The organism is Streptacidiphilus sp. MAP12-33, from assembly GCF_041261265.1.
Classification (GTDB): domain Bacteria; phylum Actinomycetota; class Actinomycetes; order Streptomycetales; family Streptomycetaceae; genus Streptacidiphilus.
The window spans coordinates 1-55,957 of record NZ_JBGCCA010000007.1 but is presented as its reverse complement, the minus strand read 5'-3'; the positions used below and the strand labels follow the sequence as shown (position 1 = coordinate 55,957).

General features: G+C 73.9%; 51 protein-coding genes (1 of these 51 cut by a window edge). 23 read left to right on the top strand and 28 right to left on the bottom strand.

Translation table 11 applies throughout. The features are described 5' to 3' along the window. Positions 1-787 carry the 5' portion of an aminoglycoside phosphotransferase family protein gene (locus ABH931_RS09440; RefSeq protein ID WP_370111775.1) on the bottom strand. It extends 320 nt beyond the left edge of the window, so the window shows 787 of its 1,107 coding nt (coding positions 1-787); its start codon is at positions 785-787; the stop codon falls past the left edge of the window. A 388-nt stretch (positions 788-1,175) separates the two neighbouring features. Between ABH931_RS09440 and ABH931_RS09435 the strand changes: the two genes are divergently transcribed. After that, a complete protein-coding gene (locus ABH931_RS09435) occupies positions 1,176-2,648 on the top strand; it encodes a hypothetical protein (RefSeq protein ID WP_370111773.1) in 1,473 nt (490 codons plus the stop codon). Between the two features lie 65 nt (positions 2,649-2,713). Here the strand turns inward: ABH931_RS09435 and ABH931_RS09430 are convergent, their stop codons facing one another. Next, on the bottom strand, positions 2,714-3,223 hold the full coding sequence (locus tag ABH931_RS09430; RefSeq protein WP_370111772.1) for a PAS domain-containing protein: 510 nt from the start codon (positions 3,221-3,223) through the stop codon (positions 2,714-2,716). 393 nt (positions 3,224-3,616) lie between these two features. Here ABH931_RS09430 and ABH931_RS09425 point away from each other — a divergent pair, with 393 nt between their 5' ends. Both ABH931_RS09425 and ABH931_RS09420 read left to right on the top strand, forming a co-directional pair. After that, complete coding sequence (locus ABH931_RS09425; protein WP_370111771.1) at positions 3,617-5,071, top strand: HEAT repeat domain-containing protein; 1,455 nt, start codon at positions 3,617-3,619, stop codon at positions 5,069-5,071. A gap of 196 nt (positions 5,072-5,267) precedes the next feature. Beyond that, positions 5,268-6,383 carry an ABC transporter substrate-binding protein gene (locus ABH931_RS09420; RefSeq protein WP_370111769.1) on the top strand — a complete coding sequence of 372 codons (1,116 nt, stop codon included), beginning with the start codon at positions 5,268-5,270 and terminating at the stop codon, positions 6,381-6,383. Here the strand turns inward: ABH931_RS09420 and ABH931_RS09415 are convergent. Next, positions 6,371-7,012 (bottom strand): TetR/AcrR family transcriptional regulator, encoded by a 642-nt coding sequence (locus ABH931_RS09415; protein WP_370111768.1) that lies wholly within the window; start codon positions 7,010-7,012, stop codon positions 6,371-6,373. The genes ABH931_RS09420 and ABH931_RS09415 overlap by 13 nt on opposite strands. Positions 7,013-7,087: 75 nt before the next feature. Here ABH931_RS09415 and ABH931_RS09410 point away from each other — a divergent pair, with 75 nt between their 5' ends. From ABH931_RS09410 to ABH931_RS09395, 4 genes are all read left to right on the top strand, one after another. Beyond that, positions 7,088-7,480, top strand: a complete 393-nt coding sequence (locus ABH931_RS09410) for an ester cyclase (RefSeq protein ID WP_370111766.1) — start codon at positions 7,088-7,090, stop codon at positions 7,478-7,480. Between the two features lie 139 nt (positions 7,481-7,619). Continuing rightward, positions 7,620-8,813 carry a glycosyltransferase family 4 protein gene (locus tag ABH931_RS09405; protein WP_370111765.1) on the top strand — a complete coding sequence of 398 codons (1,194 nt, stop codon included), beginning with the start codon at positions 7,620-7,622 and terminating at the stop codon, positions 8,811-8,813. An 11-nt stretch (positions 8,814-8,824) separates the two neighbouring features. Next, positions 8,825-10,198, top strand: coding sequence for a glycosyltransferase (locus ABH931_RS09400; protein ID WP_370111763.1), 1,374 nt, complete (start codon positions 8,825-8,827; stop codon positions 10,196-10,198). Continuing rightward, positions 10,195-11,052 (top strand): SGNH/GDSL hydrolase family protein, encoded by an 858-nt coding sequence (locus ABH931_RS09395; protein WP_370111761.1) that lies wholly within the window; start codon positions 10,195-10,197, stop codon positions 11,050-11,052. Before ABH931_RS09400 ends, ABH931_RS09395 begins: the two co-directional genes overlap by 4 nt. Here the strand turns inward: ABH931_RS09395 and ABH931_RS09390 are convergent. From ABH931_RS09390 to ABH931_RS09375, 4 genes are all read right to left on the bottom strand, one after another. Then, positions 11,039-12,133: a WD40/YVTN/BNR-like repeat-containing protein gene (locus ABH931_RS09390; protein ID WP_370111759.1), complete on the bottom strand. Its 1,095-nt coding sequence runs from the start codon at positions 12,131-12,133 to the stop codon at positions 11,039-11,041. The two genes, ABH931_RS09395 and ABH931_RS09390, sit on opposite strands and share 14 nt — an antisense overlap. Positions 12,134-12,558: 425 nt before the next feature. Further along, a complete protein-coding gene (locus tag ABH931_RS09385) occupies positions 12,559-13,470 on the bottom strand; it encodes a biotin-dependent carboxyltransferase family protein (RefSeq protein ID WP_370111757.1) in 912 nt (303 codons plus the stop codon). A gap of 64 nt (positions 13,471-13,534) precedes the next feature. Further along, positions 13,535-14,242, bottom strand: a complete 708-nt coding sequence (pxpB, locus tag ABH931_RS09380) for a 5-oxoprolinase subunit PxpB (RefSeq protein WP_370111755.1) — start codon at positions 14,240-14,242, stop codon at positions 13,535-13,537. 41 nt (positions 14,243-14,283) lie between these two features. Then, complete coding sequence (locus ABH931_RS09375; protein WP_370111754.1) at positions 14,284-15,045, bottom strand: LamB/YcsF family protein; 762 nt, start codon at positions 15,043-15,045, stop codon at positions 14,284-14,286. A 337-nt stretch (positions 15,046-15,382) separates the two neighbouring features. On the opposite strand from ABH931_RS09375, the gene ABH931_RS09370 reads away from it, so the two are divergent. The 5 genes from ABH931_RS09370 to ABH931_RS09350 all read left to right on the top strand — a co-directional run bounded on the left by ABH931_RS09370 (position 15,383) and on the right by ABH931_RS09350 (position 24,219). Beyond that, positions 15,383-15,565, top strand: a complete 183-nt coding sequence (locus tag ABH931_RS09370; protein WP_370111752.1) for a hypothetical protein — start codon at positions 15,383-15,385, stop codon at positions 15,563-15,565. A gap of 227 nt (positions 15,566-15,792) precedes the next feature. Beyond that, a complete protein-coding gene (locus tag ABH931_RS09365; protein ID WP_370111751.1) occupies positions 15,793-16,572 on the top strand; it encodes an aquaporin in 780 nt (259 codons plus the stop codon). Between the two features lie 390 nt (positions 16,573-16,962). Beyond that, positions 16,963-18,459 carry a hypothetical protein gene (locus ABH931_RS09360; protein ID WP_370111750.1) on the top strand — a complete coding sequence of 499 codons (1,497 nt, stop codon included), beginning with the start codon at positions 16,963-16,965 and terminating at the stop codon, positions 18,457-18,459. Positions 18,460-18,610: 151 nt separating this feature from the next. Next, positions 18,611-19,486: a hypothetical protein gene (locus tag ABH931_RS09355; protein WP_370111749.1), complete on the top strand. Its 876-nt coding sequence runs from the start codon at positions 18,611-18,613 to the stop codon at positions 19,484-19,486. A gap of 47 nt (positions 19,487-19,533) precedes the next feature. After that, positions 19,534-24,219: a hypothetical protein gene (locus ABH931_RS09350; RefSeq protein ID WP_370111747.1), complete on the top strand. Its 4,686-nt coding sequence runs from the start codon at positions 19,534-19,536 to the stop codon at positions 24,217-24,219. 15 nt (positions 24,220-24,234) lie between these two features. Here ABH931_RS09350 and ABH931_RS09345 read toward each other — a convergent pair whose 3' ends face one another. The 4 genes from ABH931_RS09345 to ABH931_RS09330 all read right to left on the bottom strand — a co-directional run bounded on the left by ABH931_RS09345 (position 24,235) and on the right by ABH931_RS09330 (position 25,586). Continuing rightward, complete coding sequence (locus tag ABH931_RS09345) at positions 24,235-24,501, bottom strand: hypothetical protein (RefSeq protein ID WP_370111746.1); 267 nt, start codon at positions 24,499-24,501, stop codon at positions 24,235-24,237. A 15-nt stretch (positions 24,502-24,516) separates the two neighbouring features. Next, positions 24,517-24,777 carry a hypothetical protein gene (locus ABH931_RS09340; protein WP_370111745.1) on the bottom strand — a complete coding sequence of 87 codons (261 nt, stop codon included), beginning with the start codon at positions 24,775-24,777 and terminating at the stop codon, positions 24,517-24,519. Beyond that, a complete protein-coding gene (locus ABH931_RS09335; protein WP_370111743.1) occupies positions 24,767-24,970 on the bottom strand; it encodes a hypothetical protein in 204 nt (67 codons plus the stop codon). Before ABH931_RS09335 ends, ABH931_RS09340 begins: the two co-directional genes overlap by 11 nt. Positions 24,971-25,088: 118 nt before the next feature. Next, complete coding sequence (locus ABH931_RS09330) at positions 25,089-25,586, bottom strand: ArsR/SmtB family transcription factor (protein WP_370111741.1); 498 nt, start codon at positions 25,584-25,586, stop codon at positions 25,089-25,091. A gap of 84 nt (positions 25,587-25,670) precedes the next feature. Between ABH931_RS09330 and ABH931_RS09325 the strand changes: the two genes are divergently transcribed. Further along, entirely contained in the window at positions 25,671-27,014 is a 1,344-nt protein-coding gene (locus ABH931_RS09325; protein ID WP_370111739.1) for an MFS transporter, read from the top strand. On the opposite strand, the gene aspS is transcribed toward ABH931_RS09325, so the two are convergent. Both aspS and ABH931_RS09315 read right to left on the bottom strand, forming a co-directional pair. Beyond that, positions 27,004-28,326: an aspartate--tRNA(Asn) ligase gene (gene aspS / locus ABH931_RS09320; protein WP_370111737.1), complete on the bottom strand. Its 1,323-nt coding sequence runs from the start codon at positions 28,324-28,326 to the stop codon at positions 27,004-27,006. The two genes, ABH931_RS09325 and aspS, sit on opposite strands and share 11 nt — an antisense overlap. A gap of 377 nt (positions 28,327-28,703) precedes the next feature. Then, the gene (locus tag ABH931_RS09315; RefSeq protein ID WP_370111735.1) at positions 28,704-29,399 is read right to left on the bottom strand and encodes a FadR/GntR family transcriptional regulator; all 696 of its coding nucleotides are present in this window, start codon (positions 29,397-29,399) and stop codon (positions 28,704-28,706) included. A 120-nt stretch (positions 29,400-29,519) separates the two neighbouring features. On the opposite strand from ABH931_RS09315, the gene ABH931_RS09310 reads away from it, so the two are divergent. Both ABH931_RS09310 and ABH931_RS09305 read left to right on the top strand, forming a co-directional pair. Further along, positions 29,520-30,077, top strand: coding sequence for a gluconokinase (locus tag ABH931_RS09310; protein WP_370111734.1), 558 nt, complete (start codon positions 29,520-29,522; stop codon positions 30,075-30,077). After that, positions 30,074-31,483 carry a GntP family permease gene (locus ABH931_RS09305; RefSeq protein WP_370111733.1) on the top strand — a complete coding sequence of 470 codons (1,410 nt, stop codon included), beginning with the start codon at positions 30,074-30,076 and terminating at the stop codon, positions 31,481-31,483. The genes ABH931_RS09310 and ABH931_RS09305 overlap by 4 nt, the downstream gene beginning before the upstream one ends. Before the next feature lie 192 nt (positions 31,484-31,675). Here ABH931_RS09305 and ABH931_RS09300 read toward each other — a convergent pair whose 3' ends face one another. The 3 genes from ABH931_RS09300 to ABH931_RS09290 all read right to left on the bottom strand — a co-directional run bounded on the left by ABH931_RS09300 (position 31,676) and on the right by ABH931_RS09290 (position 32,607). Further along, positions 31,676-31,858 (bottom strand): DUF6011 domain-containing protein, encoded by a 183-nt coding sequence (locus ABH931_RS09300; protein ID WP_370111732.1) that lies wholly within the window; start codon positions 31,856-31,858, stop codon positions 31,676-31,678. Between the two features lie 196 nt (positions 31,859-32,054). Beyond that, complete coding sequence (locus ABH931_RS09295) at positions 32,055-32,303, bottom strand: hypothetical protein (protein ID WP_370111730.1); 249 nt, start codon at positions 32,301-32,303, stop codon at positions 32,055-32,057. 76 nt (positions 32,304-32,379) lie between these two features. Further along, positions 32,380-32,607 (bottom strand): hypothetical protein, encoded by a 228-nt coding sequence (locus ABH931_RS09290; RefSeq protein ID WP_370111728.1) that lies wholly within the window; start codon positions 32,605-32,607, stop codon positions 32,380-32,382. 202 nt (positions 32,608-32,809) lie between these two features. Here ABH931_RS09290 and ABH931_RS09285 point away from each other — a divergent pair, with 202 nt between their 5' ends. Then, positions 32,810-33,211: a ribonuclease domain-containing protein gene (locus tag ABH931_RS09285; RefSeq protein ID WP_370111726.1), complete on the top strand. Its 402-nt coding sequence runs from the start codon at positions 32,810-32,812 to the stop codon at positions 33,209-33,211. A gap of 77 nt (positions 33,212-33,288) precedes the next feature. Here ABH931_RS09285 and ABH931_RS09280 read toward each other — a convergent pair whose 3' ends face one another. The 8 genes from ABH931_RS09280 to ABH931_RS09245 form a co-directional block, all read right to left on the bottom strand. Beyond that, a complete protein-coding gene (locus tag ABH931_RS09280) occupies positions 33,289-33,936 on the bottom strand; it encodes a LysE family translocator (protein WP_370111724.1) in 648 nt (215 codons plus the stop codon). Positions 33,937-34,175: 239 nt separating this feature from the next. Then, positions 34,176-35,135, bottom strand: coding sequence for an epimerase (locus tag ABH931_RS09275; protein ID WP_370111723.1), 960 nt, complete (start codon positions 35,133-35,135; stop codon positions 34,176-34,178). Between the two features lie 118 nt (positions 35,136-35,253). After that, positions 35,254-36,840: a glycerol-3-phosphate dehydrogenase/oxidase gene (locus tag ABH931_RS09270; RefSeq protein WP_370111721.1), complete on the bottom strand. Its 1,587-nt coding sequence runs from the start codon at positions 36,838-36,840 to the stop codon at positions 35,254-35,256. 126 nt (positions 36,841-36,966) lie between these two features. Then, positions 36,967-38,511: a glycerol kinase GlpK gene (glpK, locus tag ABH931_RS09265; RefSeq protein ID WP_370111719.1), complete on the bottom strand. Its 1,545-nt coding sequence runs from the start codon at positions 38,509-38,511 to the stop codon at positions 36,967-36,969. Between the two features lie 70 nt (positions 38,512-38,581). Beyond that, complete coding sequence (locus tag ABH931_RS09260; RefSeq protein WP_370111717.1) at positions 38,582-39,295, bottom strand: MIP/aquaporin family protein; 714 nt, start codon at positions 39,293-39,295, stop codon at positions 38,582-38,584. A 204-nt stretch (positions 39,296-39,499) separates the two neighbouring features. Further along, a complete protein-coding gene (locus ABH931_RS09255) occupies positions 39,500-40,282 on the bottom strand; it encodes an IclR family transcriptional regulator (protein WP_370111715.1) in 783 nt (260 codons plus the stop codon). Between the two features lie 317 nt (positions 40,283-40,599). Beyond that, entirely contained in the window at positions 40,600-41,499 is a 900-nt protein-coding gene (gene mmuM, locus ABH931_RS09250; protein WP_370111713.1) for a homocysteine S-methyltransferase, read from the bottom strand. A 416-nt stretch (positions 41,500-41,915) separates the two neighbouring features. Next, positions 41,916-42,662 (bottom strand): SDR family oxidoreductase, encoded by a 747-nt coding sequence (locus ABH931_RS09245; protein WP_370111711.1) that lies wholly within the window; start codon positions 42,660-42,662, stop codon positions 41,916-41,918. 98 nt (positions 42,663-42,760) lie between these two features. Between ABH931_RS09245 and ABH931_RS09240 the strand changes: the two genes are divergently transcribed. The 5 genes from ABH931_RS09240 (at position 42,761) to ABH931_RS09220 (ending at position 47,820) form a co-directional block, all read left to right on the top strand. Further along, positions 42,761-43,327, top strand: a complete 567-nt coding sequence (locus ABH931_RS09240) for a TetR/AcrR family transcriptional regulator (RefSeq protein WP_370111710.1) — start codon at positions 42,761-42,763, stop codon at positions 43,325-43,327. A gap of 116 nt (positions 43,328-43,443) precedes the next feature. Further along, on the top strand, positions 43,444-44,253 hold the full coding sequence (locus ABH931_RS09235) for an NUDIX domain-containing protein (protein ID WP_370111708.1): 810 nt from the start codon (positions 43,444-43,446) through the stop codon (positions 44,251-44,253). Continuing rightward, on the top strand, positions 44,250-45,359 hold the full coding sequence (locus tag ABH931_RS09230) for a molecular chaperone DnaJ (protein ID WP_370111707.1): 1,110 nt from the start codon (positions 44,250-44,252) through the stop codon (positions 45,357-45,359). Before ABH931_RS09235 ends, ABH931_RS09230 begins: the two co-directional genes overlap by 4 nt. Positions 45,360-45,475: 116 nt before the next feature. Continuing rightward, complete coding sequence (locus ABH931_RS09225; RefSeq protein ID WP_370111706.1) at positions 45,476-46,504, top strand: hypothetical protein; 1,029 nt, start codon at positions 45,476-45,478, stop codon at positions 46,502-46,504. Beyond that, positions 46,501-47,820 (top strand): adenylosuccinate synthetase, encoded by a 1,320-nt coding sequence (locus ABH931_RS09220; RefSeq protein ID WP_370111704.1) that lies wholly within the window; start codon positions 46,501-46,503, stop codon positions 47,818-47,820. Before ABH931_RS09225 ends, ABH931_RS09220 begins: the two co-directional genes overlap by 4 nt. A gap of 269 nt (positions 47,821-48,089) precedes the next feature. On the opposite strand, the gene ABH931_RS09215 is transcribed toward ABH931_RS09220, so the two are convergent. Then, entirely contained in the window at positions 48,090-49,028 is a 939-nt protein-coding gene (locus tag ABH931_RS09215) for a S16 family serine protease (RefSeq protein WP_370111703.1), read from the bottom strand. 168 nt (positions 49,029-49,196) lie between these two features. Between ABH931_RS09215 and ABH931_RS09210 the strand changes: the two genes are divergently transcribed. Next, a complete protein-coding gene (locus ABH931_RS09210; RefSeq protein ID WP_370111701.1) occupies positions 49,197-51,188 on the top strand; it encodes an acetoacetate--CoA ligase in 1,992 nt (663 codons plus the stop codon). A 210-nt stretch (positions 51,189-51,398) separates the two neighbouring features. Here the strand turns inward: ABH931_RS09210 and ABH931_RS09205 are convergent, their stop codons facing one another. Beyond that, positions 51,399-52,208, bottom strand: coding sequence for a methyltransferase domain-containing protein (locus ABH931_RS09205; protein WP_370111699.1), 810 nt, complete (start codon positions 52,206-52,208; stop codon positions 51,399-51,401). A gap of 146 nt (positions 52,209-52,354) precedes the next feature. Here ABH931_RS09205 and ABH931_RS09200 point away from each other — a divergent pair, with 146 nt between their 5' ends. Continuing rightward, positions 52,355-53,371 (top strand): EamA family transporter, encoded by a 1,017-nt coding sequence (locus ABH931_RS09200; protein ID WP_370111697.1) that lies wholly within the window; start codon positions 52,355-52,357, stop codon positions 53,369-53,371. A gap of 18 nt (positions 53,372-53,389) precedes the next feature. On the opposite strand, the gene ptsP is transcribed toward ABH931_RS09200, so the two are convergent. Then, on the bottom strand, positions 53,390-55,060 hold the full coding sequence (ptsP, locus tag ABH931_RS09195) for a phosphoenolpyruvate--protein phosphotransferase (protein WP_370111696.1): 1,671 nt from the start codon (positions 55,058-55,060) through the stop codon (positions 53,390-53,392). A 68-nt stretch (positions 55,061-55,128) separates the two neighbouring features. Then, positions 55,129-55,578, bottom strand: a complete 450-nt coding sequence (locus ABH931_RS09190) for a PTS glucose transporter subunit IIA (RefSeq protein ID WP_370111694.1) — start codon at positions 55,576-55,578, stop codon at positions 55,129-55,131. Between the last annotated feature and the right edge of the window lie 379 nt (positions 55,579-55,957).

Below are 55,957 nucleotides of genomic sequence, written 5' to 3'. Positions count from 1 at the left end.
CGTTGGTGAGCAGCGCGTCCCCGTGGCAGAACTGCCACGGCTGGTGCGCCAGACCGTGCAGCAGTTGCTGCAGGTCAGTGGTGTCACGGTCCGTCAGCAGGCCCAGTGCGTGGTAGCGGGCGATCTCGCGGGTGTAGTCGAGCGGGCGGTCGAAGACGCCCGTCGGCGGACGCCACAGGTTCAGTGCGCGGATCGCGCCGACGATGGCGCGCACCTCGCCCGGCGTGGGCGCGTCCGAGGGGTGGCGCTCCCGCGCGGCCGGACGGCCGGGGACGCGCTCCATCAGCAGCACGCAGCGCTCGGTGTCGGCGGCCACCAGCTTCGGCAGCCGGACCGGCGGGCGGTGGCGCACGAAGGCGCGGTGGGCGGCGATCTCGCGCTGGAAGCGCTCCATCCCGTCGAGATCCTCGCCGGGGCGCGCCAGAGCCTTCGCCACCACCGGGGTGCGGCCGGAGGTACCTGCGATCAGCACATGCCGGCGGTCCTGCAGCAGCTGGCGCGGCACGAACGCGGGAGCTATCCGCGCGATGTGGGCCAGCACCGCCCGCACCTGCGGGGAGTGCTGCGCAGGGTTGTCGGGACGCTGCGCGGTGCCGGGACGGGCGACCGCCGGAGCGGGCGCCGGGCGGCGCAGCTGCTGCGCGCCGTGCGCCACCCGGGCGGAGGGCTGGCCGCCCGGCTCGCGCAGCCGGGGGTCGAGCCCGAGGCCGGGGCGCCGGCGCAGCGGGGCGGCGGGGGCTGCCTGCGGGCGGGACGTCTGGGCGGGGGAGATGGCCGGTGAGTACATGGGTGAGTCCTGATCCCTTCGTCTGACCGGTGCTTCCGTCCGGTGCGTCCGGTGGGCCCCTCCGCCGACCGGGGTCGGGCCGGCGGACGGGCCGTCTGGTCGGGGTGGCGCACCGCCGCCGTGCGGGCCGGAGCCCGGTCGGCGCACCCTGGGGAGTTGCGTCTCCCGGGCGAGCCCTGGCGCGTGGCGACGGTTCGCCACCCCTCGCGCCACACCCGTCTCCTGGACCCTCGGCCGGGCGATTGCCCAGGTCGGGGTGGCGCATTCATACAACACACCCAGCCGCCCGAAGCGAGACAGTTGGCGTGCCCTGGCGAACCCTGGCGAATGCTCGCCTGGCACATGACGGGTGGTTAGTGTCGAAGTGCCGAGAACCTGGGGGCACGACGTGAACAGAGGACCGAACAACCAGCTCGCTGACCTATTCGCCCTGACCGGTTGGTCCAAGGGGGAGTTGGCGCGGCTGGTCAACCGGCGCGGTGCGCAGGCCGGGCAGCAGCAGCTGTCCACCGACACCTCGCGGGTGCGCCGTTGGATGGAGCGCGGGGAGATCCCCCGCGACCCCGTCCCGCGCATCCTGGCGTCACTGTTCAGCGAGCAGCTCGGCCGAGTAGTCACGCCTGAGGACCTCGGCTTCCACCGGGTACGGCCATCCGGGAACGGCTCGCACCGTCGCGAGCCCGACGGATCCAGACCGGCACCAGAGCAGACAGCCGCGGTCCTCACCGAGTTCACGGGAATGGACCTGATGCTGAATCGACGCGGACTGATGGGAGCGAGTACCGCCCTCGCTGCGGGTGCCGTCATCGCCAACCCCCTCTACGACTGGATGCGGTCCCCCGCCGCGCTGCCCCCGACGGAGAGTTCGGCCCGGATCGTGCGCAGCCCGCAGGCGCTGCCGGCCCTCGACTACTACGAGGCCGGGCCGGTGGGGGAGGACGAGGTCGTCGCGCTGGAGGAGTCGGTCGACGTCTTCCGCCGCTGGGACGCCTCGCGCGGCGGCGGCCTGCAACGCAAGGCCGTGGTGGGCCAGTTGAACGAGGTGGGCAGCATGCTCACCTTCGACCACCCGGACCACCTGCGGCGGCGCCTGTGGAGCGTGGCGGCGAACCTGGCGGTCCTGGCCGGCTGGATGTCCCACGACGTCGGCCTGGAGCCGACCGCGCAGCGGTACTTCGTCATGGCTGTGCACTCGGCACGCGAAGCCGACGACCGCCCGCGCGCCAGCGAGGCCCTGGCGCGGGCCGCGCGCCAGATGGTGCACCTGGGCCGGGCCGGGGACGCGCTGGACCTGATGAAGGTCGCCGACGCGGGCGCGGGCGAGGAGGCCCTGCCGCGCACCCGCGCCATGCTGCGCACGGTGGAGGCCTGGGCGCACGCGTCGCTGGGTCACAGCCAGGCCACCCGCCGCACGCTCGGCGAGGCCGAGGACCTGTTCGCCCAGGACTCGGGCGAGCCCGGTCCGAACTGGCTGCAGTTCTTCGACCTCGCGGACCTGCACGGCATGCAGGCGCTCACCTACCGCACCCTGGCCGACCACGACCCGAACGCCTCGGCCCTGGCGCAGCGCCACGCGCTGCTGGCGCTGCAACTGCGTGAGGGCGGGCACGATCGGTCCAAGCTCTTCGACCACATCTCCATGGCCTCGGCCTGCTACCTGGCCAACAAGCCCGACGAGGCGCAGCGCTACGCCCAGCTCGCGCTCAGCTCGACGGGGGAGATGTCCTCCCACCGCACCTGGCACCGGCTGCGGCAGATGTACCGGCTGACGGCCCCGTACACCCGGCTCCCGGAGGTGGCGGCGCTCCGCGCCCAGATCAGCAAGGCGATGCCGCGGCAGAGCCGGCCGCAGATCATCTGAGTCCGGGCCCCGGTGGCGGGATGGGCGCTCCCTCGGGGGGCCGGTGTCGCGCCGAGGGGGAGGTGTCAGCGGGCGCGGAGGGCGAGCCAGACGGCGTGCACGCCGCCGTCGTCGGCGAACTGGGGCGCGCCGACGCAGTGGACGGGGCGAACCGTGCCGTCCGCGAGCTGCAGGCGGAACTCGGCGTCGATGGGACGGCCGTCCACGAGGGCCGCGGTCAGCAGTCGTGCGACCGTGTGGCGGTCCTCGGGGTGCAGGGCGCCCGGGAGCTGGTCGAGGGTGAGCGGGCCGTCCTGGGGTGTCCGGGCGAAGATCCTGAACATCTCGGCGGACCAGGCGACCTCGTCGTGCACGAGGTCCCACTCCGCGTCACCCAGGAGGGTGGCGCCGGCGGGGTGTCTTGCGGGTTCGCCCAGCGCGTCGGTGAGGCGCTCCAGCTCGGAGAGGTGCGAGTGGGCGTGGGCCAGGAGTGCGCGTGCCGCGCGGTCCTGGCCCGAGCCGTACTCCGACTCCAGCCGTTCGCGCAGCTCACAGAGCTGCTGTGCGAGGGAGGGAGGGGGAATGTGGGGGTGCATGGCGTCCCGCTCAGGCCGGCGGCGTTCTTGAACGTTACGACTGTCGCACAGAGCGTGGCGGCCGTGGGTGCCTTTCACCGAAGATTGGCATGATTTTGCTGCTGGCATATGCCAGCAATCACTGGTCGCGACGCCGCGTTTCGGACGGCGCCGCAGGTGGCAGGGGTGGCGCAGGGAGTGTGGCGCGAAGGGCGCGGGTGCGCGGGCAGGGGTGCGGACGGTAGCATTCCGTGCTTCCGGCTGGCGGGCATCCGTCGGCCGGTGCCACAATCCCCCCGCGGCCACCGTCGCGGACCCGAACCGACCCCTGTGCCGGGGCGGACCTACCAGGTCAACCGCCTCGCGCACCGAAATTCCATTGCCACCAGGACCGCCGCAACGGATGCTGACCTCATGTTCGAGCCCGCGATAGCGCCCAGCGCCTCCCTCCTCGGCCTGCTTCAGCGGGGCCGAGGGGACGGCACCCTGCACGCTCTGGCGGCCGAGCGTCTCGATGCGCTCGCCGCCCTGGAGGAGTGCGTCACGACAGACCCCCGCCGCGACTGGCAGGTGGAGAACCGCTCCCTCTACTACGCACGCCTCTTCATGGAGCTCGAGGCGCCGTTGCAGGGGTTGGAGGCCCACCTCTTCGACGCGTGGGACGAGCTGGACCCGAGGGAGAGCCGCACCGGGCTGACCCTGGCCGTGCTGGGCCGTCTGGCCGGCTACGGGCGCCGGGACGCTCTGCAGTTGTTGCGCCGCTACGCCGCCGAGGGCGGTAACTGGGCCTGGGCCCTGGACGAGCTCGCCGTCCGCGACAGCGACGAAGGACTGCGCGGCCTCGCCGACGCCGTCCTCGCCCGCTTCCCCGAGGGGTCCGAGGGTGACGCCGAGCTGCGTGCCGCGGTCCGTGACGCCTACGAGCCGCGCCCGTGGCACCTGTGGGCTGCCACGCACCCACGCGTCGCCGCGGCGACCGAACGTGCGCCCTTCGAGCTCTGGCAGCGCCAGATGTCCCGCCCGCACACTCCTGAGTGGAGCACGGAGGCCGTCCTGACCTGGGCCGACGCGGACGCCGAGCCGCTGCCCGGCGCGGGCGCCGACGGCGCCGCGCTCGCGGACCGCCCGGACGGTCGCGCCGTGCTGCGGCGTGGCGCGGCCGCGGCCCGCCTGCTGGGAGCCGTCGCGTCGCCCGCCGACCTTCCGGTGCTGCGCCTCGCGGCCCGCTCCGGTCCGCCGGGCGCCCGCTGTGCCGCGCTGCGGTACCTGGCCGAGGTGGACGACCCGGAGGTGCCGGGTCTGATGGAGCTCGCCGCGGACGACCTGCACGAGGCCGTCGCCGACTTCGCGCTCGACACCCTGGGCCGGATGCGGGGCGAGGGCATCCTGGTGCACGCCCGTGTCTGGGCCTCCCGGATCGAGGGCGGCCGGCTGGCCGAGGCCGCCGCACGGCTGCTCGCCTGCGCGGGCGGCCCCGAGGACGCGCCGCTCGTCGTCGCCGCGCTGCACCGTGAGGTGTCGAACTCCGGGCCTGACGGCGAGTCACTCTTCGCGCTGGTCGAGGGCGTCGGCCGCCTCCAGGCCGGGCAGGCCGTCGCTGTCCTGCGCCACATCTACGCCGAGACGGTCTGCTCCCAGCTGCGCCTGGGTGCGGCACGCGGCCTGGCGGTCGTCGACCCGTACTTCGCCACGGGTGCGGCGGTCGAATGCCTGTGGGACTGCGAGGAGGCCACCCGCGAACTCGCCGCCCGCCATGTCCGCACCAGCGGCAACGTCCGCGTCCTGGACCGCCTGCGCCGCCTGGCCGCCGACCCCGGCGAGGAGGCTGAGGTCCACGCGGCCGTCCGCGGCCGCCTGAGCGCGGGCTGAAGGCGCGGCCCGCCCCGGGCCGAGGGCACGGCCTGGCCGGCACCGAGGTCCCCGTCCTCGCGGATGACACCCCCGGACACCCTGGCCGCGCGGGTGCTGGAGGCAGAGCACCGCCTTCTGCCCGCCACGGTCCGGCAGCTGGCACGCGCGCGGGTCGCTGGACAGCGGTTGCCCGGGGCGTGACACCCGGGGTGGAATGCTCGGCATGATCAATCATGAGCCTGCGAAGCCGGTTGACGGATCGTCCGTTCGGATCGGCGCTCTGGTGCCGCTCAGTCGTCCCGGCTGGGCCGAGGCGGGCCGGCATCTGCTCGCCGGGCTCGAGCTGGCGGCCGGTGAGGTCAACGAGGCCGGCGGGATCGACGGCAGGCCGCTCGAGTTGATGGTCCGTGACACCGCCGCCGACCCGGCGCGGGCCACCGCGGCGGTCGAGGAGCTGGCCGGCCTGGGCGTGGCCGCCCTGGTGGGTGAGTTCCACAGCGTCGTCGCCCGCGCCGTCGCCGGGCGCGCCGACGCCCTGGCCCTGCCGTTCCTGTGCTCGTCGGGCGTGCTCGACGCGCTCACGGACCAGCCGACCGACCGGGTGGCGCGGCTGGCGCCGGCGCAGTCGGTCGGCTGGCGCGTGTACGCCGACTTCCTGCTCGCCGCGGGCCACCGGCGCATCGCCGTCGCGGCGGACGCGAGCCTCTACTGGGCGACCGGGACGCGCATCCTGCGCGACCACCTGACGTCGCACGGCGGCAGCGTCACCGAGCTGGACCTGCGCACGTTCGACCCCGCTGACGCACTGTGCGACGCGCTGGCCGCGAGCGGCGCGAGCGCCCTTCTGCTGCTGGCCGGGTATCCGGAGCCCGCCGTCTCGATCGTCCGGGCCGTCCGCAGGGATCCGCGTCTGGCCGGGATCCAGCTCGGCGCCCCGGCCGGACAGCCCGAACTCTCCGCGTGGTCCGACCTGCTGGGCGCCGACGGCGCCGCGGTCCCGTTCCTGCGCTACCTGCCCGAGCGGTTCGGCCCGCTCGGAGCACGGGTGGAGACAGCCCTGCGCGAGCGGCTCGGCGAGGCGCCCTGCTTCGTCGGCTTCGAGGGCTACGACGCGGTCACCGTGCTCGCCGCGGCGCTCCGCGAGCACGGCACGGACCGCGCGCGCCTCGCCGCGTCCTGGCCGCACCTGGAGGTCGAGGGCACCCGGGGGCCGATCCGGTTCTCCCGCGTTCCGGGCATCGACGTGTGGCAGTGGGCCTGGGCCCCGATCCAGGTGGCGGACCGGGACCCGGCGGAGCCGGGATGCTTTCGGGTCCTTCACTCCGCCTGACGGCGCGGAACTCCGACGAGGCCGGCCAGGAACCGGTCGACCTGGTCCTCCAACGGAGGCCACGGGTGGGCGGGTTGGTTGACGCGCAGGGACACCGCGCCGTGCACCGCCGCGCGCAGGTCCAGGGAGACGGTCGCGGCGTCGGCGGCGGGGGCGAGGCCGGCGTCCATGCAGCGCTGGACCGCCGCCGTGGTGGCAAGGGCGATGTCGTTCCTGAACGACGTGTCGGCGCGCTGGTTGAGGGTGCTCTCGTGCAGCACCTTGTACAGGCCCGGATGGTCGTGGGCCCAGGTGCCGAGCACCAGCGCGCGGGCGCGCAGGCTCGCGACCGGATCCGGCGCGGCCGCCTCCTCCGCCACCCGGGCGGCGAGCGTCAGGTCGGCGTGGCACCGCCGCAGCGCGGCGAGCAGCAGCGCGTCCCGGTCGGGGAAGTGCAGGTAGACCGAGGTGGCCGCGACGCCGATCTCGCGGGCGACCGCGCGCAGCGACAGGGTCCGGTCGTCGCCGAGCTCTTCGAGCAGGACGAGTGCGGCGGTGACGATCTCCTCCCGCAGGCGCTCACCTTGTCCGCGAGGGTTCCGCCCGCGGCCCGGGCGGGCGGGTTCGGTCGTCGGCGATGAGGCATTCACGAAAGACGAGGGTAGCGGCCCAGCCTTAGCCTTACAGTTGTAGCGCTACAGCTGTTCAGTTATCGAGGGGGAGCCGTGACCGGAACCTTGACCCAGGCCGAGCGCAACAAGCAGACCGTGCTGGCCTTCTACCAGGCCGCCATCAACGACAAGCAGTTCGCGGGCGCGCGCACGCTCGTGGGCGACCACTACCGCCAGCACAACCCGCGGATCGCTGACGGCGTCGAGGGCCTGCGCGAGTTCGTCGACACGCTGCGGCAGGACTTCCCGCGGCTGCGTGCCGAGGTGAAGCGGATCTTCGCGGAGGGAGACCATGTCGTCGCCCATGTCGAGGGCGTGCGGGTGCCCGGTGGGCCGGCCACGGCGATCGTCGACATCTTCCGTTTCGAGGGGGACCGGATCGTCGAGCACTGGGACGTGATGCAGGCGGTACCGGGCGAGTCGAGGAACGCGAACGGAATGTTCTGAGAACGGCGCGGGTCGAGAAACGCGTGGTCCGGGGGCTGGAGGGGCGATCGGGGCCGACTCGACGAGGATTCGTGCGCCGTTCGCCGTTCGGTCAGATCGACGTGCCTCGCCGCACGCCGGGGCTCGGAATAACGCTGGCATGCGTGTCGTCCTCGTCACCGAGTCGTTCCCGCCAGACGTCAACGGGGTGGCCCACTCCGTCCTGCGCACCGCCGAGCACCTGGTGCGCCGTGGGCACGAGCCCCTCGTCATCGCTCCCGCACCCGCTGCGCCGGTCGGAGCCCTTGATCCCTGCCCGGTCGTCCGGGTGCCCGCCATGCCACTGCCCGGCTATCCGCAGGTGCGGATCGCGTTGCCCAGCCGGAAGCTGGAGCAGCTCATCGCCGGACACCGGCCCGATGTGGTCCACCTCGCCAGCCCCTTCCTGCTCGGATCGCGCGGGATGGCCGCCGCCGAACGGCTCGGCCTGCCCACGGTCGCGGTCTACCAGACCGACATCGCCGGCTACGCCCGCGCCTACCGGGCGGGCAGCGCGCTCGGCGAGGCCGCCGCCTGGCGGCGGCTGCGGACCGTGCACTGCGCCGCCGACCTCACTCTGGCGCCGTCCACGCCCGCCCTGCAGGACCTGACAGCCCACGGCATCCCGCGGGTGCACCTGTGGCGGCGCGGCGTCGACTCCGCGCGGTTCCACCCCCGGCACCGCGACGAGGCCCTGAGACGCGCGCTCGCCCCTGGCGGGGAGGTGCTGGTCGGCTACGTCGGTCGCCTCGCTCCCGAGAAGCGGGTGGACCTGCTCGCGGAGACCGCGGCCCTGCCCGGCGTCAGAGTGGTCGTGATCGGCGACGGCCCCTCCGACCACTCGCTGCGCCAGGCCCTCCCCGGCGCGGTCTTCCTGGGACGCCGTACCGGCGACGAACTGGCCGCCCTCTACGCCTCGTTGGACGTGTTCGCGCACACCGGGCCGATGGAGACCTTCTGCCAGACCATCCAGGAGGCGATGGCCAGCGGCGTCCCCGTCGTCGGCCCCGCCGTGGGTGGGCCGCTGGACCTGATCGGCCACCGCCGCACCGGCCTGCTCGTGCCGGCCCGGGACGGCGCCGCCCTTGCTCGCGCGGTCGGTGAGCTCGCGGCCGACCCGCAGGTCCGGGCCCGGTTCGGCGTGGCCGGGCGCACCGACGTCGAGGCGCGCACCTGGGAGTCCGTCGGCGACGAGCTGATCGACCACTACCACCGGGTGATGGCCCGGCGCGGACGTGGAGTCGGTGTCGTCACGGCGGTCCCGGCCGCGGTCTCCGGCCCGGCCGCTGCCCCCGACACCGTCGCCGCGGCGTAGGGCGGGCGGACATGGCACTGCGGATCGTGCGTGTCGCGAACTTCGTCACCCCGAGCTCGGGCGGACTGCGCACCGCGCTGCGCCGGCTCGGTGCGGGCTACCTCGCCGCTGGGCACCGGCCCGTGCTGGTCGTGCCCGGGCCCGAGGCAGGGGACGAGGAGACGGAGCAGGGCCGGGTGATCACCCTGCCCGGCCCCGTGGTCCCCGGCACGGGCGGGTACCGGGTCCTGCTCGACCGGCAGCGGGTGGCCACGACCCTGGCGGCGCTGCTACCGGACCGGCTGGAGGTGTCCGACCGCACCACGCTGCGCTGGACCGGCCGTTGGGCCCGGGACCACGGCGTGCCCGCCGCGATGGTCTCCCACGAGAGCCTGGACGGGGTGCTGCGCGTCTGGGGGCTGCCCGGCGCGGCGGCACGGCACCTGGCCGACGTCCTGAACACCCGCACCGCGCGCGACTTCACCCGGATCATCTGCACCACCGAGTGGGCCGCCCGAGAGTTCCGGCGCCTCGACGCGGCGGACGTCCGGCTCGCCCCGCTCGGCGTGGATCTGACCCTGCGCCACCCCTCCCGGCACGACCCCGCCCTGCGGGCCGAACTCGGCGTCGCACCCGAGCAGCCGCTGCTGGTGCTCTGCTCCCGGCTCTCCCCGGAGAAGCGGCCCGAACGCGCCCTCGACGCGCTGACCGAGCTCCGACGCCGGGGCCTGTCCGCCGTGCTCGCCGTAGCCGGGGACGGACCGCTGCGCAACCGCCTCGCCGCCCGGGCCGAGCGGGAGACTCTCCCGGTGCGCTTCTTCGGCCACATCGGCGAGCCGGAGCGTCTCTCCGCTGTGCTCGCCTCCGCGGACGTGGCGCTCGCCCCGGGCCCGGTCGAGACCTTCGGGCTGGCTGCGCTGGAGGCACTCGCCTGCGGCACGCCCGTCGTGGCCTCGTCCTCCTCCGCCCTCCCGCCGATCCTCGGCGAGGCGGGCCTGGCGGCCGCCGACGTGGGGCCGGCCTTCGCGGACGCGGTCCAGCGCCTCCTGGCCCGCCCCGAGGCCGCGCGGCGCACCACCGCGCGCGCCCGAGCGGAGCTCTTCGGCTGGGACGCGTCCGTCGCCGCCTTTCTCGCCGCCCACGAGACCGAGCCGGCCGCCGTCGCCTCGGCGCGGCACCGGTCGCGCCCCCGGCTGGCCGGGCCGAGGCCGGCTCCGGCCACAGCCCGCCTCGGCCCAGTGCTGGGAGGGCCTGCGGGCGGCTCCGTCCTCACGCCACCGCCGGTCGAGCCGAGGCCGCGTCCGGCGGGCGGTGCGGCCGGGGCGGCGGCCGTCCCGGCCCCCGAACCCGGGGCCGCTGCGGTGGACCCCGTCGGCAACCCGCCGTTGAACGGAGCAGTTCGATGACCTCGTTGCGTGTCTCCGCGCTCGGTGACTCCCTGACCGAGGGGCTCGGCGATCCCGCCGCCGGTGGGTGGCGCGGGTGGGCGGCCCTGTTGGCCGCGAGCCTTCCAGCCGATCCAGGCGGGGTGGCCTTCGCCAACCACGCCACCAGCGGCGCCCGGACGGCCGATGTGCTGTTGAGTCAACTGCCGCAAGCCCGGCAGCGGCGGCCGCACGTGGCCGCGGTGATCGTCGGCGGCAACGACACCCTGCGGGCCAGCTACGACATCCATGCCGTGGCCCGCCACCTCGACACCACGCTCGGCAGCCTGGCCGAGGACGGGACGGTGCTGCTGACCGCCTGTCTGCCCGACCCCGGGCGGATGCTGGGGCTGCCCGACGCGCTGGCACGTCCGCTCGGGCGTCGGATGTGCAGCGTCAACACGGTCGTCCACGCGCTCTCCGAGCGCTACGACGCCGTGCACGTCCACGCCGCCGAGGAGCCCTGGCTGTTCGAGCCGGCGATGTGGAGCGTGGACCGGCTCCACCCGAGCGAGCGCGGCCATCGCGCGCTAGCCCGCGCCTTCCACAGCGAGCTCGCCGCGCGCGGCATAGCCGTCGGGGAGGCTCCGGATGAGCGGACCGACGGGGTCGCGCCGAGCCGCTCGGCCCAGGTGTGGTGGATGGCGACCAAGGGCACGCGGTGGGTGTTCGACCGATGCACGGACCTGCTGCCGGACCTGATCCGGCTCGCCGCCGCGGAGCGCCGGGAGAACCGGGCCGAGCAGCTGGACCGCGAGGCGGCCGAGCAGACGGCCGCCGCGTTGGGGGCCCTCCCCGGCCGGCGCGACCTCACCGTCGAGGTCAGTCCAGCGTGACCGCCCGGACGCAGAGCACCGTGGGGAGGTGTTCGTTGAGCAGCGACCAGGACTCGCCCTCGTCCGCGCTGGCGTAGAGCTCGCCGTTCTTGTTGCCGAAGTAGATGCCGGCCGGCTCGCCGTCGTCCGTGGCCAGTGCGTCGCGGAGGACCACGCCGTAGTGGTCGCGCGCGGGCAGGCCCTTCTCCAGCGGCTGCCAGGTCTCACCCGCGTCCTCGGTGCGGTAGACGCGGCAGCGGTGTTCGGGAGCGAGCCGCTCGTAGTCCGCGACCAGCGGGAAGACGTAGGCGGTGTCGCCCCGGTGCGGGTGGGCCGCGACGGGGAAGCCGAAATCGGCCGGAAGGCCCGCGTCGATGCGTTTCCAGACGGCCCCCGCGTTGTCGCTGCGGTAGACGCCGCCGTGGTTCTGCAGGTAGAGCCGGGACGGGTCGACCGCGTCCTGGGACACCTTGTGGACGCACTGGCCGAAGGCCGGGTAGCGCTCCTCCTCCGGGAGGAACCGGGCCTCGATCCCGGTGTTGGACGGCTCCCAGCTCCCGCCGCCGTCCAGCGAGCGGTAGACGCCGCCCGTCGAGACGGCGATGGTGATCGCCCGGGGATCGCGCGGGTCGAGCACGACGGTGTGCAGGCCCTGGCCGCCGAACCCGGCCTGCCACTGCTCGCGCTGCGGATGGCGCCACAGGCTCTCGTTGAGGGTGAACGAGACGCCGCCGTCCTCCGAGCGGAAGAGCGCGGCGGGTTCGGTGCCCGCGTACACGACGCCGGGCTCGTCCGCTCCCGCCGGCCGCAGCTGCCAGACCCGGACGAGCGACGCCTCCGTGTCGGCCGGGAACCTGACCGCCGGGGCGGCGGGCTCCTGCCAGCTCGCGCCGAGGTCGTCCGAGGTGAACACGGACGGACCCCAGTGGCTGGAATCGGCACCCACGAGGATGCGCGGCGTCGCGCCCCGGCGGTCGACCGCGACCGCGTACACGCCCTGCATCACGAAGTGCGGTCCCGTCCAGGACCAGGAGCGGCGGTCCCGGCTGCGGGCGAGGAACAGGCCTTTGGCCGTGCCGACCGCAAGCAGCGTCTCAGTCATCGCGGAACACCTCCGGGCGTCGCCGTGGAACGGGCAGGTGGGCGCTGGAATCAAGGCGTCGGGCGCCTCGGTTTCCGGCTCTGACAGCAGTCTGGACCCGCCTCGCGCTTCGCGTCCCATCGAACGCGCTCGAATACACGAACGAGGGAGCGCGCGCGTCCGCGGCATGCGCCGGAATCCGGGACGCATGGGGGAGGACGCGCCGGCCTCCCGGGAATCGGGCCGCGAGGTCCGGGCCGGCCCGGGGGATGGCCCCTCCAGGCGGGCGGGGCGTGCTGGATCCTGGGCTGCGAGGCGGCCCGGCAGCCCGACCGTGGCAGCGGACAACCCGGGCGGCCGGACCCGACCCGTAGTGCGAGGGCGCTGTGCCCCGGCCGCGCGCCTCGACGGGGTGACCCTGCGCGTCGGGCGGCCGCCGAGCGCGCTCAGGCGTCCAGGCGGGAGGTCGGGAGGAAGCGGACAGGGGTGCCCGGGAGGGCCTGGGCGGCGGAGGCGAGGTCGGTGCCAGGGACGACGCCGATGACGGGGTAGCCGCCGGTCGTCGGGTGGTCGGCGAGGAAGACCACGGGCATGCCGTCCGGCGGGACCTGGACCGCGCCCAGCACCATGCCCTCGCTCGGCAGTTCGCCCAGGCCCGGGCGGCGCACGAGCGGGGGGCCGTCCGTGAGGCGCAGGCCGACGCGGTTGGTGGCGGGTGAGACGAGGTACCGGGCGCGGCCGAGCGCCGCGAGCGACCCCGCCTCGAACCAGTCGCGGCGCGGGCCGGGAGTCAGCCGCAGCAGGAGTTCGACGGGCGGCGCGGGCAGCGGGACGCAGTCCGCCGCGCCGGGGCCGAGCGGACCGAGCGATCCGGCCGGGCCCAGAGGGAGCCGCGTGCCCGGCGCGAGCGGAGTGGGCCCGAGGCCCGCCAGGAGGTCGGCGGAGCGGCTGCCCAGCACGGGAGGGACCGCGAACCCGCCGTCGACCGCCAGATAGCAGCGGACACCCGCGCTGGGCGGGCCGATCTCGACCGACTCGCCCGCAGCCACCCGCACCGGCGCGCCCCAGGCAGCCGGTCGACCGCCGACCCGCACCGGCGCCGGAGCGCCGGTCACGGCCACCCACGCGCCACCGCCGACGGCGCGCAGTGCGAGACCACCGAGGGTCGCCTCCACCGCCGCCGCGCCGGGCGCGTTGCCGACCAGGGCGTTCGCCCAGCGATAGGCCGGTTCGTCGAGCGCCCCGGCGCGGGGCACACCCAAGGCCGCGACCCCGCGTCGGCCCGTGTCCTGGAGCGTCGCCAGCGGACCGGGCCGGACCACCTCGAACGCACGCGCCGTGCCGCTGCTGGTCAGCATCTGCCTCCCCTCGTCACGGTGCGCCTCACTCGCGTCCCTCACTCGCGTCCCTCACTCGCGTCCCTCACTCGCGTCCCTCGTTCCCGTCCGACGCCGACGCCGACGCCGACGCCGACGCCGACGCCGACGCCGACGCCGACGCCGACGCCGACGCCGACGCCGACGCCGGGACCGGCACGAAGCGCACCCGGGTGCCGGGCGTCAGCAGCGCGGCCGGTGACCGGTCGGAGTCCCACAGGCCCAGCTCCGTCCGGCCGATGAGCTGCCAGCCGCCGGGGGAGGCGCTCGGGTAGACCCCCGTGTAGGGCCCGCCGAGGGCCACGGATCCGGCCGGGACGCGGGTGCGCGGGGTCGGCCGGCGTGGCACGGCCAACTCCTCGGGCAGGCCGATGAGATACGCGAAGCCGGGGGCGAACCCGCAGAACGCGACCCGGAACGCACAGGCCGCGTGCCGGCGCACCGCCTCCTCGGGCGAGAGGCCCCACAGCCGGGCCACCTCCCCGAGGTCCTCGCCGTCGTAGACGGTGGGGACCTCCACCAGCCTTCCGGCGTCGGAGCGGACCGCGTGCGGCTGCCACGCGGTCAACCAGCTTGTCAGCGATACGCGTTCGCGCGCGTTGGCGAGGCCGTCGACCAGCACGGTCCGCGCCGCGGGAGTCAGTTCGACCTCGGCGGCCATCAGGCCGTCACGCTGACGCTGGATCAAGTCCGCGAGCAGTGCCGCGACCTGCTCGTCCGAGCCGACCTCGGCGAGCACCGCCCGCGGGCCCATCGGGCGGACGGTCGGGGGGAGGGCCGGGGCCCGATCGCCGCTCAAGCGAAGGCCTCGAGCGTCACCCCGGCCGCCTCCAGCGCCGACCGCACCCGCAGCGCGAGCGCGGCCGCGCCGGGCGTGTCGCCGTGCAGGCAGAGCGAGGCGGCGGCGACCGGGACCTTCTCTCCGCCGACCGTCGTCACCTCGCCCGCCACGGCGACGGCGAGCGCCTGCGCGACCACCGCGTCGGGATCGTGCAGCACCGCGTCGGGTTCGGTGCGCGGGACCAGTGACCCGGCCGGGGTGTAGGCGCGGTCGGCGAAGGCCTCGGTCACCGTGGGCAGGCCCGCCTCGGCGGCGAGGCGCAGCAGCGCGGAGCCCGGCAGGCCGAGGACCGGCAACTCGCGGCCGAACGCCCGGGCGAAGGCGGCGACCGCGTCGACGACCGCTGCCGCCTGCTGCTCGTCGCGCACGACGCGGTTGTACAGCGCGCCGTGCGGCTTCACGTAGGCGACACCCGCGCCCGCCTGGCGGGCGAAGACCTCCAGCGCGCCGATCTGGTACGTGAGTTCGTCGGCGAGCTCGGTGCGCGGCACGTCCATGGCGCGCCGCCCGAAGCCGGCCAGGTCGCGGTAGGAGACCTGCGCGCCGATCCGCACCCCGCGCGCCGCCGCGCCCTCGCAGACGCGACGCATCGTCGTCGGATCGCCCGCATGGAAGCCGCAGGCGACGTTGGCGCTGGTGACGACGGAGAGCAGGGCCTCGTCGTCGGTGAGCGTCCACCGGCCGAAGCCCTCGCCGAGATCGGCGTTGAGATCCATCTCCACCTCCTGGGTCGATCGTATGCGCTGCCTCGGCTCGTCCACGGCCGGGTTCGATGCGCGGTCGCCCGAGGTTCACAGGGTGCTCACATGGCGGAGGCCGGTTGTGCGGACGGGCGTGGGGCAGGAATGCGCACGCAAAGCTCTCTGATGCGTCAGGGATGTGACGGCCCGTGAAAAGCGTTGTACCGACACCACCCGGACGGAGCATGGACGATGCCGCCGGGACGACCACGGCGGCAGGGCCGGGGATCCGGGCGCGAAGGCGAGGCCGCCTCGAACGGACCGCCGGAGCGCGAAGCGCGAGGACCGGAAGCACGGAAACGGAAGGGAGTGGGTGTGGCGGCCCTTCTGGACGAGGTCAGCACGTCGCTCCTGCCAGGGGCCGAGCTACGGCGCCGCCTTCCACGGCGTGAAGAGCGGCAGCAACGGCGTGTACAGCGCGGGGACGGGCTACGGCAAGGTCACCGGCTGGGGCAGCGACAACGGTGCCGGCGTCCTGGGCGCCGAGCTCGGCTGAGGCCCGCAAGCGCCACGAGCGGAGGGGTGGCGCCGGCGGGCGCCGCCCCTCTTCCCCTCTTCCCCGCGAGCCACGCGCGCTGCTCAGAAGATCACCCGGGTGGCCCTGCCCGAAGGGCCGTGTGCGCACGATCGGCCTACGGTCGACCGGTGTGGGTGCGTGCCGCCGGGGGCGGCCCGCCTCGCCCCGCACGTACCCGTCCTGCGGGACTTACCGGGAGGTTATCCATGGGAAGCGCTGCACGGATCTTCCTCGCCGAAGCCGTCGGCACGGCGATCCTCATCATCGGCGGTGTGGGCACCGCCGTCTTCGACGGCGACAAGGCCGGCGTGTTCGGCGTCGCGCTCGCCTTCGGGCTCAGTCTGGCCGCCGCCGCCTACCTGATCGGACCGATCTCCGGCTGCCACATCAACCCGGCGATCACCGCGGCCATGGTCGTGGTCAAGAAGACCGACGTACGGCTGCTGCCGTCCTATCTCGGCGGCCAGGTCGTCGGCGGTCTCTTCGGCGCGCTGCTGGTCTGGGCGGTGGGTCAGGGTATGCCGGGTTTCACGGCCGTCGGCCAGGACGGCCAGAAGACCATCGTGTCCGTCAGTGAGACGGGCTTCGCCTCCAACGGCTACGGCATCCACTCGCCCGACCACTACAATCTCGGGGCGGTCATGCTCGCCGAGGTGGTGGCCACGGCACTGTTCGCGCTGGTCGTGCTCGGCACGACGCGACGCGGCTTCCCGGTGGCCATGGGCGGCCTGGTCGCGGGCGCGGGCCTGGCCCTGGTCCACCTGGTGACCATTCCGGTCAGCAACACCTCGGTCAACCCGGCGCGTTCGCTGGCCACGGCGGTGTTCCAGGGCGGCTGGGCGCTGGGCCAGCTGTGGGTCTTCATCGTCTTCCCGCTGGTGGGCGGTGCCTTGGCCGGCGTGGCGTGGCAGGCGCTGAGCCGTGCTCACGAAGCGGCGGCCATGGCGACCGCACGCGAGCCGGAGCCGGTCACGGTGAGCGAGTAGCCGCAGCGGCGGCACACGCGACGCGGCACGCACGCCGTGCGGCCGGTCCGACGCCAACGGCGCGGTCCGGGCCGCACGGCGTGCGTGCCGCGTCGAGCCCGCGCGGGCGCGACGCGCGGCGGCCCGGCGGATGGAGCCTCGCTCCCTGCGGGGCCCAGCGGCCGTCGGGCCAGCGGAGGCGTCGGTTCCGGCCGCCCCGCGCCCCCGCCCCGCGCTCCCGCGCGGCACGCACGCCCCGCGCTCCCGCCCCGCGCTCCCGCGGCGCACGCGCGTGCCGGCCGGTCCCGAACGAGGGGGAGCTGCCCGCAACGGCAGCGGGCGGCGAGGACAGACCGGGGCGATCCATGCCGTTTGGGACGTTGTCGGTCCGAGCCTCTACGCTAAGCCCCCGTGACCACCACCGCCGAAGCAGCGCGCCCGGCTCCGGGCCCCGCCGCCGACGAGGGCCTCGCCCGTCGGCTGCGCGCCCTCGCCTGCACCGCGCCGCTGCACGACCTCGACAACCGCAAGGCCAATCTGGCTGGCGAGTACGCGGTCTACGGCATGGCGGAGATCGCGCTCGCCGCGATCGACCTGGTCACCCTGCACATGGACTTCGACACCGGCGCCGACCGGGACCAGGTGCTCGCCCGCATGCTGCCGCGGGTCGCCGCGCAGGCGCCCGAGCGGGAGTGGCGCGAGCACGAGCGCGTCGCCAAGTGGGTGCTGGAGTCGCTGATCAACGTCGGCAGCGTCGACCGCGGCTTCCGCGCCGTCTACGGCACCTTCGGCAGCGACGGCAGCTACGTCCGGCGCGACTACGACTTCAAGCTGATCGAGGAGGTCCCGGGCCCCGACGGCGGCGTCTACCTGCGCACCACGGACGAGGCCGTCAACGTCCTGGTCGGCGCACTCGACACCGACGTCACCTCCGCGCAGATCGCGGCCGAGGTCAAGCTGGAGGTGCTGATCCGGCGTGGCCGCCTCGCCGACGCCCAGCTCGCCGCCGAGCAGGCCCGCTACCGCACCGTCCAGTTCAGCGAGCTGCTGCGCCGCGCGCTGGAGGCGACGCGCCGCAACGTGCGGGCGGTGGACTGGATGGAGACCGTGCCGGACCTCATCGCGGAGGCGCTGGAGCACATCGCCGACCGCTACCGGCACGAGAACGCCATCCTCACCAATATCCGCAAGGCGCGCGACGAGGCCGAGGACCCTGAGCACAAGCGCCGCGCCGCCGAGCTGGTCGACATCGTCAAGGACTGCATCCGGCGCCACACCCAGCTGCAGACCAGGCTGTTGGAGGCCGGGCCGCTGTTCCGCGCCGAGCAGGACCGCCAGGCGTTCGCCGCGCCCACCTCGCGCAGCGGCCTGGACCTGTACGGGCAGTTGCTCGCGCCGGTGCTGCCGCTGCCGCTGGAGCAGGCGTCCGCGGTGACGACGGCGTTCTTCCGCAAGGCGATAGGCCTGCGCACCCCGACCGCCGTCCGTCTCGGCGACCTGGTCGACGTGCTGCTGACGCCGCCGGTGGAGCGCGAGCACCTGGGAGCGGAGCTCCCCGAGCCCGACCTGATCTCCACGCCCGACGACAGCCGCTTCTCCGACGAGCAGCTGGAGGCCGCGCTCGGCCTGCTCGACCTCCCGGCGGACGCGCCGCGTCGGCTCTCCGGCCTGCTGGCCGAGGCGCGGCGGACCGATCCGGACCTTCCGTACCTGGTGGCGCTCCTCGCGGTCCACGCGGCGAGCCCCGGCGTCGGCACGGCCTACCGGCAGGGCGAGGAGCGCCTGGTCTTCGCCGTCGACGACGGCACCCGCCTCGACGACGCGGAGTTCGGCGGTGCGGACCTCATCGTCGGCAGCGCGCTGCTCGACGCCGTCGGCATGGCGGCGGATCGTAAGGAGGGGGCGTGATGCACTACCTAGGGGCGCGAGGAACTGCGCGAGCGACCACCCTGTGCGGATGGCCCTGCTCGTTCGGCGCGCTACGTGGGTGGGTGGCTTGGCACGGAGTTCCTCGCGCCCCTGTGGAAGTTGCAACGTCCCTGAGTCCGGAGCTGAACCGATGATCGACGACGAGTACGACGCACCGAGCCCGAGTGAGACCTCGTCGCGCCCCGCTCCGATCACGCCTGCCGACGTCGCCGACGCCTCCCGGCTCGTGAGCTTCGGCGTGCAGCCGAAGCTCCTGCCCGCGCGCGACGCCGAGTACGCCGAGCTGATCCGGCGCTACCGGGACGATCCGTCCTTCGCGCGGCTCGCGGACGCCGTGGCCACCGGCCTCGGGCTGATCGTGCTGGAGGTCTCCGCCCGGGCGGGGATGGCCGTGGCCGCCGACGAGGAGAGCGTGTTCGCCGTGCGGATGGGCGAGTACTCGCGCCGCGCCGCGTCCGAGTCCACCGACCGGTTCCTGCACGGCCTCGCGCACCTCGCCGTCGCCGCCCTGGCGTTCCCGCGGCCGGAGGACCTCGCCGACGACGGCTACCTGGGCCGGATCACGGTCAACGGCGTCGACGCGTTCGTGCGCCAGGCCTGCCGCAAGCTGGAGCAGCAGGCGGACCTGGAGGGCGACAACACCGACCCGGTCAGCGACGCCCCCGGCCTGGAGGCGGCCTGGCGTGTCTACGCCCGGCGCAGTGCCACCGGTGCCACCAAGGACGCGCGGCGCCTGGCCGGTTCGACGATCGGCATCGTCGGCAGGGCGGTCTCGTTCCTGGTCGACTCCGGCTTCCTGCAGAAGACCTCGGACGACTCCGGCGGCACCTACCGCACCACCGCCCGCTACCAGCTCCAGGTGCGGGACATGGCCGGCAGTGCCGCGATGGCGGAGCTGCTGGCCCTCGGCGTCGTCCCGGTCTCCGACGGCAGCGCCTCGCTGCTGCCGCCGGACGACACGGACGAGCTGGTCACCGACGCCGGCCTGCCGTTCCACAGCATCTAAGACGTTCCAGCCCCCTGAAGACCCTCTGATCGGAGATCCGCCGCACCATGTACGAGCTGAACCGGGTCCGCCTGTACTCCATCGGCCCTGCCGGTGCGCGGTACGCCGACACCGTGCTCGACCTGAGCGGCGTCGGCGATGCCGTCCCCGATCCCGCGCCGCGTCAGCCCGGGTTCTTCGACGAGGAGGAGAACGGGCCGGTGCGCCGCCCGGCGCCCGCCGGTGTGCTGTTCCTGGAGAACGGCGGCGGCAAGTCGGTGCTGCTCAAGCTGATCTTCTCGGTGATGCTGCCGGGCCACCGCAACACCCTCGGTGGCGCGAGCTCCGGCGTGCTGCGCAAGTTCCTGCTGGCCGACGACTGCGGGCACGTCGCCCTGGAGTGGCAGCACACGCTGACCGGCGAGACGGTGGTCGTCGGCAAGGTCAGCGAGTGGCGCGGACGCCAGGTCTCCGCCGACCCGCGCAAGTTCGCCGAGGCGTGGTACTCGTTCCGGCCCGGTCCGGCGCTCGGCCTGGACTCGCTGCCCGTCGCCGAGCGCGCCGTGCTGATGCCCGCGCCCGGCCAGGACGCGCCGAAGGTCAGCGCCCGCGGGCGCCGCCGCACCATGAAGGGCTTCCGCGACCTGCTGATGGAGGCGGGCAAGCTCGCCCCGGAGCTGGAGGTCACCTGGGAGGAGGGCCACGAGCGCTGGACGGAGCACCTGAGCGCCCTCGGCCTGGACCCGGAACTCTTCCGCTACCAGCGCGAGATGAACGCTGACGAGGGTGAGGCCGCCGGCCTCTTCGCGGTCAAGAGCGACAAGGACTTCACCGATCTGCTGCTGCGGGCCGTCACCGACACCCGCGACACCGACGGGCTCGCCGACCTGGTCCACGGCTTCGCCAGCAAGCTGGGCCGCCGCGCGGAGCTCACGGCCGAGCGGGACTTCACCGGCGGCTCGCTCGACCTGCTGCACCGCATCGCCGAGGCCGCCACCGCCCGCGAGGGCGTGCGCGAGAGCCACCGTGCCGCCGAGCGGCGCACCCGGCGTCTGGCCCGCTCACTGTCCGCCCGTGCGGGCCTGGAGCGGGGGCGCGCCGGGGAGTTGGAGGAGCAGGTCGCCGCCGCGGGCGACGCCGTGGCCGAGGCGTACGAGGCCCGCACCCGGCAGTCGCTGATCACGGCCGAGTTGACGCACCGTCATGCGAGCCTCGCGCTGGCGGACGCCACGGCCGACGCCGCCGGGCTGCGACGCGAACTGCTGGAGGCCCGCACGCTCCACTCCGCCTGGCAGGCCACCGAGCTGGTGCTGCGCAGCCGGGCTGCCGCCGACCGGGCCGCCCGCGTCTCCGCCGCGATCCGCGAGGCCGAGCGGGACGCCGCACCCGCGCTGGCCGCGCGCACCAAGGCCGCCGTCGCGCTGGTCCGCGCGCTGGAGGCCGCTGCCGAGGCCGCCGAGGAGCGGGCCGACAGCGAGGAGTCCCGCGCGCACGAGCTGCAGGCTCAGGGCGAGGCCGCCCGCCGCGACGCCACCGCCGCCGTGACCGCCGCGCAGAAGGCCCGCTCCGAGGGTGACCACCTGCGCCAGCGTCTCGCCGAGGTCGAGCAGGAGACCCAGCAGGCCGTCCGCTCCGGCTGGATCGACACCGCCGGCGGGGACTCCGAGAGCCCCGAGGCTGTGGACCCGGCCCGTGCCGCCCTGGAGGCGTCCGACGCCGAGAAGCTCGTGGGCGCCGCCTGGGAGGAGGCGCGTGCCGTCGCCGAGCAGGCCGCCGGGCGCGCCCGCGAGGCCTCCGCCCGCGAGAACCGCGCCGAGCTGGCCGCCGCGCGCGCCCAGGACGCCCTCGCCGCCGCCGAGACGGCGCTCGCCACGGAGGAGCACACGCTCAGCCTGCTGGCCGCCGAGCCGCGGATCACCGCCCTGCTCGGCGTCGCCGACGGCGAGCTGACGCCGCGGCAGCTCGATGCCGCCGCCGACTCGCTGCGCGAGCAGCTCGACCATGCCGTGGCGACCGCCGAGCGCACCCTGTTCGACCTGCGCACCCAGGCCGCCGACGACTCCCGCATCCTGGCCGCCCTCGGCGACGGCGGGCTGCTGCCGCCCGGCCCCGACGTGCTGGCCACCGTCGAGTACCTCGGCGAGCACGGTGTCCCGGCCCTGCCCGGCTGGCGCTACCTGGCCCAGTCCGTGGACCCGGTGGACCACGAGCGCATTCTGGCCGCGCGCCCGCAGCTGGTCGACGGCGTCATCGTGACCGACCCGGCCTCCCTCGTCCGCGCCCGGGAGATCCTGGCCGCCGCCGCGCTGCTTCCGCGCTCCGCCGTCGCGGTGGGCACCTCCGCCGCGCTGCTCGGGCCGGTCACGCAGGAACCGGGCGACGACACCGGTGTCTTCCTGGTGCCGCCGAACCCGGCCATGCACGACGAGTCAGCCGCTGACGAGGAGCGCCGCCATCTGCGCGACCGCGCCGGGGCCCGCGATGAGCAGATCCGCGAGCTCGCCGCCCGCCTCGGCGGGGACCGGATGCTGGTGGGCCGGCTCTCCTCCTGGCGCGCGGGCTGCCCGGCTGGCCGCCTGGCCGAGCTGGCCCTCGACGTCGACGCCGCCCGGATGGCCCTGGAGGCCGCCTCCGCCGAGCGCGGCGCGGCCCGGGCCCTGCACGACGAGGCCGAGCAGGAGCGCGCCGACGCCGCCCGGATGCGCGAGACCCGGCTGGAGGCCGCCCAGCAGGCCCGCCGCCGCGCCGACGCGCTGGCCGGTCTCGCCTACCGGCTGCGCGAGCGCTCCGCCTGGACGGCCCGCCTGCGCGAGGTCGCCGACGAGACCAGCCAGGCCGAGCTGCGTCAGCACGCCTGCACCGAGCTGGCCCAGGCCGCCGACGAGGACCGCCGCGCCGCCCAGCGCGCCTCCGACGACGCCCGCCGCACCGTCCGCGCGCTGCGCGCCGAGCGTGCCGAACTCCCCAGCGCCGACCTGCCGGACGGCCTGGACGACGCCTCCGGTGACGTCCCGACCGCGTCGCTGCCCGCACTGCGCGAGGCCCACCGGGTGGCCGCCCAGCTCTACGAGAAGGTCGGCGTCGGCGCCGACCTGCGGGCCGAGCAGGCCCGCGCGGAGAGCGACGAGTCCTCCGCCCGCGCCGAGCTGGACCGGCTCACCAACAAGGTCCGCACCCGCGCCGACGAGCTGCTCTCCACTCCCGACGGCGCCGACGGCCCCGCCCGCCAGGCCGCGGCCGGCCGCGCGGAGGACCTGGTGCAGACGATCGAGGCCCGTGCCTCGACGGCCAGCGAGCAGCTGGGCCGCCTGCGCGGCGACGCCGAGCGCAGCGCGCCCGCGAGCGGAGAGGCCCACACCGAGCTGCCCGAGGAGCTCGTCCCCTCCGGCCAGGAGCACGCCCGTGAGCTGCTCCGTGCCGCCACCTCCGAGCTCGCGCAGCGCAGCGACGCGCTGGACGCGGGCCGGACCGCCCACGCCGAGCTGCAACGCACCCTGGAGTCCGCGCAGCACGCCGCCGCCGAGTTCGACGAGACCACGGCCCAGCTGCGCGACGGCCTGCGCGAGCCCGCCGCCGAGGGTGCCCACGGTGAGGACGAAGAGCACGTCGCCCCTGTCACCGGCACTCTGCCGGAGGCCCGGCATGCCGCCTCGGACGCCCGCCGCCACCTGCGCGCGGCCAGCGCCGAGCTGTCGGCGGCCGACCTCGCCGTCCGCGACGCGAGCGACGCGCTGATCCGGCACGCCAACTCGACCCGCTTCGAGGCGGTCCGCACCCCGGCCCGCCAGCAGATCCGCGAACTGCCCGCCGCCGTGCTGCCCGAGCACGCCGCGCAGTGGGCCGCTGCCTTCGCGCCGCGCCTGCGCGTGCTCACCGACGAGCTGGAGCAGCTGGAGCGCAACCGCGAGAGCATCGTGGACCGCCTGCGCGGGCTGGTCGAGTCCTCCCTCGCGACGCTGCGCGCCGCCCAGCGCCTCTCCCGGCTGCCCGAGGGGCTGGGGGAGTGGTCGGGCCAGGAGTTCCTCCGGATCCGCTTCGAGGAGCCCGACCAGGCCGTCCTGACGGAGCGCCTGGGCGAGGTCATCGACGAGGCCACGCGCGCCGCCGTCAGGCGTCAGGGCGCCAACTCCGCGGCCGGGGCCGTGGACTGGAACCGCCGCGACGGCATGTCCCTGCTGCTGCGCGGCGTTCACGCCGCGCTGGAGCCGCGCGGGGTCATGGTCGAGATCCTCAAGCCCGACGCGGTGCTGCGCGCCGAGCGGGTGTCGGTCAGTCAGATGTCCGACGTGTTCTCCGGCGGTCAGCTGCTCACCGCGGCCATCGCGCTGTACTGCACGATGGCGGCGCTGCGCGCCAACGACCGCGGCCAGGCCAAGCTGCGCCACGCGGGCACGCTGTTCCTCGACAACCCCATCGGGCGCGCGAACGCGACGTACCTGCTGGAGCTCCAGCGGGCGGTCGCCGACGCGCTCGGGGTCCAGCTGATCTACACCACCGGCCTGTTCGACACGACCGCGCTGGCGGAGTTCCCGCTGATCATCCGCCTGCGCAACGACGCGGACCTGCGCGCGGGCCTGAAGTACATCTCGGTGGAGGAGCACCTGCGCCCGGGCCTGCCCCGGCTCGACGAGGAGGAGACCGAGATCCACGGCGCGGTCAGCGCCACCCGCGTGTTCCGCCGCCCCCGCCCGGAGGACGACCCCGTCGGCGCGGACGCGTCGGCGGCGGAGGCGGCGGAGCCGGCCCGCCCCTAACGCCGCAGGCGGGCCTCAGCGGGGGCGCTTCGCGCCGGTCATGGGCCCTATGCCGCCGGAGCCGTGGAGGCGTTCGCGGCTGGCGCGCTGGGTGATCCACACGTCGAGGCCGAACCAGGTGGTGAGGAACACCCCGACCACCGTCACCGTCAGCGCCCAGCCCACGGTCGACGCGTGGCCGAGGGAACAGAAGAACGTGAAGACCAGCGCCACCAGTGTGAACGCGAGGGCGAGCACCAGTCGCACCCTCGCCCTTCGCGACTCGTCGGGAACACGTGCCATGACCTCGCCTGCCTCCTACGCCTCCACGTACGCGACCAGGATGGCCGAACGCAGCACCGATACGGAGTAGATGACGCGTACACCCTCGGAGTCGTTGCGGTAGTCGCGGATCAGGGGGAAACGCGTCGGCACGCCCATCTCCGGGTCGATCGCCAGCTCGTTGAGCGCGCGGTCGAGTCGGCGCACCTCCTCCGCGTCCGTCAGCGCGTCGACCTGCTTGCGGGCGCCCTCGGTGAACCGGATCTGTGCCGGACGGCGCCGGAGCCTACGGGACACGGCCGTCGAGCCTCGCCAGCGCCAGCTCGCGGATCTCCTCCCAGGCCACGCACTCCTCGTCCGTCGGCAGGCCGTTGGCCGCGATCTGCTCCAGCGCGGCGGCCAGGCTGTCCGCCCTGGCCCGCTCGTCCGCGGCCCAGGCGCGCAGCGCCTGCGCCTCGTCGGGTTCCAGCTCCATACCCGGCTGACTCACTTGGCCCTCCCCAGGCCGCCGTGTCCCTGCCTCCCGCAGGCTACCCGGACCCTACCGGGTCGAGGCTCGGCCGATCGAGTGAGCGTACGAGCGGTCGCAGACCCCGAAGGGGCCTGACTCAGGGCCGGTTGGGGTCGGGGTGCAGCGCGACGAAGAGCGACCAGGCCGGTGCCGCCGGGTCGTCGGGACGGGCGGCGAACTCCTCCAGCAGGTCGGACAGACGGGTTCGGAACTCCGCCATGTCCGCGGGGGAGAGCCGCAGTCCGAGCCGGGAGGTGTCGACCTCGGCGGCGGGGGCCAGCGCGAGCTCTTCCAGGAACGTGTCCAGCAGGGCGCGGTCGCGCCCGGGCATCTCCAACTGCCAGGACTTGCGGGTGGCCAGGTAGGGGATCTCGCGGGCGCCGCGCGCACCGCGCCGCTCGGCCTGGGCCTCCAGGAAGCCGGTGCGGACGAGCGTTCTGGTGTGGTGCAGCACGCTGGCCGGGTCGCGGCCGAGCACGGCGGCGATCTCCTTGTTGGTGCGGGCCTCGCTCAGGCAGACGCGCAGGATGCGCAGCCGGAGGGAGCTGGCGAGGGCCTTGGCCTCCTCGTCCGTCGCCGGCCTGCGTTCGGTCATGGTCAGCAGGGTACGGGAGCCGGCGCGGGCGGAGCGGAGGAAAGTGATTGACATAACCCAATCACTCGCGCGACCGTGGTCGCCATGACTTCCGCCACGGCGCCCGCGGGCCCCGCCACGCCCCCTGGCCGCCTCTGGCGGCACCGCGACTTCCGGCGCCTGTGGATCGGCGAGAGCGTCAGTCAGTTCGGCAGCACCGTCAGTCAGTTGGCGCTACCCCTGGTCGCGGTGCTGGCCCTGCACGCCTCCACCTTCCAGGTCGGGCTGCTCACCGCCTGCGAGACGGCCGCCTTCGTCCTCGTGGGGCTTCCGGCAGGGGCCTGGGTGGAACGGATGCGGTTCCGCTCGGTCCTCGTCGCGGGCGACGCCGCGCGCGCCGTGCTGCTGGCGTGGGTGCCGCTCGCGGCGTGGCTCGGCGTGCTGGACATGGGCCAGCTCTACGTCGTCGGCCTCGCCACGGGCGTGAGCACCGTCTTCTTCGACGTGGCCTACCAGTCCTACCTCCCCCAGCTGGTCGAGCGGGAGCAGCTGGTCGAGGGCAACGCCAAGCTCCAGGCCAGCGAGTCGGTCAGCCAGATCGTCGGGCCCGGCGTCGGCGGACTGCTGATCCAGGCGCTCGGAGCGCCCTACGCGGTGCTGGTCGACGCGCTCAGCTTCCTGTGGTCGGCGGGGTGGGTCGCCGCGATCCGCACCCCCTCGCCCCGGCCCGAGCGGAGCGCGGAGCGCCATCTGGCGCGCGAGATCGGCGAGGGCCTGCGCTTCGTGCTCCGGCATCCCGTGCTGCGCGCGATCGCGGCGTGCACGGCCACGGCGAACCTGTTCGCGTCGATGGCCGGTGCCGTCTTCTACGTCCTCCTCGCCCGCGAGCTGCGCCTGTCGGCCGGCGTCATCGGACTGCTCACCTCGACGGCCTCGATCGGCGGACTGGCGGGCGCGCTGTGCGCGGCCCGGGTGGCGGCGCGCCTCGGGCAGGGGCGTGCCATCTGGGTGCCGATCGCCCTCGCCGGCCCGTGCGGGCTCGTCGCGCCGTTCGTGCACCGCGACTGGACGCTGGGCCTGCTGGCCGCGGCCCAGCTGGTCATGTGGTGCGGCATCGTCGTCTACAACGTCACCCAGGTGAGCATGCGTCAGGCCCTGTGCCCGCCGGGCCTGCTCGGCCGGATGAACGCGACCATGCGGTTCCTGGTGTGGGGCACCCTGCCGCTCGGCGGACTCCTCGGCGGCGTCCTCGGCACCGCGATCGGCGTGCGCGCCACCCTCCTCGTCGCCGGCGTCGGCGGGACGCTGGCCTTCCTGCCCGTCTTCCTCTCCCCGCTGCGCACGCTGCGCACGCTGCGCGAACTGCCCGTCGACGTCGACGTCGACGCGGACGCCGACGGGCAGTTCGCGCCGGGAGCCCCGGACGGAGAGGATCCCGTCAGGGTGTGAGCCGGTGCAGGTCGCGGGGGAAGAGGGTAGCCAGGCGGATGTTGTCGGCGCCGGTGAGCCGGGCCGTCCAGCGTTCCAGGCCGAGGGCGAAGCCGCCGTGCGGCGGCATGCCGTGCCGGAACGCCGCGAGGTAACCCGCGTACGGCTCGGGGGACTCGCCGCGCGCGGCCAGGGCGTGCAGGTAGTCCTCGTGGCGGTGCAGGCGCTGGCCGCCCGTGATCAGCTCCAGCCCGCGGAAGAGCAGGTCGAAGCTGCGTGAGTACTGCGGCCGCTCCGGCTCGGGGTGGGTGTAGAACGGGCGCTTGGCCATGGGGTAGCCGGTCACGAAGAGGAACTCGCTGCCGTACTCGCGCAGCGCCCACGCCGACAGCCACCTTTCGTGCGCGGGCGCGAGGTCGGGCTCGCCGCGCGGGTCTTCTTCGGTGTGCTCGGCCAGCAGCTCCTGCGCCTGTGCGAAGTGGATCTCCGGGATGCGCTCGGGCACCTGCGGCAGCGCGACGTCGAGGACCCCGCACGCCTCACCCGCCCGCTCCCGCACCGCCGCCGTCATCCCGGCCAGCACCTGCCGGACCACGTCCATCACCTCGCGGTGGTCGGCGATGAAGCCCAACTCCGCGTCGAGCGAGGTGTACTGCGCCAGATGCCGGGCGGTGTCGTGCGGCTCGGCCCGGAACACCGGGCCGGTCTCGTAGACCCGCTCGAAGACGCCGACCATCGTCTGCTTGAAGAACTGCGGCGACTGCGCGAGGTACGCGGGCGAGCCGAACCAGTCCAGTGCGAAGACGTCCGCCCCCGACTCGGTGGCCGAGTCCACCACCTTGGGCGTGTGGATCTCGGTGAAGCCCAACCCGTCCAGCGTCGCCCGGAAGCCCGCGATGGACGCCGCCGCGATCGCGTGCGGGGCGCGCAGGCGCGGGTGGCGCAGCGTGACGGGGGCGTGGTCGAGGACGGTCGGCAGCCCTGCCGGCACGGACGGGCGGAACAGGTCGAACGGCGGTGCCGCCTCGGGTGTGCTGACCACGGTGAACCGCGGGGACGTCACCTCGACGCCGCCGGGTGCCTGCGCACTCGCCGTCGCCAGGCCGGTCACCTCCAGGACGCTCTCCTCGGGCAGGCGGGCGGCCAGCGCACGTTCCGCCGGGTCGGTGACGACGACCTGCGCCAGTCCGGAGCGGTCGCGCAGGACGAGGAAGTCGAGGGCCTTGAGGCTGCGGGTGCGGTGCAGCCAGCCGTGGAGCGTCACCTGACGGCCAGTCAGGCCGGGCAGCTCGGCGGCGAGCGTACGGGACGCCGGTACCGACGTGGCGGGCATGGGGGAAGTGGGGGAGATCATCGCAAACCTCTGCTGAGTGCTTGGGTGATCCCTTGGGAGTGCGGGCGAGAAGGGGACTCGCGGTGCCACCGCACTTTCGCCGCCGCCGGGTGACGGCGGCCTCGATGCGGCCCGGTGACGGGGGCCGGCCGGCGGGGCATTGGGCTGAGCCCTGCGGGCTCGGCCGTTCCTCCCCGCGCTCGGGAGGGTCTTCACCACCGGGGGCAGGTCCGCCTTCTCAGCTTCCGGCGGCTCTCTCCGACCTGCCCGCTTCCGGTGACTACTCGTCTCCGTCGACGCGTTCCGGCGAGGTTACGTGCGCTCGCACGTGGCGGGCAACGCGTTTTCGGCGGAGCGGGCGGGGCTGCGACCGGGGATCAATCCAGCACCGTGTCCAGCTCCTCCAGCGCGCCCGCGACGATCGAGCGCATCGCGCGTTCCGCCGCGGTCGCGTCGCCCGCGGTGATCGCCTCGGCGACCTCGCGGTGGAGCTGGACCGCGTACTCCTGCGGATGGTGCGGCATCAGGTGGTGCTCGGTGCGGCCGCGCAGGACCGCCTCGACCGTCGCGCCCAGGTGGGCGAACATCTCGTTGCCCGAGGCCTGGAGCACCGTGGCGTGGAAGTCGGCGTCGTGGCGGAGGAAGGACACAAGGTCCCCGGCCCGGCCCGTCATGGTCATCTCCATCGCCAGCGCGCTGAGGGCGCGCCGCTGGTCGTCCGTGGCCTCCCGGGCCGCGAGCGCCGCCGCCGCGGGTTCGACCGCGACGCGGAGCGAGCCGAGGGAGCGCAGCTGCGCCGCGCGGTCGGCGCCGGCCAGTCGCCAGGCGATCACGGTGGGGTTGAAGACGTCCCAGTCGGACTTGGGCCGGACGGTCACCCCGACCCGTCGCCGGGAGGCGACCAGGCGCATGGACTCCAGCATCCGCACCGTCTCGCGCACGACCGTGCGCGAGACGCCGTAGCGGCTCTCCAGCTCCTCGATGCGCAGCACCGACCCCTCCGGGAGCTCACCCGAGGCGATCGAGGGACCGAGGTCGGCGAGGAGACGGCCCGGCAGGCCCTGGATGTCCATCCGTCCAGGTTAGAGGCCGGGGCGCTGTGCCATAGATATGACTTTTGAGTTTGAGCGGCTTGATTAAGTCATACCTTTGGATGACACTCAGGGGCGACCGGACAGAACGGAGCACCAAGCATGGCTCTCAACGTCGAGATCCAGCCGCCGGCCGGCCAGGCCCCGGCCATCGTGGTGATGGGCGTGGCCGGGGTCGGCAAGACCACCGTCGCCCAGGCCCTCGCGGCCCGTCTCGGACTGCCCTACGGGGAGGCGGACGACTTCCACCCCGCTGCCAACATCGCCAAGATGGCCGCCGGGCATCCCCTGGACGACCAAGACCGCGAGCCCTGGCTCAGGGCGCTGGGAGCCTGGCTCGCCGAGCGGGTCGCCGAGGACACCGGGGGAGTCGTCACCTGCTCGGCGCTCAAGCGCGGCTACCGCGACCTGCTGCGCGAAGCCTGCCCGGACGCCTTCTTCCTGCACCTGACCGGCGCGAACGCACTGGTCGAGGAGCGGCTCGCGCACCGCAGCGGCCACTTCATGAAGGCGCAGATGCTCGACTCCCAGCTCGCCATCCTCGAACCGCTCGGCGCGGACGAGAACGGCGCGGTGCTGGACGTCGGCCCCACCCCCGAAACCCTCGTCGAGTCCGCCGTGGCCCTGCTGCCACGGCCAGTCAACGGAGACCTCGCGTGAGCACCACCCTGCCCGTTCTCCACCTCGCCGACGCGGCCCCACCCGCGCTCACCCACAGCGGCAGTCAGGCGCAGCTGCTGCTCGCGGCGCTGCTCGGCATCGCCGTGATCGTCGCCCTGATCACCCGCTTGCGACTGCACCCGTTCCTGGCACTCACCCTCGGCTCGATGGTCCTGGCGGCCGTCGCGGGTGCGCCGCTGGACAAGTTGACCGCCAGCTTCGCCACCGGCTTCGGCGCCACCGTCACCAGCGTCGGCCTGCTGATCGGGCTCGGTGCGATGCTCGGCAAGCTGCTCGCGGACTCCGGCGGCGCGACCGTCGTCGCCGACACCGTACTGGCGCGCTCCAGCAAGAGGACGCTGCCCTGGGCGATGGCGCTGATCGCCGCGGTGCTCGGCCTGCCGCTCTTCTTCGAGATCGGCGTCGTGCTGCTGATCCCGATCGTGCTGCTGGTGGCCCGCCGCGGCAACGTCCCCGTGCTGCGGGTCGGCATCCCGGCCCTGGCCGGCCTCTCCGTCCTGCACGGCCTGGTCCCGCCGCACCCGGGCCCGCTGGTTGCGGTCTCCGCGCTCCACGCCGACCTCGGCGTCACTCTCGCGCTGGGCCTGCTGGTCGGCATACCCACGCTGGTGATCGCGGGCCCCCTGTTCGCCCGTGTCGCCGAGCGCTGGGTCGGCCCCTTGGAGATCCCCACCCGCACCCTGCCGGGCGAGGACGCCTCCCAGCGGCCGGAGCACACCCCCGCGTTCGGCGCGGTGCTGGGCACGATCCTGCTGCCGGTCGTCCTGATGCTGGCCAAGGCGCTGGTCGACGTGGTCGTCGACAACCCCGCGGCCGGGGTGCAGCGGGCCTTCGACTTCGTCGGTTCGCCGCTGATCGCGCTGCTGCTGTCGGTCCTGGTCGCGATGTTCACCCTGGGCCGGGGCGCCGGCTTCACCAAGGAGCGGATCTCGGGTGTCGTGGAGAAGTCGCTGGCCCCGATCGCCGGCATCGTCTTCATCGTCGGCGCGGGCGGCGGCTTCAAGCAGACGCTGGTCGACGTGGGCGTCGGCGACGCGATCAGCTCCTGGGCGGACAAGCTGCACATCTCCGCCCTGCTGCTGGGCTGGCTCATCGCGGTCCTGATCCGCCTCGCCACCGGCTCGGCGACGGTCGCGACGATCACCGCGGCGGGCATCGTCTCCCCGCTGGCGGTGGGGATGTCCACGACCCACACCGCCTTGCTGGTCCTGGCCGTCGGCGCGGGCTCGCTCTTCTTCAGCCATGTGAACGACGCGGGCTTCTGGCTGGTCAAGGAGTATTTCGGGATGAGCGTCGGCCAGACGATCAAGTCCTGGTCGGTGATGGAGACCGTGATCTCGGTGACCGCGATCCTGCTCATCCTGCCGTTGGGCCTGGTGCTCTAGTCGCCCGCTGCTCCGGATGCGGACCGCGGGGATGTGTGTGAGGCTGGAGAACGAGCGGGTAGATGGAGCGTGCGAGTCCTCCCAGCTCCACTTCATGGGGCTGTAGCTCAAAGCAGAGCGACCCGCTCTCTTGCGTGGTCCGGGCGGTCCGGGGCTGACGAGCCCCGGACCGCCCGCGTCGTCACCGCCGCCTCACAGGCCCGGGAGGGTCTCCTGCTGGCGGCCGCGCGGGGGCTCGGGCAGGCGCAGTTCGGTGCAGACCGGGCCGTGGCCGCGGGCCCGCGAGGCGGCGTCGCGCAGGGGGCGGCCACAGCCCGTGCAGCGCACTACCGACTCCTCGACCGCGGAGACCGGGATCAGCGCGTCATCCTTCACAGGCCCCAGCGTAGGGGTGGGGACCGACACGCGTCCCGGCTACCTCGCGGCGCGCGGGCGGGTGCGGGCGTGGATGGTGCCGCCGGGGGCGTACCAGCCCGCCTTCTGCGGACCGCCGGGCTCGGGTCCTCTGCGCACGAGCGCCGCAGCGCCTCGGTCGCGCGCCCCGTCGTGGTGCACGAAGCGCCCGACGAGCTCAGCCGCTCGCGCACGGACCCGGGGGTCCGGGTCCTCGGCCAGATGACGCAGTGCGGGTGACCGGGTGGTCGAGCAGCCGGCAGCAGCCCTCGCGGACGGCGGCGTCACCCGCGTGCAGGCCTGCGCGGATCGCGTCGAGCGCGGCCGCCCCGCGGCGCAACAGCTCGTGGAACCCGGGGACGGTGCGTTGCGGGTCGCCCAGGCACGAGACGAGGGCTTCGTTGTCGGTGGTGACGAGTCCCAGCATGCAGCCAGAGTCGGGACGGGGGTCCGTCCGGGGCAAAGGGTTTCCGGCTCAGGGCCCAGGGCTGACGGCTCCCGCCTCAGGGCTGCGTGGGGCCCTGGGGCTCGGCGGCCTTCGCCGCCTTCGCCTCCCTCCGGGCGGCGTCGCGGCGCCCGAGGCGGCGGCCGAGGCGCAGGCCGACGAAGAGGACGGCCACCACGAAGACCACGCAGCCGATGATCAGCAGCCAGAACAGGCCCTTGACGATCGCTCCGAGGAATCCGCACACGACCGCGATCAGCAACAGGAACAGGAAGATCGCGAGCATGGGCCGCTCCTCGGACGTGGTCGATCATGCCTCTCCAGTGTCGTCCGGACGCCCGTGCGGCGCGCGTCGGCGTCGTCGCTCGCGCTACGCGCGTCACCCGCGCGACATCTTCTGCTAGGTCAGATGTTCCAAGGCGAACAGGTTGTGAAGAGATGTCATGCTCTCTTCCAGTTGCCCCCGTTCGCCCCGGAGACTCTTTGGCATGAGCATCTCTCTACGCGCGTTGAGCACGCGCAACACGGTCCTCGTCCTCGCTGTCGGCGTCCTCGCCGCCACCGGTCCCGTCCTGCTGCCCGCCGCCAGCGCGCACGCCGACGTCAGCGGCACGGTCTGTCAGACCGCGCTGCCGTCGCAGGCCGACGACACCCTGAACCTGATCGCCCAGGGCGGGCCCTACCCGTACAGCCAGGACGACACGGTCTTCTCCAACAACGAGGGCGTCCTGCCGAGCGAGCCCTACGGCTACTACCACGAGTACACCGTGGTGACGCCGGGCAGCCGGACCCGCGGCACCCGCCGCATCGTCGTGGACGTGCCGGACCAGATCGACTACTACACCGACGACCACTACGCGACGTTCGAGCAGATCGACTTCACCTGCTGAGCGCCGCTCCCCGGACGGGCCCGGCGGACACCCCCGCCGCCGGGCCCCAGGGTGCGTGGCTCAGGGCCACGTCCGTGTCAGCGGTCGGCCAGGGCGAGGTCGAGGCCGAAGGCGATGAGGACGGTGCCGGTCGCCGCGTCGAGGGTGCGGCGGGCCGTGGCGCGGCTGACGCGCAGGTGGCGCAGCAGGCCGCGGAGGCGGTCGGCGGCGAGGATGAGCAGGGTGAACCAGGTGAGGCCCTCGGCGTCGTGGACCAGGGCCAGCAGCAGGCCCATGGCCAGGTGCGGGGCGTGCGGGGGGATGAACTGCGGGAGCATCGCGGTGTAGAAGACGCCGATCTTGGGGTTGAGCAGATTGGTCGTCAGGCCGCGCCGGTAGGCGCCTCGCAGCGTCGTCGCCCGGGCCCCCGGCAGGGCGTCCGCGAGGGACGCCCTGCGGCGCAGGGCGCGGAGCATGCCGACGCCCATCCACAGCAGGTAGCCCGCGCCCACGAGCCGCAGGGCGAGGTAGGCGTCCTGGGAGACCGTCAGGACCGCCGTCGCGCCGCCGGCCGCCGCCGCGCCCCACAGCAGGGCGCCGGTGTTGATGCCGAGCGCGGTCGCGAACCCGTGGGCCCGGCCCCCGCCGGCGGTGCTGCGCAGGACGAGAGCCGTGTCGAGGCCGGGTATCAGCGTCAGCAGGCCCGCGACGACGGCGAACGATGCGACGGCGGAGGAGATGCTCATCGCCCTATCCTGCCGCTATGCGAGCGAGTTCGCGGCGTCGATCGTGAGCTTCGGGCGGGCGGGTGGCGCAGCCTGCGAGCACCCCGTCAATGCTCCGGTCGCGACGGTCAGGCCGATCCAGGCCGCCAGGCCAACCGGCCGAGCGGTGACGCACTCGTCCCATGACGCTTTCCCCCGTTCCCCGGGCTTCCCCCCCCGGAAGTCCAGGGAAGATCATTCGCCGGTCCGGGCCATCTTGTCTAGACCACCTGAGCCTTCGTCGAGATCCGGCGGCGGTGGACCAGGTCGGCGGCGGCCTCGGGCCACCGCTCGTGCTCGAAGCGGAATCCGGACCCGCTCAGGCGTCCGGGCACCACCCGGCGGCTCTTCAGCAGCAGTTCCGTGTCGCTGCGCAGGGCGAACGCGCCGACCTCGGCCATCCAGCGGGTGGCCGGCAGGCCGACCGGCCGGCCCCAGTTCTGCCGCAGCGCCCGCATGAACTCCCGCTGCGGGAGCGGGCCGGGGGCGGCCAGGTTGACCGGGCCGTCGATGTCCTCGCGCTCCGCGAGGAACAGCACCGCCCGGACGAAGTCCACGTCGTGGATCCAGGAGACGTACTGCCGCCCGCCCGCCACGGGGCCGCCGAGGCCGAGGCGGGCCATCGACGACAGCACGTCGAAGACGCCGCCGCGGTCGGGGCTCATCACCATCGCCGCGCGCAGCGCGACCTTGCGGGTGTGCGGGGTCTCGGCGCGTTCCTGTTCGCGCTCCCAGTTCCTGGCGATCCGGACGCTGTACTCCCAGTACCCGGGCACGCCCGGCTCGGCGCCGCCGATCAGGCCGGTCGCCTCGTCGTTCGGGGCGTCGAAGCGGTGGGCGTAGACCGTCGCCGTGCTCATCTGCATCCAGACGCGCGGCGGACGGGCGGCCTTCACGATCGCCTCACCGACCACCCGGGCGGACTCGACGCGCGAGTCCATCATCTGCCGCAGGTTCGCGTCGGTGTAGCGGCAGCTGACACTGCGCCCCGCCAGGTTGACCACGAGGTCCGCGCCGTCGAGCGCCTCGGCCCACGGGCCGAGGGTGCGGCCGTCCCAGGCGAGCTGCCGCTCCCGCGTCGGCCGCCGGGTGAGCACGACCACCTCGTGCCCGGCCGCCGTCAGCGCCCGGTCCAGGATGCCGCCGACCTGTCCGCTTCCGCCCGGAAGGACCACCTTCATCGCGTCCGCCCCCTCTTCCCACATTATTGAACGCGTTCAAAAAGCCTCGGGGCTCACCATACGCCCAAGGCCCCGCCGTCGACGACGGCGGGGCCTCGAAAGGGCAAAAGGGGGAGCGTCAGGCCTGCGGGAAGCGCTCCGCCAGGAAGGCGTCGACCTCCGCGCGGACCTCGGGGGTGTCCAGGCCGCGGACCGTCGTGGTGGTGCGGCGACGCAGCACGTCGTCGGCGGTCGCCGCCCACTCGTGGTCGACGGCGTAGGCGACCTGGGCCCATACGTCCGGGCCGTCCGGGTGGATCGGGCGGCCCAGCGCGGGGTCCTCGTCGATCATCCGGGCCAGGTCGAAGGAGAGCGTGCCGTAGTGGGTGGCCAGGTGACGGGCGACCAGCGGGTCCATCCGGGCACCGGGCTCGCGGTCGACCAGCAGGCGGTGCGCGACCGCGTTCGGGCTGGCCACGCCCGGCAGCGGGACGGTGCGCGGGATCGTCGACATGTCCTCCGCCAGCCCGGTGCCGGGCACGTGCGCGAGCTTGTCCAGCACCACGCGGCCGATGTGACGGTAGGTCGTCCACTTGCCGCCCGCGACCGACAGCATGCCGCCGCGGCCCTCGGTGACCACGGTCTCGCGCTTGGCGGCCGCCGTCTGGCCCGGGCCGCCGGGCAGGACCCGCAGGCCCGCGAACGAGTACGTGATCAGGTCGCGGTCCAGGTGCTCGTCACGGATCGCGTGGGCGGCCTCGCCAAGGATCTGGTCGACGTCGGCCCCGGTGGCGCGCACGTCGGCCGGGTCGCCGGTGTACTCCTCGTCCGTCGTGCCGAGCAGGACGTGGTCCTCCCACGGGATGGCGAAGGAGACCCGGTACTTGTCGATCGGGATGGTCAGCGCCGCGTTCCACGGCGCCTTGCGCCTGAGTACCACGTGCGCGCCCTTGGACAGGCGGATGCTCGGGGCCGAGCCCGCGTCCTCCATGGTCCGCAAGTGGTCCACCCACGGGCCGGTCGCGTTCAGCACCAGCCGGGCGTCGACGCCGAACTCCTCCCCGGTGAGCCGGTCGCGCACCTCGGCGCCGGAGACCCGGCCGCCGACGAAGCGCAGGCCCGTCACCTCGGCGTGGTTCAGCACGACCGCGCCGGAGTCCACCGCCGCGCGCACGGTCATCACTGCGACGCGGGAGTCGTTCATCTGGTGGTCGCCGTAGACGGCGACCGAGCGCAGGCCCTCGGTCTTGAGCGCCGGGACCTGCTGGGCGGCGGTCGCGGCGGTCGCGACGTGCCCCATGCCGTCGCGGAACGCGGACAGCGCGGAGTACAGGAAGACGCCCGCGCCGAGCTTCGGCGCGGAGTGCGGGCCGCCCTTGTAGACCGGCACGAAGAAGGTGAGCGGGTTGACCAGGTGCGGGGCGACGTCCGTGGACAGCGCGCGGCGCTCCTTGTGGTTCTCCGCGACCAGCTTCACCGCGCCGGTCTGCAGGTAGCGCAGACCGCCGTGGACGAGCTTGGACGAGGCACTGGAGGTGGCCCCGGCGAAGTCGCCACCGTCCACCATCGCGACCCGCAGGCCGGACTGCGCGGCGGTCCAGGCGACGGCCGTGCCCAGGATGCCACCGCCGATGATCAGCAGGTCGTAGGTGGCACTGCTCAGCAGCGCGCGCGCCTGCGCGCGGTCGGCCGTGCGGTTGGCGCCGAGGGTCGGCATGGAGTGCATCGGAAGTTCCCTCAAATTCCTTGGGGTGGAGCGGGGGTGGAGCGGGGTGGAGCGGGGTGGTGCAGCGGAGCCCCTGCCCCCGGAGGAGCGCCGCCGCACCGTGGTCGTGCCTGGGGCGTCGGGGCGTCAGTGACCCGGCGCCTGGTCCTCCTCGATCCAGCCCATGGTCCGCTCGACGGCCTTGAGCCAGTTCTTGTACTCGCGCTCGCGCGTCGCCTCGTCCATCCGCGGGGTCCACTCGGCGGCGCGGTGCCAGTTGGCGCGCAGCGTGTCGAGGTCCGGCCAGAAGCCGACCGCCAGGCCGGCCGCGTAGGCGGCGCCCAGCGCGGTGGTCTCGGCGACGTACGGGCGCTCGACCGGGACGTCGAGCACGTCCGCGATGTTCTGCATGAGCAGGTTGTTGCTGGTCATGCCGCCGTCGACCTTGAGCGCGGAGAGCGTGACGCCGGAGTCCTTCTCCATGGCGTCGACGACCTCGCGGGTCTGCCAGGCGGTGGCCTCCAGCACGGCGCGGGCCAGGTGGCCCTTGGTCACGTAGCGGGTCAGGCCGGTGATGACGCCGCGGGCGTCGGAGCGCCAGTAGGGCGCGAACAGGCCGGAGAAGGCGGGGACGATGTAGGCGCCGCCGTTGTCCTCGACCGTCGAGGCCAGCGTCTCGATCTCGGCGGCGGTGGAGATGATGCCGAGCTGGTCGCGCAGCCACTGCACCAGCGAGCCGGTGACGGCGATCGAGCCCTCCAGCGCGTAGACCGGGGCCTCCTTGCCGATCCGGTAGCCGACGGTGGTCAGCAGGCCGTGGTAGGAGTTGACGATCTTCTCGCCGGTGTTGAGCAGCAGGAAGGTGCCGGTGCCGTAGGTGGACTTGGCCTCGCCGGTGTCGAAGCAGGTCTGCCCGAACAGCGCCGCCTGCTGGTCGCCCAGCGCAGAGGCGACGGGCACGCCCTCCAGCTCGCCGACCGCCTCGCCGTAGATCTCGGCGGAGGAGCGGATCTCCGGCAGGACGGCGAGCGGCACGTCCATGGACTGGGCGATCGACTCGTCCCACTCCAGCGTGTGCAGGTTCATCAGCATGGTGCGCGAGGCGTTGGTGACGTCGGTGACGTGCTTGCCGCCGTTGACGCCGCCGGTCAGGTTCCAGATGACCCAGGTGTCCATGGTGCCGAAGAGGATCTCGCCTCGGTCGGCGCGCTCGCGCAGGCCCTCGACGTTGTCCAGCAGCCAGCGGATCTTCGGCCCGGCGAAGTAGCTCGCGAGCGGGAGCCCGGTCTCGCGGCGGAAGCGGTCCTGGCCGACGTTGCGGCCGAGCTCCTTGCACAGCTCCTCGGTGCGGGTGTCCTGCCACACCAGGGCGTTGTGGACCGGCTTGCCGGTGTTCTTGTCCCACAGGACGGTGGTCTCGCGCTGGTTGGTGATGCCGATCGCGCGGATGTCGTCGCGGGTCAGCCCGGCCTTGGCCAGGGCGCCGGAGACGACCGACTGCACCCGGGTCCAGATCTCCTCGGCGTCGTGCTCGACCCAGCCGGGCTGGGGGAAGATCTGGCGGTGCTCCTGCTGGTCGACCGCGACGATCCGGCCGTCCGCGCCGAAGACGATGCAGCGGCTGGAGGTCGTTCCCTGGTCGATGGCCGCGATGTACTGGCCGGTGCTGTGCGGGCCGGTGCTGGTGGTCATGGCGTCCTCGTTGACGAGTGGGCGGGCTGAGGGCGGGGTGGTTCCTGAGTACCTGAGGCAGAAGCCTGGCTTACGCGAAGGCCGCGTTGTAGATGCCGCCGGCGAGCAGGGCGCCGATGACCGGGCCCAGCACGGGGATCCAGGCGTAGCTCCAGTCGGAGCCGCCCTTCTTCGGGATCGGCAGCAGGGAGTGGACCAGGCGCGGCGCCAGGTCGCGGAAGGGGTTGATGGCGTAGCCGGTCGGGCCGCCGAGGGAGAGCCCGATGCCGACCACCGTCAGGGCGGTGATCAGGATGCCCAGGCCGGACAGGCCCAGCTCCTTGTTGAGGCCCTGGGTGAGGATCAGCAGGCAGAGCACCGCGGTGCCGATGGCCTCGGTGATCACGTTCTGGATCGGGTTCCTGATCTCGGGGCCGGTCGCGAAGATGCCGAGGGTGGGCTCGTCGTTCTCGTTGAACTGGCCGAGGTAGGTGAGCCAGACCAGCAGGGCGCCTATGGCCGCGCCGAGGAACTGCCCGGCCAGGTAGAGCGGCACGTGGCTCCACGCGCCCGTCTTGACGGCGATCGCGATGGTGACGGCGGGGTTGAGGTGGGCGCCGGACAGGGTGCTGGAGGTGTAGGCGGCCACCAGCACGGCGAAGCCCCAGCCGAAGGTGATGGCCAGCCAGCCCGCACCCTCCGCCTTCGATCTCTTCAACGTGACGGCGGCGCAGACGCCACCGCCGAGCAGGATCAGGACGGCGGTACCGATCAGTTCGCCGAAGAAGATGTGGCTGTCGGACACAGCGACTCCCAGGGTGCAGTTTGCGGCTCGCGTTCGACAATGTCGACCGCTGTGCGAAAACTACGTGGGTGTAAGGCGTGCGTCAAGGCTGCGTCCATGGACGCCCAAGCTAGGCAAAAGGTGTGAAGCGCCGCTTGCGAACACGCCGAAGGGCCCGTGCCGGGTGTGGTGGCGACGGGCGGTGGGTGCGGTGCGGGGGCGGGCCTAGAAGCGGGGCGCGCCCAGGTCGCGGGAGATGGCGCGGGCCGCCTCGCGGACGGAGACCACCAGCTCGGGCCGGACCGGCCCGGTCCGGCCGTCCGGTTCGGCGGTGCAGACCCGCTCGACCGGCCCGTTCAGCGCGACCGCGCCCACGGGGTTGCGGCGCCGGTCCTGGATCAGGGCGCCGATGGACGCCACGCCGGTCCAGGTCTCCTCGACCGCCGAGGCCCAGCCGCGCTCGCGCACGAGTGCCGCCTCGGCGTCGATCGCGTCGAGCTCGGTGAGGGTGTGGGCGGTGAAGGCCTCGCGCTCGCTCTCGATCAGCTCGGCGCGGGCCACCGGGTCGAAGGCGGTCAGCACCTTGCCCAGCGCGGTGCTGTGCAGCGGCTGCATGCTGCCGACCTCCAGCACCTGCCTGGTGTCGTCCGGGCGGAACACGTGGTGCACGATCAGTACGCCGCGCTGGTGCAGCACACCGAGGTAGACGGTCTCCCCGCTGGCCCGGGCCAGGTCGTCGGCCCACACCAGCGCGCGGGCGCGCAGCTCGTGCACGTCCAGGTAGCTCTGTCCCAGGCGCAGCAGTTCGGCACCGAGCTGGTACTTGCCGCTGTCCGGGTTCTGCTCGACGAAGCCCTCCTGCTGCAGGGTCCGCAGGATGCCGTGGGCGGTTCCCTTGGCCAGGCCGAGCGCGTTCGCCACATCGGAGAGCCCGAGCCGGCGCTCGCCGCCGGCGAGCAGCCGAAGGATCGCCGCGGCGCGCTCCAGCGACTGGATCGAGCCGGCCATCGAGGCACCTCCGGGGCGCTTGCTGTCGGGAACGCTGTTCGACAATGTCGACGGCGCACTGCTTGCCTCAGAGTCTGCCAGAACTGATCGGCAAGTGAGGACGCCGCAGCCACCTCAGGGGCGCGGCGCTCTGCTAGGTCAACTGCGGGCGTGAGCAACCACCGGCGTGCGGATGGCCCTGCTCGGTGAGGACCATCCGCACGTGGGTGGCTTGTCGCGCCCACGCAGGGGCACCTCGCGGCCGAAGGCCGGGGGAGGAGCCGCAGATCGGCAGAGCCCCGCGTCCCTGGACAGTGCGACTACAGGCGGGAGAGCACCTAGCGGATCGCCTCCGACAGGGCGGTGATCTGGTCAGCGCCGACGCGGCAGCAGCCGCCGAGGAGGAGGGCGCCGGCGGTGAGCCACGCGTCGACGCGGGTGGGGGAGAAGGTCGCCGGACCGGTCCAGGCGCGGGCCGTGGCGTCCCAGCCCTCGCCGCTGTTGGGGTAGACGACCACCGGCTTGCCGGCCGCCGCCGCGGCCAGCGACACCGCCTCGGCCGCCTCCTCGGGCGCCAGGCAGTTGACCCCGACGGCGATGACCTGGGCGTTGTCCCGGGCGAGGGCGAACGCCTCCTCCAGCGGCTGGCCCGCGCGGGTGCGGCCCTCCGCCGCGCTGAAGGAGAGCCAGACGGGGACGTCGAGACCGGAGACGGCGTCGAGGACGGCGACCGCCTCGTCCACGTCGGGGATCGTCTCGATCGCGAGCACGTCCGGCGCGGCCGAGGCCAGGACCTCGGCCCGTGGGGCGTGGAACGCGCGCAGCTGGGCGCGGGTGAGGCCGTAGCGGCCGCGGTACTCCGAGCCGTCGGCGAGGACCGCGCCGTAGGGGCCGACCGACGCGGCGACCCACCGGTCGGGAGCGTCGCCCGCCGCCTCGCGGGCCAGCGTCACACTGCGCCGCAGGAGCTGCTCCGCCTCCGCACGGTCGACGCCCACCTGGGCGAAGCCCTCGAAGCTGGCCTGGTAGCTCGCGGTGATGGCGACCTGCGCGCCCGCCTCGAAGTACCGGCGGTGGACCGCCGCCACCGCCTCCGGCGCGTCCCGCAGCAGGCGCGCGGACCACAGCGCGTCGGAGAGGTCGTGCCCGTCGGCCGCCAGTTCGTTGGACATGCCGCCGTCCAGCACGACCGGCCCCTGGGCCAGTGCGGTGGCGAGCGGGATCCGAGGGGACGTCACGGGAACCTCCGGGCAGTGCGAACGGGCTGGTCAACGACGCGGGGGCGGGCCTCCCGAAAGATCCGGTGGACCCGCCCCGACGACGCTTCGATCACCCTAACCCGGCGCCGGGGCAGAACCCGTGACCCGTCCGCATCCCGGGCTCGGCTCGGGTTCCCTCACCGGCTCGCCACCTCGCCGGTCGGGTTCCCTCACCGGCTCGCCACCTCGCCGGTCGGGTTCCCTCACCGGCTCGCCACCTCGCCGGCTCGCCAGCTCACCGGCTCACCACCTCGCCAGCTCACCAGCTCACCGGCTCACCACCTCGCCAGCTCACCAGCCCACCGGCTCACCACCTCGCCAGCTCACCAGCTCACCGGCTCACCGGCTCACCGGCTCGCCACCTTGCCACCTCGCCAGCTCACCGGCTCACCGGCTCAGCGCTGGATGTTCAGCCGCGCCCCGCCGTCGACCGGCAGCACGACGCCGGTGGTGTAGCCGTTCTCCACCAGGAACGCGATCGCGTGCGCGACCTCCTCGGCGCGGCCCGGGCGGCCGACCGCGGTGGTGCTCGTCGCGCCCGCCAGGGTCTCGGCGCGCACCTCCTGCGGGACCCAGTCCCACCACGGCGTCTCGATCACGCCGGGCGAGATCGCGTTGACGCGGCGCGGGGCCAGCTCCGCCGCGAGGATCCGCGAGGCGGTCTCCACGGCCGAGTTCATCGCGCCCAGCAGGACCAGGCCCGGGCCGCTCAGCTGCGAGCTGACCGCGCCGAGGAGGGTGACCGAACCGTCCGCGCGCAGCGTGCCGAGTGCGGCCTGGACGGCGAGGAGCTGTGCGAGCAGCTTGCCCTCGCTGTGCTCGCGCACCAGATCGCCCTCCAGGTCGGCGAGGGAGGTGACCCCGCCGTTCCTGGTGACCGTCACCACCAGGTGGTCGAAGGCGCCCACCTGCGCGAAGAACGCGCCGAGCTGCGCACGGTCCGTCGCGTCCACCGTCGCGCCCGTCACCGGGCGGTCCTCCCCCTTCGCGGCGAGCGTCTTGAGCGCCTGCGCGAGCCGTTCCCCGTCGCGCCCCGCGACGACGACCTCGAAGCCCCGGTCGAGCAGCAGGTCCGCCGTCGCCAGTCCGATCCCCGAGGTGCCGCCGAGGATGACGACGCGCTCCGACGTGTGCTGTGCCATGTCCGTCCCCACTTCACTTCGTTCCACTGTCGGCGCCTCTTTACGAGACACCGTGCCTCGATTATGTATCGAGACATCGTGTCTTGTAAAGTCGGGCCATGAGCAGCAAGCCCCTCGGCCGCCCCCGCAGCGCCGATGCCCACCGCGCGATCCTCGACGCCGCCCTCGCCCTCGCCGTCCGCGACGGCTACGCGGCCGTCACCATGAAGTCGATCGCCGAGGAGGCCGGCGTCGGGCGTCAGACGGTCTACCGCTGGTGGCCCACGCGCGGCGCCGTCCTGGTCGAGGCCATGGGCGAGATCGGCGCGGCCCACGGCGCGCCGCCGCCGAGCGGCGACCCGGTGGCCGACCTGCGCCTGTTTCTCGACCAGACCTTCGCCCTGGCCAACAAGGCGCCGGTGGCGGACGTCCTGCTCGGTCTGCTGTCGGACGCCTTCGCGGACGAGGCGCTGCGCGTCACGATGCGCGCGTACATCGCCGGCCGCCGTGCGCTGCTCGCGCAGGTGCTCGGGCGTCAGGGCGCGGAGGGGTGGATGGTCCCGGTGCCCACCGTCGTCGACCTGGTCTTCGGTGCGATGTGGTACCGGCTGATGAACGAACACGGTCCGGTCGGACCGGAGTTGACGGAGGAAGTGCTCGTCGTGGTGGCCGCGCTGCGCGGCTGAGATCCGGCGCACCCCGGCTCGCGGGGCTGGTGTCGGGCATCGCCGCGCGCTATGTTGTTCTCGTTCTGAGAAATACTCATCATGAGAACAACATCCTGAGAACAACGGAGCACAGCATGGACGCGCAGCCCGCCCGCACCGATGACGAGGCCGCGTTCCTTGCCACCTATGACCCGCGGGCCTTCCCCGCGATCGCGCTGACCGTCGACGTCGTCGTGCTCACCATGCGCGAGGGCCGCCTCAACGTTCTGCTGGTCGAGCGTGCCGCGCCGCCGTTCCAGGGCCGATGGGCGCTGCCGGGCGGGTTCGTCAAGGCGGGGGAGGAGGGGCTGGACGAGGCCGCGGCGCGTGAGCTCGCGGAGGAGACGGGGCTCAGCGCCGGCGCCCTGCGCCGCGTGCATCTGGAGCAGCTCGGCTCCTACGGCGCCCCCGAACGGGACCCGCGGATGCACGTGGTCTCGGTGGCCTACCTGGCCTTCGCACCCGACCTGCCCGACCCGCGTGCCGGTGGCGACGCCGCCCGCGCCGTCTGGACTCCGGTCGCCGGTCCCCACGGGGGTGGGACCGGCGACCGGCGGCTCACCGGCCGCGAGCTCGCCTTCGACCACGCGGCGATCCTCGCCGACGCACTGGACCGCGCCCGCGCCAAGCTCGAGTACACGCCGCTGGCCACGGCCTTCCTCGCGCCGGAGTTCACCATCCCCGAGCTGCGCACCGTCTACGAGGAGATCTGGGGGGAGAAGCTCCACCCCGGCAACTTCCACCGCAAGGTGCTCTCCGTGCCCGGCTTCGTCGAGAGCACCGGGGAGACCGCCGAGCGCGGCGGCTCCCGCGGCGGGCCGCGGGCCCGGGTCTACCGGGCCGGGGACGCCCGCCTGCTCCACCCGGCGCTGCTGCGCCCCGACCGTGAGGAGGGAGTGCGTTGAACCAACCACCCTGGGCGGCCTCCGCCCATGGCCGGCCCGGCGACCGGCCGGAGCCGCCACGCCCGCGCACCTTCGACGAGGCGCTGGCCGCCCTCGCCTCGGCGGGGAGCGCCGACGAACTCTTCGGTCCGGTCAGCGACCCCGAGGCGTCCGCGCGCCGCTACCGGCGCCTGGTCCGCCTCTTGCACCCGGACACCTCGCCGCCGGGTCGCCGCGCCGAGGCGACCGCCGCCTGCGCCGCGCTCAACCGCCTCCGCGCCACCCAGCAGCCCCCGGACGACGACCTGCTGACGACCCGTCGCTACCGGTACCAGGTGGGCGGGACGCTGGCCGTCGGCGACATCGCCGTCCTGCGCGCCGCCCGCTCCCGCCGCCGCGACAGCGCCGGGCCACCGCTCGACGCCGTCCTGAAGACCCCGCGCGACCCTGCCGACAACGACCTGATGGAACGTGAGGCCCACGTCCTCACCTGGCTGGCCCGCCACGGCGAACCGCGGTTCCAGAGCTACGTGCCCACGCTGCTGGAGAGCTTCTGTCACGCGGACCCCGCCGACCCGGCCGCCGTCCCGCGCCGCGTCAACGCGCTGCTGCAGCTCGACGGGTTCCTCACCCTGGCGCAGCTGCGCGCGGCTTTTCCCGACGGGCTCGACCCCCGCGACGCCGCCTGGATCTGGCGGCGCCTGCTCGTCGCGCTCGGGCACGCGCACCGCACCCGGGTCCGCCACGGCGCGGTGCTGCCCGAGCACGTCCTGATCCAACCGGTGGAGCACGGTGTGGTGCTGGTCGACTGGTGCTACGCGTCGACGGGCGCGCCCACGCCGGCGCCCGCGCTCGTCGAACGCCACCGCGACCGCTACCCGCCAGAGGTGCCGGCCCGGCGACCCGTCACCGAGGCCACCGACATCCACCTCGCCAGCTCCTGCATCGCCGAACTCATGGGCGATCAGGCCCCGCGGCCGATCCGCAACTTCCTGGCCGGCTGCATGCTCCCGGCCGAGGCCCGCCGCCCGCACGACGCCTGGCGCCTGCTGGCGGAACTCGACCGACTGCTGGAACGCCTCTACGGCCCGCGCACCTTCCGCCCACTGCACCTGCCCGCCGCCTGAGCGACGGCCCGCCGCCGCAGTCACGGCCCGCACCGACGCGCACCACACGAACGCGCACCACAGGTGCGCGCACCACAGGTACGCGCACCACACCACACCGAACGGGGAGAGCCACCATGGGAAGCGGACGCTGGGACACCGACGTCTACGCCGCAGCCGCCAACTTCCGCGCCGAGAACGGCATCGGCGCCTTCGACTACAGCGACCGGGCCCGCCGCGGCCCACGCCACCTGTGGCGCGCCCACCCGGACCTCGACCCGTTCGGGCTGACCGTCCGTGAGAGCCGCGACAGCGCCGAACACCCCGACTCCCAGGCGGTGGCCGTCCTCTTCGACGTCACCGGCTCCATGGGCACCGTGCCGCGGGTCCTGCAGACCAAACTGCCGGAGCTGTTCGGCCTGCTGCTGCGCAAGGGCTACATCCGCGACCCGCAGATCATGTTCGGCGGCATCGGCGACGCCACCTGCGACCGAGTACCGCTCCAGCTCGGGCAGTTCGAGTCGGACAACCGGATGGACGACAACCTCGGCAGCATCTTCCTCGAGGGCGGGGGCGGCGGGCAGATGCACGAGTCCTACGAGCTCGCCCTGTACGCCATGGCCCAGCACACCGCCATCGACTGCCACGAGAAGCGCGGCCGTCGCGGCTACCTCTTCCTCATCGGCGACGAACTGCCCTACGGGCGCGTCAGTGCCACCCAGGTGCACGAGGTCTTCGGCGAACGCCTGCCGGAGGACCTCCCCTTGGAGAGCCTGCTGGACGAGCTCAAGCGCCGCTGGGACGTCTACTTCGTCCTCCCCGCCGGGTCCTCCTACGTTGGCAACGACCAGGTTCTGGGCCGCTGGCGCAACCTGCTCGGCGAGAACGTCATCGAACTGGACGACCTGGACGCGGTCTGCGAGACGATCGCGCTCACCATCGGGATCGGCGAGGACGCCATCGACCTCGACGAGGGCCTCGCCGACCTCTCCGACGTCGGCTCGCGCGCCGGGGCGGCCGTCGGCCGTGCACTGGCGGGCGTCGCGCGGCGCGGCGGACAGATCGCCGTCTCCGAGGTCTCGCTGCTCCGACGCGACGGCGCCACCTCCCACGACGGCGCCACCTTCCATGACAGCCCGGAACACGGAGGGAACACCCGGCTGTGACGATCCGTCAACGCCACGCCGTCGTCGTCGACCTGGGGTTCGGCGACGCCGGCAAGGGCGCCACCGTGGACCGGCTGTGCCGGGCGATGGGCGCGACCTGCGTGGTGCGCTTCAACGGCGGTGCGCAGGCGGCCCACAACGTGGTCGCCGACGACGGTCGCCACCACACCTTCGCGCAGTTCGGCTCCGGTGGCCTCGTGCCCGGCGTGCGCACGCACCTGTCCCGGTTCGTCCTCGTCGACCCGCTCGCGCTGTCCACCGAGGCACGGCACCTGCGGTCGATCGGCGTCGCCGACCCGTTCGCCGGGCTCACCGTCGACCGCCGGGCCCTGCTCACCACCCCGTACCACGCCGCCGCGAACCGCCTGCGCGAACGGGCGCGCGGTGCGGCCCGCCACGGTTCGTGCGGCATGGGGATCGGCGAGACCGCCGCCTACGCCCTCGCCAACCCCGAGGGCGCACCCACGGTCGGGGACTGCGCCGCGCCCCTGCGGCTGACGGCCAGGCTGGCCGTGCTGCGCGAGCGCCTGGCGGCGGAACTCGACATCGCGGTGGAGCGGTTGGGGCCACCCGTCGAGGACTGCGTGCTCGCCTACCGGGCGTTCGCGGCGACGGTCCGGTTCACGGACGAGCCGTACCTGGCGGGCGTGCTCCGGCGGGAGCGCGTCGTCTTCGAGGGCGCGCAGGGCGTCCTGCTGGACGAGTGGCACGGCTTCCACCCCTACACAACCTGGTCCACCACCACATTCGCCAACACGGACGCGCTGCTGACCGAGGCGGGGGCCGCGGGGGAGGCGCTGCGCCTCGGCGTCGTCCGCGCCGTCACCACCCGGCACGGCCCCGGCCCGCTGGTCACCGAGGACGCCGCCCTCGACGCGGACCTGCCGGAGCCCCACAACGCCACCGGCCCCTGGCAGGGCGCGTTCCGCCGCGGCCACTTCGACGCGGTCGCCCACCGCTACGCCCTGCGCGCCGCCGGGGGAGCCGACGCGCTCGCCCTCACCCACCTGGACGCCGCCACCCGGGCGCCGCGCCTGCGTCTGTGTGACGCCTACCGCGTCGAGGGCGGCGAGGTCCGCGACCTGACCCCCGCGCCGCCCGGCGGCCTCGCGCAGCGCCGCGCCCTCACCGAACGGCTCCTGCGCACCCGCCCGGCCCGCCTCGAACGCCCCGCGGACTGGCCCGAGACCGTCAGCCACGCCCTAGGCCTGCCCGTCCTGCTCACCTCCTACGGCCCCCGCACCAGCGACGCGACCTTCCACCGCCATGGCGCTGTCGCGCTCCCGGCCGACGCCGCCCTCACCCCAACGGGCTGACCCGCCGAAAAGCCCGGCAGGCTGCCGGGATCGGCGTCCCGGGATCGGCGTCCCGGGATCGGCGTCCCGGGATCGGCCTCCCGGGACCTGTCCCCGCCAGCCTGCCGGGGGCAGGCGGGCTTGTTCGGCCTGACCGGAAGCCCGCGCGCGAGCCACCCTTCGCCCGCTCCCCGCTCCCCGCTCCCCGCTCCGCGCACCGCGCACCGCGCACCGCGCACCGCGCACCGCACACCCCGCACCGCACCCGGCCGGGGGCCGCTGCCGTGGCCTCAGGCGGGCGGGACGAAGGTCCGCAGCGCGTGGCGGCCCAGGGTCGAGGAGAGGGCCTCGGGGAGATCGGCGGCGAAGACCAGCTCCGGGCCACCGACGGACCCGTGCGGAGCGTTGCCCGACGGGGCGACCAGGCGCGTCGCGTAGACGTGGTGCGCGGCGGTCAGGCGTCCGCCGAGGTCGGTGACCGGCGCGAGCACGCCGTCGGCACCGAGCCGACCGGTGACGGCCACCTCCGCGCGGACCAGGTGGCCACCCAGCAGCGAGACCAAGGCCACCGCGATCGCCAGCCCGGCGCCCGCCGCGTCGTCAGGCGTCGTGCCGCGCGGGATGTCCCCGTACGGCTCCTCGACGCTGATGTCGTGGTGGGCGAACCAGTCGGCGCCCAGCTGCGGCAGCAGCGCGGGCGCCGCGCCGCGCACCGCGACGACGGCGGCCTCTGCGGCGGGACCGAAGAGGCCGCCGAGGAGGCCGGTCGCCTTCACCCGGCCGCGCCCGCGCTCCGCCATCACCATCACCGGCAGCAGCGCGTCGCGGACGGGCGTCCAGGCCAGGCCGAGACGCTGGTCGTAGCGGTGCTGGAGCAGGTCGCCGTGGGCCAGGTTGTGCATTTTGCCCTGGACGTCGGCCTCGTAGTCCACGACCACCCGGGCGTGGTCCGCCGGGTCGTACCAGACGGGCACGACGCCGCCCTCGAGCGGCAGCGTGTGCATCCGGGTCAGCACCGTCGCCTCGAACGGCGGCTCCGCCCGGCTCTTCGGGACCACCCGCAGGTGCATCCAGCAATCCATCCACTGGGCCGTGAGGTCCTGGTCCGAGGCCCACATCGCTCGCAGATGGTTCCCCCCGCCCACCGTCTTGACCGAGATGATCTCGGCGGGCGCGGTCCTGCCGCGCTCCCGCAGATCCTCCAGCAGATGCCTGTGCTTGAAGAGCATGGACGCCCCCTCCCGGGCCGCCTCCACCGGGCGGTGCGGCACAGCTTACGAGGATCGGTGGGTCAACCTGCCTGGCGTGCCGACCCGCGTTCGTGGGAGATTCAGCACAGGCGTTCCCACCTGCCCGCCGACGTGCAGGGCGCCGGACCGCGGAGGCACGCACAGCGCATGAGCAGCGACGAGATCACCCCCCTGTGGCAGCCCGACCCCGCCCGTGCCACGGCTTCGAGGCTCGCCGCCTTCCACCGCTTCGCCGCCGAGTACTACGGTGCGCCCCGGCCGACCGCCGACGGCAGGCCGGAGGTCGAGTACGCACTGTTCCACCGCTGGTCCGTCGAGCACCTCGACGACTTCTGGAGCGCGCTGACCCAGTGGTTCGACGTCCGCTTCACCACCGCGCCCACCGCCGTCCTCGGTGACTCCGCCATGCCGGGCGCCGAGTGGTTCCCCGGCTCGCGGCTCAACTACGCCCAGCACGTCCTGCGCCACGGCGAGGACCCGCACAACGCCGACAGCCCCGCGATCCTGCACCTGGAGGAGGGCAGCGAGAAGCCGCGCGTCACCACCTGGTCCGAGCTGCGCCGCCAGGTCGGCTCGCTGGCGGCCGAGCTGCGCCGCCTCGGCGTCGGCCCCGGCGACCGCGTCAGCGCCTACGTGCCCAACGTGCCCCAGGCCGCCGTCGCCCTGCTGGCCACCGCGGCCGTCGGCGCGGTGTGGACCTCCTGCGCGCCCGACTTCGGCGCGCGCAGCGTGCTGGACCGCTTCCAGCAGATCGAGCCGGTGCTGCTGTTCGCCGTCGACGGCTACCGCTACGGCGGCAAGGAGCACGACCGCACCGAGGTCGTCGCCGAGCTGCGGGCCGAGCTGCCGTCGCTGCGGCACGTCGTGCACATCCCGCTGCTCGGGCGCGCGGCGCCTGAGGGTGCGCTGGAGTGGGAGTCGCTGACCTCCGCTCCCGCCGTTCCCGTCTTCGAGCAGCTGCCGTTCGACCACCCGCTGTGGGTGCTGTACTCCTCCGGCACGACGGGCCTGCCGAAGGCCATCGTGCAGAGCCACGGCGGCATCACCGTGGAGCACCTCAAGCAGGCGGGCCTGCACCTGGACCTCGGGCCGGAGGACCGTTTCTTCTGGTACACCTCCACCGGCTGGATGATGTGGAACTTCCTGCTCGCCGGCCTGCTGGTGGGCGCGAGCATCGTCACCTACGACGGCAGCCCGGGCTACCCGACCCCGGACGCCCAGTGGCGCATCGCGGCCGCGACCGGCGTCACCGTCTACGGCACCTCCGCCGCCTACGTCATGGCCTGCAAGAAGGCCGAGGTCCACCCGGGCCGGGACCTCGACCTCTCCAAGCTCCGCGCGATCGGCACCACCGGCTCCCCGCTGCCGCCGGACGGCTTCCGCTGGATCTACGACGAGATCAGCTCCGACGTCTGGCTCGCCTCGGTCAGCGGCGGCACGGACGTGTGCAGCTGCTTCGTCGGCGGCGTGCCGACGCTGCCCGTCCACGTCGGCGAGATCCAGGCTCCCAGCCTCGGCGCCGCGGTGGAGGCCTGGGACGCGAGCGGCAAGCCGGTGGTCGAGGAGGTCGGCGAGCTGGTCGTCACCAAGCCGATCCCGTCGATGCCGATCGGCTTCTGGAACGACCCCGGGGGCGTCCGTTACCGCGAGAGCTACTTCGAGATGTTCCCCGGCACATGGCGCCACGGCGACTGGATCACCGTGACCGACCGCGGCAGCGTCGTCATCCACGGCCGCTCCGACTCGACGCTGAACCGGCAGGGCGTCCGGATGGGCTCGGCGGACATCTACGAGGTGGTCGAGCGCCTGCCCGAGATCAAGGAGTCCCTGGTCATCGGCCTGGAGGAGCCGAACGGCGGCTACTGGATGCCGCTCTTCGTCGTCCTCGCGGAGGGCGCGGAACTCGACGACGCGCTGCGGGCCGCGGTGCGCGACACGGTGCGGACGCAGTTGTCGCCGCGCCACGTCCCGGACGAGATCATCGCGGTCCCGGCACTGCCGCACACCCTCACGGGCAAGCGCATCGAGGTCCCGGTGAAGCGGATTCTCGGCGGTACGCCGCTGGAGAAGGCGGTCAACCCAGGCTCCATCGACAACCCGGACGCCCTCCGCATCTTCGAGCAGTACCGGCGGGCCTGAGCACCGTAGGCGGCGTAGCCGCCTGGGGGCGTGGGGCTCTGCTGATCAGCGGCTCCTCCCCCAGCCTTCGGCCGGGAGGTTCCCCTGCGGGGCGCGAGCAACCACTGACGAGCGGATGGCCCTGCGCGTTCGGGGCTCTACCTCGCTGGGTGGCTTGTCGCGCCCCGCGGCGGAGCCGCAGATCGGCAGAGCCCCGCGCCCTCTACCGGGCTACGCCCGGTAGAGGAGCTCGCCGTGCAGGACGCTCAGCCAGCCGCGGTCGTCCGCCGCCCACCTGCGCCAGCCTTCGGAGATTCGCTCCAGGTCCTCCCGTGTCGCGAACCCCTCCGCCACCGCCTGTTCGGCCACGCTGGAAGCGACAATCCGCTCCGCCCACATCCCGCCCCACCACGCGCGGTCCTCGTCCGCGGCGAAGCACCACGTCGACGACGACGCCCCGATCCGCTCGGCCGCGAAGCCGGCCTCCAGCGCCCAGGCGCGCAGCATCCGGCCCGCGTCCGGCTCGCCGGCGTTGCTGTGGGCCACCCGGTGGTACAGGGTGTTCCACTCGTCCAGCTCCGGCAGGGCGGGGTACCAGGTGAAGCCCGCGTAGTCCGAATCGCGTACCGCGACGACCCCGCCGGGGCGGCAGACCCGGCGCATCTCGCGTAGGGCCGTCACCGGATCGGCGACGTGCTGCAGCACCTGGTGCGCGTGGACCACGTCGAACGACGCGTCCGGGAACGGGAGCGCGTGCACGTCCGCCGTCTCGAAGCGGACCCCGGCCGACTCCGGGACGGCCGCGGCCGCCTGGGCCAGCACCTCAGCGGAGCTGTCGACCGCGGTGACCTGGCCGGGGCCGACCCGCTCCGCCAGTCCGGCGGTGATCGTGCCGGGGCCGCAGCCCACGTCCAGCAGGGTCTGTCCCGGCTTCAGCTCCGGCAGCAGGTACGCCGCGGAGTTCTCGACCGTGCGCCACCGGTGCGAACGCAGCACCGAATCGTGGAAGCCGTGCGTGTACTGGTTCTGATGCTCGGTCATGTCCACCTCCCGACCCTGACGCTAGATCATGTCTCATGAAGCGAGAAGATCCGTCTCAAATGGCGAGAACAATCCGTCGCGCCCGTAGCGGAGCGGCGTCCCTTCGCGCCAGGATCGGTGTACAGACCCGTCAGAGAGGTACGCCCATGACGCGCGACGCGGCCGCCGCCTCGACCCGCACCGGAGCACCCGCCGCCCCCGCCCACCCGTCGACCGCAGCCACCCGCAGGCCGCAGGCCGTGCTCTGGACGGGACTGGCCATCGTCTACGTCGTGTGGGGCTCGACCTACCTCGCCATCCGCATCGTCGTCGAGACCATCCCGCCGTTCTTCTCCGCGGGGCTCCGCTTCCTCGTCGCAGGCCTGCTGCTCGCCGGACTCGTCGCCTGGCGCTCGGGGCCGGCCGCGCTGAGGATCGACCGGCGCCGCCTCGCCTCCGCCGTCCTGGTCGGACTGCTTCTCCTGGTCGGCGGCAACGGCCTCGTCGTCCTGGCCGAGACCCGGATCCCGTCCGGCCTCGCCGCACTGCTCGTCGCGAGCGTCCCGCTCTGGGTCATCGTGCTGCGCAGCCTCTTCGGCGACCGCCCGCGGGCCGCGACCTTCGGAGGCGTCCTGCTCGGCTTCAGCGGACTCGCCGTGCTGACCCTCCCCGGTGCCTCCGGCGGCGTCCGGCTCACCGGGATCGCCCTGGTGCTCACCGCCGCGCTGCTCTGGTCGGTGGGCTCCTTCCTCTCCTCCCGGCTGCCCATGCCGGAGAGTGCCTTCACCGCGAGTGCCTACGAGATGCTCGCCGGCGGCGTCGGGGACCTGCTGCTCAGCCTGGTCCGCCACGAGCACGTCCGGTTCGGCGCGATCAGCACCAACTCCTGGCTCGCCCTCGCCTACCTCGTCGTCTTCGGATCGATCGTCGCCTTCAGCGCCTTCGCCTGGCTGCTGCAGAACGCCCCGCTGTCGCTCGTCGCGACCTACGCCTACGTCAACCCGGTCGTCGCGGTCGCCCTGGGCTGGCTGATCCTCTCCGAGCCGGTCACCTGGTCCATCGCGATCGGCGGGGCCGTCGTGGTGGCGGGAGTCTTCCTCGTGGTCAGTACGGAGGGTCGAACGTGGCGGGCCCCCGTCCCCGAGACTCCAGTCTCGAAAAGCGAGGGCCCGGCACAGGCGTAAAGGGTCAGGCGCCCCGGGTCACTCCCCGGACAGCACCTGGTTCGCCGCCGCGCGCGCGTCGGCCGCGTTGTCCGTCGCCCGCGCGGCCAGTGCCGCGCGTTCGCACTGCGCCAGCGTCACCTTGGACAGCTTCGCCCGCACGTAGGGGATCGAGGCCGCGCCCATGGACAGGCTCGTCACACCGAGGCCCGTCAGCACGCACGCCAGCACCGGATCCGCGGCCGCCTCGCCGCAGACGCCGCAGCTCTTGCCCTCCGCCTTCGCGGCCTCCGCCGAGAACGCGATCAGGTCCAGCAGCGCCGGCTGCCACGGGTCCTGCAACCGCGCCACCGCGCCCACCTGGCGGTCGGCCGCGAAGGTGTACTGAGCCAGGTCGTTGGTGCCCAGCGAGAGGAACTCGACCTCCTGCAGGATCGACCGCGCCCGCAGCGCCGCCGACGGGATCTCGACCATCGCGCCGAACTTCGCCCGCAACCCCGCCTTGCGACAGGCCTCCGCGAAGTCCCGCGCGTCCTGGCGGTCGGCCACCATCGGGGCCATGACCTCCAGGTACACCGGCAGTCCCTCGGCCGCCTTGGCCAGCGCCCGCAACTGGGTGTCCAGCACCTCGGGGTGCTCCAGCAGTGTGCGCAGACCGCGCACGCCGAGCGCGGGGTTCGGCTCGTCGGCGGGAGTCAGGAACTCCAGCGGCTTGTCCGCGCCGGCGTCCAGCACGCGCACGACGACCCGGCCCTCCGGGAACGCCTCCAGTACCTTGCGGTACGCCTCGATCTGGGACTCCTCGGACGGCGCCTTCTTGGAGTCGTCCAGGAAGAGGAACTCGGTACGGAAGAGACCGACGCCCTCGGCCCCCGCCTCGACCGCCGCCGGGACGTCCGCCGGACCGCCGACGTTCGCCAGCAGCGGCACCCGGTGCCCGTCGGAGGTCTGCCCCGGACCGGTCGACGCCGCCAGCGCCGCCTTCCGCTCCGCCGCCTCCGCGCGCAACGCGTCCTGCGTGGACTGCGCCGGCTCGACGATCACCGCACCCGTGCTGCCGTCCACCGCGACCAGCACACCCTCGGCCGTGTCCGTCGCACCCGGCAGGGCCACGACGGCCGGCACACCCAGCGCGCGGGCGAGGATCGCGCTGTGGCTGGTCGGCCCGCCCTCCTCGGTGACGAAGCCCAGGACGAGCGTCGGGTCCAGCAGCGCGGTGTCGGCGGGCGCCAGGTCCCGGGCGAAGAGCACGTACGGCTCGTCGCTGTCCGGCACGCCCGGCATCGGCACGCCCATCAGCCGCGCCACGATGCGGTTCCGCACGTCGTCCAGGTCGGCGACGCGTCCCGCGAGGTAGTCGCCGGCGGCGGCGAGCAGCGCCCGGTAGGCCGCGAACGCGTCGTAGACGGCGCGCTCCGCGGAACTGCCGACGGCGATGCGACGCTCGACGTCCGCCATCAGCTCCGGGTCCTGCGCCATCAGCGCCTGGGCCTCCAGCACGGCCTGCGCCTCGCCACCGGCGAGGTTGCCGCGCGCCTGGAGGTCGGCGGCCACGGCGTCGACCGCCTGCCGGGCGCGGGCCTGCTCGCGGGCCGCGTCCTCGGTCGGGATCTGCCTGGCCTCGGGCTCCAGCACCGCCGTGCCCATGTGCCGCACCTGGCCGATCGCCACACCGTGGCTCACGCCCACGCCCTGCAGGGTCTCTGTCATCTCACCGGTCTCCGCTTTGAGTCTCCGTCGAAGGGTTCAGCTGGCGCGCGCCGCGCGCGGGTAGGGCACTACTTCCAAGTGAAGAGGGTGTCGCCCGCCGCGAGCGATCCCGACTCGGCCACCTCGGACAGCTGCTCCGGTGCAGCCTCCAGCGCGACGATCGGGCAGATCGGCGACTTCCCCGCCGCCTCGACCGCCGACGGGTCCCACTTGACGACCGGCTGGCCGCGCTTGACGGTGTCGCCCTTGTTCACGAGCAGCTCGAAGCCCTCGCCGTTGAGCTGCACGGTGTCGATCCCGAGGTGGGTCAACACGCCGTGTCCGTCACCGTCCAGGACGACGAACGCGTGGGGGTGCATGGAGACGACGACGCCGTCGATCGGGGAGACCGCCTCGCCCGGCTCGCGCACAGGGTCGATCGCGGTACCCGGGCCGACCATCGCGCCGGAGAAGACGGGGTCGGGAACGTTCGCGAGCCCGATCGCCTGACCGGCCAGGGGGGACGTGACGGTCGTCATGGTGGTGCCTCCTCGTCGAGATGGCGGAATCCCGCGTGCAGGCCGAGCGGCCCACGTCGGAGATCAGCCTAAATCATGTCAACTACGGACAGATGGGACCGAAAGTCCCGAGTTCGCAGGCTGCAGAGGGTCCTGCGTGCCCGGTGCCGGGCATGATCGGCGAGAGGTCTAGACCACTACGCGCCTCGGAGACTCTACGTCATCCGGGTGACCAGCGCCGATTTGCTCCCCGACGCGGAGGTGTGTAACTTTCTCGTTGTGCCCGGCGCCGACCGGGACAAAACACGAAGGAAGCGCCCGGAGCGGCCCGAAAGGGAAGCAAAGGAAGCGACCGTTCCTTGAGAACTCAACAGCGTGCCAAAAGTCAACGCCAGTTACT

Coding starts and splice junctions, on each gene's coding strand:
- ABH931_RS09235 (WP_370111708.1), top strand. CDS start 43,444: ATGGACGCGCAGCCCGCCCGCACCGATGACGAGGCCGCGTTCCTTGCC.
- ABH931_RS09395 (WP_370111761.1), top strand. CDS start 10,195: ATGACCTCGTTGCGTGTCTCCGCGCTCGGTGACTCCCTGACCGAGGGG.
- ABH931_RS09255 (WP_370111715.1), bottom strand. CDS start 40,282: ATGGCCGGCTCGATCCAGTCGCTGGAGCGCGCCGCGGCGATCCTTCGG.
- ABH931_RS09310 (WP_370111734.1), top strand. CDS start 29,520: ATGGCTCTCAACGTCGAGATCCAGCCGCCGGCCGGCCAGGCCCCGGCC.
- pxpB (WP_370111755.1), bottom strand. CDS start 14,242: ATGGGCCCGCGGGCGGTGCTCGCCGAGGTCGGCTCGGACGAGCAGGTC.
- ABH931_RS09345 (WP_370111746.1), bottom strand. CDS start 24,501: ATGGCACGTGTTCCCGACGAGTCGCGAAGGGCGAGGGTGCGACTGGTG.
- ABH931_RS09275 (WP_370111723.1), bottom strand. CDS start 35,135: ATGAAGGTGGTCCTTCCGGGCGGAAGCGGACAGGTCGGCGGCATCCTG.
- ABH931_RS09400 (WP_370111763.1), top strand. CDS start 8,825: ATGGCACTGCGGATCGTGCGTGTCGCGAACTTCGTCACCCCGAGCTCG.
- ABH931_RS09215 (WP_370111703.1), bottom strand. CDS start 49,028: ATGCTCTTCAAGCACAGGCATCTGCTGGAGGATCTGCGGGAGCGCGGC.
- ABH931_RS09210 (WP_370111701.1), top strand. CDS start 49,197: ATGAGCAGCGACGAGATCACCCCCCTGTGGCAGCCCGACCCCGCCCGT.
- ABH931_RS09365 (WP_370111751.1), top strand. CDS start 15,793: ATGGGAAGCGCTGCACGGATCTTCCTCGCCGAAGCCGTCGGCACGGCG.
- ABH931_RS09200 (WP_370111697.1), top strand. CDS start 52,355: ATGACGCGCGACGCGGCCGCCGCCTCGACCCGCACCGGAGCACCCGCC.
- aspS (WP_370111737.1), bottom strand. CDS start 28,326: ATGCCCGCCACGTCGGTACCGGCGTCCCGTACGCTCGCCGCCGAGCTG.
- ABH931_RS09350 (WP_370111747.1), top strand. CDS start 19,534: ATGTACGAGCTGAACCGGGTCCGCCTGTACTCCATCGGCCCTGCCGGT.
- ABH931_RS09375 (WP_370111754.1), bottom strand. CDS start 15,045: ATGGATCTCAACGCCGATCTCGGCGAGGGCTTCGGCCGGTGGACGCTC.
- ABH931_RS09420 (WP_370111769.1), top strand. CDS start 5,268: ATGCTCGGCATGATCAATCATGAGCCTGCGAAGCCGGTTGACGGATCG.
- ABH931_RS09290 (WP_370111728.1), bottom strand. CDS start 32,607: ATGCTCGCGATCTTCCTGTTCCTGTTGCTGATCGCGGTCGTGTGCGGA.
- ABH931_RS09225 (WP_370111706.1), top strand. CDS start 45,476: ATGGGAAGCGGACGCTGGGACACCGACGTCTACGCCGCAGCCGCCAAC.
- ABH931_RS09385 (WP_370111757.1), bottom strand. CDS start 13,470: ATGCTGACCAGCAGCGGCACGGCGCGTGCGTTCGAGGTGGTCCGGCCC.
- ABH931_RS09245 (WP_370111711.1), bottom strand. CDS start 42,662: ATGGCACAGCACACGTCGGAGCGCGTCGTCATCCTCGGCGGCACCTCG.
- ABH931_RS09430 (WP_370111772.1), bottom strand. CDS start 3,223: ATGCACCCCCACATTCCCCCTCCCTCCCTCGCACAGCAGCTCTGTGAG.
- glpK (WP_370111719.1), bottom strand. CDS start 38,511: ATGACCACCAGCACCGGCCCGCACAGCACCGGCCAGTACATCGCGGCC.
- ABH931_RS09295 (WP_370111730.1), bottom strand. CDS start 32,303: ATGCTGGGACTCGTCACCACCGACAACGAAGCCCTCGTCTCGTGCCTG.
- ABH931_RS09325 (WP_370111739.1), top strand. CDS start 25,671: ATGACTTCCGCCACGGCGCCCGCGGGCCCCGCCACGCCCCCTGGCCGC.
- ABH931_RS09285 (WP_370111726.1), top strand. CDS start 32,810: ATGAGCATCTCTCTACGCGCGTTGAGCACGCGCAACACGGTCCTCGTC.
- ABH931_RS09280 (WP_370111724.1), bottom strand. CDS start 33,936: ATGAGCATCTCCTCCGCCGTCGCATCGTTCGCCGTCGTCGCGGGCCTG.
- ABH931_RS09315 (WP_370111735.1), bottom strand. CDS start 29,399: ATGGACATCCAGGGCCTGCCGGGCCGTCTCCTCGCCGACCTCGGTCCC.
- ABH931_RS09425 (WP_370111771.1), top strand. CDS start 3,617: ATGTTCGAGCCCGCGATAGCGCCCAGCGCCTCCCTCCTCGGCCTGCTT.
- ABH931_RS09240 (WP_370111710.1), top strand. CDS start 42,761: ATGAGCAGCAAGCCCCTCGGCCGCCCCCGCAGCGCCGATGCCCACCGC.
- ABH931_RS09355 (WP_370111749.1), top strand. CDS start 18,611: ATGATCGACGACGAGTACGACGCACCGAGCCCGAGTGAGACCTCGTCG.
- ABH931_RS09330 (WP_370111741.1), bottom strand. CDS start 25,586: ATGACCGAACGCAGGCCGGCGACGGACGAGGAGGCCAAGGCCCTCGCC.
- ABH931_RS09205 (WP_370111699.1), bottom strand. CDS start 52,208: ATGACCGAGCATCAGAACCAGTACACGCACGGCTTCCACGATTCGGTG.
- ABH931_RS09190 (WP_370111694.1), bottom strand. CDS start 55,578: ATGACGACCGTCACGTCCCCCCTGGCCGGTCAGGCGATCGGGCTCGCG.
- ABH931_RS09270 (WP_370111721.1), bottom strand. CDS start 36,840: ATGCACTCCATGCCGACCCTCGGCGCCAACCGCACGGCCGACCGCGCG.
- ABH931_RS09405 (WP_370111765.1), top strand. CDS start 7,620: ATGCGTGTCGTCCTCGTCACCGAGTCGTTCCCGCCAGACGTCAACGGG.
- ptsP (WP_370111696.1), bottom strand. CDS start 55,060: ATGACAGAGACCCTGCAGGGCGTGGGCGTGAGCCACGGTGTGGCGATC.
- ABH931_RS09390 (WP_370111759.1), bottom strand. CDS start 12,133: ATGACTGAGACGCTGCTTGCGGTCGGCACGGCCAAAGGCCTGTTCCTC.